We start from the raw sequence: 44044 nt of genomic DNA, 5'->3' as shown, positions 1-44044 counted from the left end.
CAACATTGCCGCGGCAATGGGTGGCGTGCCGGGCTTCATCGTCGAACGCCAGCTCGCCCACTTCAAGCTCGTCCATCCCGACTATGAAGCCGGGGTGCGCAAGGCATTGAAGGACGCCCATGGCTATAGTCTCTAATATCGGGACATAACCATCTTTCAGACAGCGACCAAAGCTCGATGAGCTTCAATCACGGAGCTTTGGTTCGTGCCAAAATACTTCTGATTTCAGCTAGTCATATTTCATGCGCGAACAGAACTTCTTTCGCGATCATTATTTATTGAGGAAATTATGTTTAAGAAATTATCTGCCGAATTTATCGGCACCTTCTGGCTCATATTCATCGGCTGCGGCGCAGCCATCATTTCGGCTGCATTCCCCAATCTCGGCATCGGCATTTTGGGTATCGCCCTGGCTTTCGGACTAAGCCTCATGTCCATGATCTTTGCCGTTGGCGGAGTATCCGGCGGCCATTTCAATCCGGCCGTGTCACTTGGCCTATGCGCCGCTGGCCGTTTTCCGGCAAAGGATCTGGTTCCTTACTGGATAGCACAGGTTGCCGGCTCCGTTGTTGCTGCCGCCCTGCTCTACCTGATCGCATCCGGCAAGACGGGCTTTGTCGCGGGCGGATTTGCAAGCAATGGCTATGGTGAGTTTTCACCGGGCGGCTATAACATGCTGGCCGCACTGATAACCGAAACCGTTCTGACCGGCTTTTTCATCTTCGTCATCCTAAGCGCAACCTCAGCTTCCACCCCGGCCGGTTTTGCGCCGATCGCCATCGGATTGTGCCTGACGGCCATCATCCTGATGTCTGGCCCGGTTGCCAATACTTCCGTGAATCCAGCCCGCTCCACCGGCGTCGCCTTGTTCGCGGATGTTCCTGCAATCCAGCAGCTCTGGCTGTTCTGGGTCGCTCCTCTGGCTGGCGGTTTGCTTGGCGGACTTATCTGGAAATGCCTGTTTACCACACAACAGGCCGAGGCTACCGAAGCCTGAACAACAGCACGATGACCGGAGCATTTCCGAGCCAAAAGTGCGAAGCGGTTTTGCGTAAGGATAATGCGCCGAAACAATGAGTTAGAGCGGTTCCGCCGATTCTGTTACAACAGGAACCGCTCTAATTGCATCGCGCCTCGTCCCGAACTTACTTCTTCACCAGCGTCGCCACGGCTTCGACATGTGGCGACCAGAGGAACTGGTCGATGGGCGTGACGCGCGTGACGCGGTAGCCGCCCTTCACCAGAATGGCCAGATCACGGGCCAGCGTCACCGGATTGCACGAAACCGCGACAAGCTTCTCCACCTTGGATTTTGCCAGTTCCAGCGCCTGCTCCTCCGCACCGGCCCGCGGCGGATCGAAAACCACGGCGTTATAGGGCAGCAGTTCCTTCGGCATCAGCGGTCGGCGGAACAGGTCGCGCCGCTCGACCGAGACAGGCTTCAGCCCCTGTACATGGCGCACGCCGCGATCAAGGGCGGCAAGAGCCAGCGCATCGTTTTCGACCGCATGAACCGCGCTTTTTTCCGCAATCCGCAGGGCAAATGTGCCAACACCGCAGAAGAGGTCCGCCACGCGCTTGGCCTTGCCCACATGATCCAGCACCAGCTGTACCATCGCTTCTTCCGCGTCGGTCGTTGCCTGTAGGAAGCAGCCGGGCGGAATCGGCACCGGCACCTTGCCGAAATGGATAAGCGGTTTCTTCGGCTCAACGATGATTTCGCCCTCATGCGACAGGCGCGCAAAGCCCTTTTTCATGACGAGCGCGGTCAGCGCGCGCCGTTGTTCGTCGGTCAGCTTGCCGCAACCGCTCGCTGCGAGGTCCAGGCCGGATTCCGTCTGCGTCACCGCCAGCTTGAACGGCCTGGAACCGGGCGCAATCAAAGTCCCGACCTCGCGCAGATCATCAAGTCGCGCAATGATCTCGGGAACCGTCACCGCACATTCGACGATATCGATGATTTCGTGGCTCAAGTGACGGTTGAAACCGAGCAGCATGCCCTTCTCCGTCTTGCGTGCCGCAAACACAGCGCGGCGGCGCGTGCGCGGCTGGCAAGCGACCAAAGGCGCAACCTCGGCGTCGACCCCCCGGCCCTTCAGCGCGGAGACAACCAGTTCGCGCTTCCACAGACGGTAGGGTTCATCCTGCCAGTGTTGCAGCGCGCAGCCACCGCAATCCTCGAAATGCTGGCAGGCGGGTGCCTGCCGCTCGGGCGAGGCTTGGAGAAGCGCCATAACCGTCGCGCGGTTCTTGTCGCGCGCGACATTGGCCACCTCGCCCGGCAATGTAAAAGGCACATAAATCTGGCCGTCCGGAAGATTGGCGACGCCATCGCCGCCCGCGCCCATCGAGCGGATTGTAATCTGGGTCGTCATCAGTCTTTCTTTCCTGCCAGGAGATATTCACGGTTGCCGTCGCCGCCTTCGATAGGCGACGGGCAAAGGCCGAGCGCGCGCCAGCCAGCCTGCGTCTCCAGCCATGATCTCAGTTCTTCTGCCATGCGTTCGCCATCTTGCGGATCGCGCAGAATGCCGCCCTTGCCGATAGCCTCGCGGCCCGCTTCAAATTGCGGTTTTACGAGAAGCGCGCAGATAGCACCTTTTTGCGCCAAGGCCAATGCCGGGGGCAAGGCGAGTTTCAGCGAAATGAAACTCACATCCGAAACCACGCAATCGACATCGCGTCCATCCAGATGGACACGTTCCAGCGCACGGGCGTTGAGCCCTTCCTTGTTGGTGACACGAGGATCGGCACGCAAGGTCGCGTGCAACTGCTCGTGGCCGACATCAATAGCCAGAACATGACTTGCACCCCGCTCCAGCAAAACTTGCGTAAACCCGCCTGTGGAGGCCCCAATGTCGAGTGCCGTGCGTCCTTTCACATCGAGGTCGAAATGGTCGAGCGCTGCGATAAGTTTAAGGGCAGCGCGGGAAACATAAGCACTTGCCGGATCGTCCACGGCAATGTTCGCGGCGCGCAGAACCGTCTGGCCCGGCTTGGTGACGGGCTTGCCGTCAACCTTGACCGTACCGCGCTGGATCGCATCGCGTGCCCGCGAACGGGTTGCAAAAAGCCCCAGTTCCACCAGCAGCTGATCGAGCCGCAGGGTCTTGTCACCCGTTTCTCCACCCATCGGTCAGGCGCGAAACGGCGCAGCAATGGCCTCGCGCCCCAAAGCTGCGAACACCGCATGCACGATGCCCGCCCGGTCAAGACCGGCCTCGGCATACATGGCATCCGGCTTGCCATGGTCCTGATAGCTGTCCGGCAGGGTCAAGGCCCGCACCTTGAGGCCGCGATCCAGAAGGCCGTCGGTCGCGAGGAATTGCAGCACATGGGAAGCAAAGCCGCCAACCGCGCCCTCTTCCACCATCACCAGCACCTCGTGTTCGCGTGCCAGACGGCGGATCAGATCGTGATCGAGCGGCTTGGCAAAGCGCGCATCGGCAACCGTGGTCGGAAGACCGGCTGCCCCCAGCTCATCGGCGGCGGCAAGGCATTCAGCCAAGCGCGTTCCGAAGGAGAGGAGCGCGACCTTCGTGCCCTCGCGCACGATGCGGCCCTTGCCGATTTCGAGCAATTGTCCGCGTTCCGGCAGATCCACACCAACCCCGTCGCCACGCGGATAACGGAAAGAGATCGGGCCTTCATCATATTCGGCGGCGGTGCGCACCATATGGCGCAATTCCGCCTCATCCGACGCAGCCATCACCACGAAACCGGGAAGAGCCGCGAGAAAGCCCGTATCGAACGAACCCGCATGGGTCGGGCCATCGGCGCCCACCAGACCGGCACGGTCGATGGGGAAGCGCACAGGCAGGTTCTGGATCGACACGTCATGCACGACCTGATCGTAGCCGCGTTGCAGGAAGGTGGAATAGATGGCGCAGAACGGCTTGAAACCTTCGCTGGCAAGACCGGCGGCAAAAGTCACCGCATGCTGCTCGGCAATGCCGACATCGAAGGTGCGCTGCGGGAAAACTTCGCCGAAGAGATCAAGCCCGGTGCCGGATGGCATGGCGGCGGTGATCGCCACAATCCTGTCGTCATGGCGGGCTTCCTCGATCAGGCTGGTGCCGAAAATCTTGGTGTAGCTCGGCGCATTTGCAGGCGGCTTCGACTGCTTGCCGGTAATGACATCGAACTTGTTGACGCCGTGATATTTGTCGGCGGCAGCTTCCGCCGGCGCATAGCCCTTGCCCTTCTGCGTCACCACATGGATGAGGACCGGGCCTTCCTGCGTATCGCGCACGTTTTTCAGGATCGGCAGCAGATGGTCGAGATTATGCCCGTCGATGGGGCCGACATAATAGAAGCCAAGCTCCTCGAACAGCGTACCACCGGTAAAGAAGGCGCGTGCATATTCTTCCGACTTGCGGGCCTTGTCCTGCAGGAACTTCGGCAGTTTCTTGGCAACCTGTTTCGCAGCCTCGCGGACACTGCGATAGGTCTTGCCGGAGACGAGGCGCGCCAGATAGGCGCTCATGGCGCCGGTCGGCGGCGCAATCGACATGTCATTATCGTTGAGGATGACGATCAGGCGCGCATCGAGCGCGCCTGCATTGTTCATCGCCTCATAGGCCATGCCGGCCGACATCGAGCCATCGCCGATGACTGCAATCACATTGCGCTTTTCGCCCGAAAGATCGGACGCGACAGCCATGCCGAGGCCAGCCGAAATCGATGTCGACGAATGCGCCGCGCCAAAGGGATCATATTCGCTTTCGCTGCGCTTGGTGAAGCCTGACAGGCCACCGGTCTGGCGCAATGTGCGAATGCGGTCGCGACGCCCGGTCAAAATCTTGTGCGGATAGGCCTGATGGCCGACATCCCAGATGATGCGGTCATGCGGCGTATCGAAGACATGGTGCAGCGCGACTGTCAGTTCCACCACGCCCAGTCCCGCGCCCAGATGCCCGCCAGTGGTCGAAACCACGTCGATCAGCTCTGCGCGCAATTCCTGCGCGAGCTGCGGCAAATCGGATTCCGGCAATGCACGCAGGCGATCCGGGGTCGGCGCCTTGTCAAGCAATGGGGTCATGGGTCGGGACATTCAAACAACCTGTTTCTGGTTAGGTCTTGTTGTCGGTATAGCAGCAATGCGACAGGATCAAGCAGGGCGGGACATCGTGTCCTATGGCCCGGTTCATAATCCTCATTCAGGCAAAGGTATGAAATCCTGCTCATCACCGGGCACGATATCAAAGCGTCCGGTGCGCCATTCCTCCTTGGCCTGCTCTATCCGCTCCCGCGAAGAGGATACGAAGTTCCACCATACATAGCGCTTCGAGCCAAGGGCCGCACCGCCAAAAAGCATGATATGCGCACCTTCCGGCCCGGCCTGCACAACTATATCATCACCCGGACGAAAGGCCAGCAAACGATCCGGCGGAAACACTTCCCCGCCAATGCCGACATTGCCCTGCAACGTATAGATGGCGCGCTCTTCGGCCACGGCCGGAATCGGGAAACGTCCGTTCGGCTCTATGCGGATATCCGCATAAAGCGTATCGGCGTGCTGGATCACCGGAGACTTCAGCCCCAGCATCGAACCCATAATCAGCCGACCGGAGAAATCGCGATCCTCCATCACCGGCAGGTCGGGCGCATTGGTATGAAAAAATTCCGGGCTGATTTCCTCCAGCGCATCGGGCAGCGCGAGCCAGGTCTGAATACCGGAAATCGATAGTGGTCCGTTGCGCTCCTCTTCCGGCGAACGTTCGGAATGCACGATGCCCCGGCCCGCAGTCATCAGGTTCACATCGCCAGGGCGAATGACCATTTCAGTGCCGAGACTGTCCCTATGGCGAATATGCCCGTCGAACAGATAGGTCACGGTGGAAAGGCCGATATGCGGATGCGGGCGCACATCCAGCGCATCGCCATCCCGCAGGACAGCCGGCCCCATGCGGTCGAAGAAGATGAACGGCCCGACCAGGCGACGCCGCACCGTCGGCAGGGCGCGCCGCACTTCCAGCCCGCCAATGTCGCTTGTGCGTGGAATGACCAGCGTTTCAATGCTGTCTACCGAAGTCTTGTCGCCAAGAACCGGATCAGGACACGGAAAGAAACTCATGAAACGCCACTCCAGCCGTTAAACTCTCACGTTCATATAAGCAATAATCGCATTTTATCGAAGGTGCCTGCAAAACAAAACCGCACCGACAAGCGGTGCGGTTCGATCACGATTCAAATCCCGTCAGCGTCCCTGCAACAGCTTCGACAAAGAGCTGGCGTCCGGCACCTGTCCGTTGGCCGTCAGCTTGTCCACCAGCCCCGGCAGAACCTGGGAAAGCTGATCCAGAAGCTCCTGCTGGTCGATACCGGCATGCTGGGCGATTTCACCCAGCGTTTTCTGGCCGATTGCATCGCCAAGCTGGCCCGGCTCGATCGGATGGTTGGAGCCCTGGCCGACCCAGGAATCCACCTTGTCGCCAAGGCCAGCCTGTTTCAGTTGATCGAGCAGACCGCCGAGCCCTCCCCCGAGCGGTCCCGGAGCCGGAGCAGCCGAGGCATTGCCGGCAGCAGCCCCGCCGAGCAGGCCACCAAGCCCGCCAAGGATACCGCCAAGCAGGCCACCGCCCGCCTGCGACTGGTCCGGCACCGGCACGGGCTGTGCCGGCGTTGCTTCCGTCTCGTCGCTATTGCCCTTCAGCATCTTGCCGATCAGCAGCGCGCCAAGCGCAATCAGAACCGGTTTCGCGAGGCTTCCGCCGGGAATGGGCGAATTGCCAGAATTGTCGTCATAACTTCCCATCACACGATACTCCCTGTTATCCGATGCCAATTCTGCATTCGGTAAGATAAAGTTAAATGGGTTTACCGATTTGACAAGCATTATACCTTGCAAATTTTGTAGCAGTGTGAAAATTTCCTAAGTGCGTGATGCAAAAGTGTATTTACGCATCGGGAGATATTAGATGTCTGTTATAAGCTGGATAATACTAGGCTTGATTGCCGGCTTCATCGGCAGCAAGATCGTCAATAAAAGCGGCCAGGGCATGTTCCTGGATATTGCTCTCGGCATTGTGGGCGCCATCATCGGCGGCGTCATCTTCACCTTCTTCGGCGCACAGGGCGTGACCGGCCTCAACATTTACAGCCTCATTGTTTCCATCATTGGCGCTGTCGTGGTCCTGTGGCTTTATCACGCCGTCACGGGCAAGCGTTCCATAGGCTGAACTATCGCAGAGATTCCATCATGGCTCCGGGCTTGCCCGGAGCCTTTTTCGTCTTATATAGCTCTTTCTGTTATTCTTTTGCCTTTGGCCGCTCGCTGCCCCATAAAGCCGCTTCGCACTTTTGGCTCGGAAATGCTCTATCTATTTGTTTTCACGCATTATCCGACGCAAAACCGCTTCGCACTTTTGCTGGAAATGCTCTAGAATAGGATCGCAATGCACTTCATCGAATCCTACCTCGCGACTTATGGAGCGCTGGCGCTTTTCTTCATTATCTATTTTGAATCCTTCGGTGCACCGGTGCCGGGCGAAAGCGCGCTCATCGCAAGCTCGCTCCTTGCGCTGCACGGCACGCTGCATATCGAAACCGTCCTGATCGCTGTTTTCACCGCCTCGGTTCTGGGCGACTGCACCGGCTATGCGATCGGGCGGTTCGGGGGGCGCAGGCTCATATTGCGCTATGGCCATCTGTTCAAACTGACGCCGGAAAGGCTGGACCAGTTCGAGAAGGTTTTTGCGGAAAAAGGGATCTATGTCGTCGCGACCGCCCGGTTCGTGGTGCTGCTGCGCCAGCTGAACGGCCTGGTGGCGGGGTCGATGAAGATGAACCCGCTGCATTTTCTGGCGGCCAATATGGTGGGCGCCGCCGGATGGACGCTCGTTTGGGGCCTTGGCCCCTATCTCCTGAGCGGCGTGCTCGCGCCATACGCCGCCCATCTCAAGGCCTTGTTCTGACAGATCACTCGGGATCGAGCGGTTCCGTGCCGACCGGCTGGCCGTCGCGGCCGATACGGATTTTCTCCACCTTGTCCTCGGCGGATTTCAGAAGCGTGTCACAATGCTTCTTCAAGGCTTCCCCACGCTCATAGATACGGATGGATTCTTCCAGCGGCACGTCGCCCCGCTCCAGATCGTCGACGATCTTTTCAAACTGCTTCAGCGCATCCTCGAAACTCATTACCGCAATGTCGGCGTTGGACGGTTCGCTCACCATGATTCATCCTTTCAACAGCCGCGTAATATGCGTAGACGCGGACTGCGACAAGCCCTCTAGATCATATCCACCTTCAAGCATACTCACCAGCCGGTGATCGCAGAACCTTTCTGCCCGCTCCATGAGCTTGCCTGTCGCCCAGTCAAAATCCGCCTCGTCAAGATTGATCTCCGCCAGCGGATCGCGAAAATGAGCATCGAAGCCCGCCGAAATAAGGATCAAATCTGGCCGGAAATTGTCCAAAGCAGGCAATACACGACTATTGAATGCCTCGCGAAATTCGCGACTGCCCATATTGGGCGAAAGCGGTGCATTGACGATATTGCCGACGCCGGTTTCATCCTTCGCTCCCGTGCCGGGATAAAGGGGAAACTGATGCGTCGAACAGAACAGGACGCTCGGATCATCCTTGAAGATATCCTGCGTTCCGTTGCCGTGATGGACATCCCAGTCGACGATGGCGATGCGCTCGGCGCCATGATGGCGCTGCGCATGGCGCGCCGCAATCGCAATATTGTTGAACAGACAAAAGCCCATCGCCGTGGAACGCTCGGCATGATGCCCCGGCGGGCGGGCCGCAACGAAGACATTGTTTGCCGCGCCGGAAAAGACGTCATCGACCGCCGCCTTTGCCGCCCCAATGGCGGTCAGTGCCGCATCCATACTTTTCGGGCTGACATAGGTGTCGCCGTCAAGCTTCACCACAGGCTGAGGCGCATCCTCATCCGAAGCCGGTTCCGGTATTCCGGCGCGTATGGCTTCCAGATGTTCTTCAGGGTGGGCAAGCAGCACGGACGCCGCATCGGCGCGCGGCGCTTCCGCCCGGTCGAGCCGATAGAAATCCGGCCCCTCCAGTTCACTCATCAACGCCCGGATACGATCCGGGCGCTCGGGATGGCCGGGCGGGGTCAGGTGTTCAAGATAGATCGGATGCCAGTAAAGCCGTGTCGTCATGGGTTCACTATAACATCCTGCCGGCGCATGACCATGAGGGCCATGCGCCTGATCTGCCTGAAATGACTTTAAATGATTTCCGTGCGGGCGATCCGGATGCCGAAACCTTCAAGACCGACATAATGGCGCTCACGCGAGGCCAGCAGCACGATCGACGTGATGCCGAGATCCTTCAATATCTGCGCGCCAAGACCGATCTGCCGCCATTCCTCCTCGCGGGCAACCGCTTCGGCATGGCTTTCATGGTCGCTCTGGATCGCATCGCGGGCGCGGGTGTCATGGTGATCGGCGCGCACGCCGACGGAGCCTTCGCGCAGATAGACCAGCACGCCGCGGCCTTCCTTGCCCATCTTTTCCATGATGGCGTCGAGATTGCTGCCTCCCTTGCCGAAGACATCGTTCAGCACGTCTTCGCGGTGCAGGCGGACCGGCACTTCCTCGCCGTCACGAATATCGCCGAACACGACCGCCACGTGCTGCATGGGTTCCCATGGCAGTTCGTAGGTATAGGCATGGGCCGCACCGGCGCAGGTCTTGATCGGCGCATCGCCGACGCGCTTGACCAGCGTTTCCTTGCGCTGGCGATAGGCGATGAGATCGGCAACCGTGACCCGGTGCAGTGTGTGTTTTTCAGCGAATGCCTTGACGTCCGGGCCGCGCATGACCGTGCCGTCATCATTGACCAACTCGCAGATAACGCCGATGGGCGGCAGGTTTGCAAGCTTGCAGAGATCGACAGCCGCTTCCGTATGGCCGGAGCGCATCAGGACGCCGCCCTCGCGGGCAACCAGCGGGAACACATGGCCGGGGCGCACAAAGTCGGAAGCACCGGCATTGGGGTTCGCCAGATTGCGCACGGTCAGCGTGCGGTCTTCCGCCGAAATGCCTGTCGTCGTGCCATGGCGATAATCGACCGTCACGGTGAATGCGGTGGTGTGGGCAGATTCGTTTTCGGCAACCATGGGCGCGAGGTTGAGGCGCTTGGCTTCCTCGCGGGTCATCGGGGTGCAGACGATGCCGGACGTGTGGCGCACGATGAAGGCCATCTTTTCGGGCGTGCAATGCACCGCGGCAACGATCAGGTCGCCTTCGTTCTCGCGCCCGTCATCGTCCATGACGACCACGATCTCGCCGCGTTCGAAAGCACGAAGCGCATCGACGACCTGTTTCTGATTATAGCTCATTTCGACCTCTATATGTCAGACAACCAACGGGCCCAATCGTCGGTCAGATTATGGCCAGTCTGGCCGCAAGTGAATCAGACGCGGCCAGTCTGGCCGCGGTGACGCAGATAGTGATCGGCAATCGCGCAGGCAACCATCGCCTCGCCGATCGGCACGGCACGAATGCCCACACAGGGATCGTGACGGCCCTTGGTCATCACATCCACTTCCTTGCCGTCCTTGTCGATGGAGCGGCGCGGGGTCAGGATCGACGAGGTCGGCTTGACCGCAAAGCGCGCCACGACCGGCGCGCCGGTCGCAATGCCGCCCAGAATGCCGCCGGCATGATTGGACAGGAACAGCGGCTTGCCGTCATTGCCCATGCGCATTTCATCGGCATTCTCCTCGCCGGTGAGACGGGCCGCCTCGAAACCGTTGCCGATTTCCACGCCCTTCACGGCGTTGATCGACATCAGCAGGCTGGCAATATCCTGATCGAGCTTGCCATAGATCGGCGCGCCGATGCCCGCAGGCACGCCTTCCGCGACGATCTCGATGACCGCGCCGACCGACGAGCCCTGCTTGCGGATGCCATCGAGATAATCCGCGAACAGTTCGACCGAACCGGCATCGGGCGAAAAGAAGGGATTGTTGTCCACTTCCGCCCAGTTCCAGCGGCGGCGGTCGATACCGTGCACGCCCATGGCAACCAGCGCACCCTTGACTTCCAGCCCCGGCACGATCTTGCGCGCAATGGCGCCTGCCGCCACACGGGCCGCCGTTTCGCGCGCCGACGACCGCCCGCCGCCGCGATAGTCGCGGATGCCGTATTTAACGTCATAGGTATAATCGGCATGGCCCGGACGATATTGGCGGGCAATCTCGCCATAATCCTTCGAGCGCTGGTCGGTGTTCTCGATCATCATCGAGATCGGCGTGCCGGTCGTCGTCATGGTGACGCCATCGTCGCCCAGAAGAACGCCGGAAAGCACGCGCACCTGATCCGGTTCGCGGCGCTGTGTCGTATATTTGGACTGGCCGGGCTTGCGCTTGTCGAGATAGGCCTGAATTTCAGCTTCCGTAAAGGTGATGCCGGGCGGGCAGCCGTCCACCACGCAACCGAGCGCCAGGCCGTGGCTTTCGCCCCAGGTGGTTACACGGAACAGATGGCCGAAACTATTGTGAGACATGCGCGACGCCTGAATAAATCGTCCTTGTCCGGGATGAGGCCAAGGAGAGAGCAGCTATTTTACGCGCCGGTTTTATTGGGCTTTTCAACGCGGGTCAAATCAAGCGCTCCGGTGACGCAAAATTTCCTTCTGAAGATCGATATCCGGCATTTTTTTTGACACATTCCCCACGCTACATTGCGGCTATGCGGCGCAAGGCGCTGAAGCCGTCAAAGCGCGTGGCGCTTTTTCGCGACATGCTGAAATCACGACAATCGTGTCGAATCGGTCAGGCGACAACCCAACCCGAGGCACAACCAAAGGAACGGAAAGTCATGCAATATCTGGTCGGATTAATTCTCATCGTGGCCTCGCTTTTCTCGACAGTGGCGATGGCGGACGATGCCGAAGGCAAGATCACCGGTATCAACAAGGACAGCGAAACCATAACGCTGGATGACGGCCAGACCTACAAGCTGCCCGGCGAGTTCGATTACAGCGCGATCAACAAGGGCATGAAGGTTCTCATCATCTACGACATGGTCGACAGCACGCGCTTCATCACCGATATTCAGGAAGCGCCATAAGCCTGGAGCTGCCTTCCCGTGAAAAGAGCGGCATAAGGGCCGCTCTTTTCATATGGGCCGGAACCAGCCGCTTGCAACGACACGCGCCCAATCGGCCCGGCCATTGCCTTCCGCCATCCGCACCATCCGCGCCATGTCATAGGGAATATTGCGCATGGTCACCTGCCAGCCGGCGCCGGTCTGTTCGATGACGGCATAGGATGCGTTGGGATTACCGGTCTGGACGATATGCGGCACGGGGTGGTCGTCGTCGTAGCCGGGGCAACCGACACTTCCCGGATTGACCAGCAGCCGCCCGTCTGCAAGGCGGACGATGCGCGGCGTGTGCGTATGGCCGCACAGAACAAGAGAGGCCGCTATATCCTCGGCTTCCGCCTCGATCTCATCGCGGGACCGCAGAACGACATCGCCGCTCGCGGTAACTTTCTCCATCCAGTAGGTGGTGTCGCTCGACGGCGTGCCATGGCAGATGAATATGCGCCCATCGGCCAGCGACTGCGAGGCGGGCATCGCGCGCAGCCATTCGATATGCCACTCATCAAGCTGTTCGCGCGCCACGCGATCCGACGGGCCCATATCGGCAAGCGGCTTTTCGACAAGCCAGCGATCGTGATTGCCGCGAATGCATATCATCTCCCGCGCCATCAGCATATCGGCGGTCTCCCGCGCCGCCATGGGGCCGCTCAGATGATCGCCGAGATTGATGATCGTGCGGATTTGCAACGCATCGATATCCGCCAGCACAGCGGCCAGTGCATCGCTGTTGCCGTGAATATCCGCAATAACCGCGAAACGTTCGAAGGGCATGTAACGCCTCCATCGCTAGTGGATTGAATTTGACGTTTGAATCCCGGCTGACACATACGCTGTTTCAAACGTCAAATTCGAAAAATCCACTAGATACATATGTTTGCTAGTGGTCTTTTTGATTCCGACATTTGCTCAGCGCTTGAACCGAGGGATGCAAATGTTGGAATCAGACCACTAGCAAGAGTATTTCCGGTTTCAATCGAAACGTTCAAACCCACTCAAGCTTGCCGTTTTCGAATTTCAGAATCCTGTCCTGCGGGATGGAAAGATTGGCGGCGGCGTGGCCATCCATATCGCCATAAAGATAAAACAGCGTGCGGATGCAGCCGCCATGCGTCACGCAGACGGTCGGCCATTCCACCGCTTCCACCCAGCGCCCGATACGCCGCGACAGGCCCATATAGCTTTCAGCGGTCGCGCCGGGCGGCACGAAATTCCACTTGTCGCGGGCGCGCGCTTCCAGAAGATCCTCGCGCTCCCTGGCAATGTCTTCCATCATGAAGCCCTGCCAGTCGCCGAAATTGACCTCCATCAACTGCGGGTCGGTGCGGTATTCATAGGGATCGAGGCCCATGCGCAGGCGGATGCGCTCCATCGTCTCGCGCGTGCGGCGCAAGGGGCTCGCCACGAAATCGAAGCCCGCGCCATCACCGATCAGCGATTTCAGCATGTCGCCGTTGCGGTCGGCCTGGCTGCGCCCATGATCGTTGATGTCGATATCAAGCTGACCCTGAATACGCTGCGAGACATTCCAGTCTGTCTCGCCGTGACGCGAAAAGTAGATGATCTCCCGAGCCACAGCCCTACCCCTATCTGCCGCCAATGAACAATCCGGATCGCTTTCCCGCAACGGGAAAGACAAAGAAAAATCCCGAAAAGCCGGTCAACTTTTCGGGATTTTGTATTCGCTGTCTCAGTCTTTCACAACCGAGATGTCCGGCGCGTCAACCGCCTTCATGCCGATGACATGATAGCCGCTATCGGCATGATGGACCTCGCCGGTGACAGAACGCGACAGGTCGGACAGGAAATAGAGGCCGACATCGCCCACTTCCTCGATGGTGACGGTGCGGCGCAGCGGCGCATTGTACTCGTTCCACTTGAGAATATAGCGGAAATCGCCAATGCCGGAAGCGGCCAGCGTCTTGATCGGGCCTGCCGAAATCGCATTGACGCGGATATTCTGCGGCCCAAGATCGACCGCCAGATATTTCACGCTTGCCTCAAGCGCTGCCTTGGCGACGCCCATGACATTGTAGTTCGGCATGACCTTTTCAGCGCCGTAATAAGTCAGCGTCAGGATCGACCCGCCATCCGCCATCAGCTTTTCAGCCCGACGCGCAACCGCCGTCAGCGAATAGACCGAGATCAGCATCGTATTGGTGAAATTGGCTTCCGACGTATCGAGATAGCGGCCGGTCAATTCGTCCTTGTCGGAAAAACCGATGGCATGCACCAGGAAGTCGATCTTGCCCCACTTCTTCTCAAGCGTTTCAAAAACCGCATCGATGCTGGCGGCATCGGCCACGTCGCAATGCCCGGCGACGAAGGCGCCAAGCTCTTCAGCCAGCGGCTCGACCCGCTTCTTCAATGCATCGCCCTGATAGGTGAATGCGAGCTCTGCGCCTGCATCACTTGCAGCCTTGGCAATACCCCATGCGATGGAGCGGTTGTTGGCGACGCCCAGAATCAATCCACGCTTGCCCTGCAACAAACCTGACTGTGCGGTCATTAGGGGTCCTCATTGAAAACAATTAACTTGTTGCCCTATCGCACAGGCAAAGCTCTCCTTCAAGCAATTGCAGCGAAAAAGCGGGGCATTGTTACTTTACTGCCGCAAAGAGACAACACCCGGCTTCAAACGATTGAAGTGGAACCTGGAGCGCATCCCGAAAAGCGTTGATCGCCTATGCAGGGAAATCAGTCCACCGGACTGATTTTTGATCCTCATTCGATCAGACAAGATGCGCGCCAACACCAAGGATGAGGGCCTGTCTGGTCCAATCAGATCGAAACGCGCCCTAACACTACAGTTGCATTCTTCGTGATGCCGGGCTGCAAAGAGCAATTTGTCTGCGTTCCGGTGCTCACGTACCTTTCAGTACGCTGCGCTCCGGTACTCGAAAATCACTCTTTTCGCCACGGCCTGACGAATTTGCAACTGTAGTGCTAAGCGACTTTACGCTTTTGCAGAAACTCTTCCAGTTCCTTGTCGCCGCCTTCCGGCAGCATGATGCGAACATGCACGTAAAGGTCGCCCCTGCCCCCGGCTTTCAAGGGAAGGCCCTTTTCCTTCAGCCGCAGCACGCGGTCGGAGCTTGACCATGCGGGTATTTTCACCGCAATGCGTCCATCGAGCGTTTCGACCTCCTGCTTGCCGCCAAGCACCGCGTCTGCGAGTTCTACCGGAAGATCGACATGCACGTCGCGCCCCTCCAGACGAAAGCGCGGATGCGCCCTGAACTGGATCGTGACCAGCGCATCGCCTGCCGTTCCGCCCATCAACGGCTCGCCCTGGCCTTTCAGGCGGATGGTCTGCCCGTCTTCGACGAATTTCGGCAATTTGATCTTCAGGTGCTTGCCGTTCGGGAAAACCGCTTCCACCTTCTCCGCACCGGCGGCCTGCTCCAGCGTAATGGTGATGGATGCGGAAAGATCGGCGCCCTTGGCCGGGCCGCGCTGGCGCGCGCCGCCGAATGCGCCGCCAAAAAGATCGTTCAGAATATCTTCCGCGCCGCCAAAGCCTCCGCCATGCTGAAAACCACCGGGACCGCTGCGGAATTCGAAATGGCTGTTGCCGTCGCCGCCGTGGCGGAAACCGGCAAACGGGTCGCCATGGGCGCCGCCAAAACCCTGTCCGCCGGCGAAGCCCTGGAAGGCGGGCTTGCCTTCGGCATCGATCTCGCCCCGGTCGAATTGACCGCGCTTGTCCTTGTCGCCCAGGATTTCATAGGCCTGGTTCAGTTCTGCAAAGCGCTCCTGCGCCTTCGGATCATCCTTGTTCTGATCCGGATGGTGCTTTTTGGCCAGTTTGCGAAAAGCCGACTTTATTTCCTCGGGCTTCGCCGTTTTGGCGACGCCCAGCACGCTATAGGGATCGCGCATATAGTTCCTCTTTCAGGAAAAAGACTGTGAGATGAGTAAGACTCGTTGCCCATAATATGCGCATGTGGCCGGAAAAGTTCCAGTCAAGCCGAGCTTTTCTTTTCAGTGGTTGAATCAAAAGCGCCATCCAACAGGGCATGGCGTCTACGGGTCCACGCTCAAATGGGGGCGAAGGACGTCACCGTCCATTGGCCGCCGCGCTGCATGCAGGTTTCGCCGCGATAAATGGAAACGCCGTCAAAAGCCTCACGCGAGGTTTCGAACTCGCGGCAAAGCTGGTTGTTCTTGTTGTTCTCGGCAATCGTCGTGATGGTGCCCTGGCTGCCCGTATCCGGATTTGCCCATGGCACGGGCTTCTTGCCCCATTGGGTGAAATTGAGCGCGGAAACCACGTTCTTTATAGCGGACTGGTCGGAAAGCTTGCCGGTATCGGTTTCGACCGGCTGCGACTGCTGCACGGAACCGGTGATCGTGGAAGAATCGGGAACGGCCTTTTCAATGCTCACACCACCCATGGCGCAACCGGCGAGAGAGAGGATACACAGGACAAATGCCGCCTTGCGCAGGGCATTCACGCCACGGCCCGGACCCCGGAGATTGTTTTTGTGGCGAACCGTATCGACAGCCAACGCTATTCCCTTATTCCACACGCTAAAGATGCAGGGATTATGAGTGAACTTGAGTTAACAAGCGGTGTGCCGGGAAGGTAAACAAATCGGAATCAGAGCACAACGCCCAACTCTATACTTTATGCAGCCGTCAAACGATGTTCCCGCTTTTTTGCCCCTGTCCGGGGCAAGGCGCATCGACGGGCGTGTTCCTCGTTCCTGTGCGGGTTGCGTAGCCGTTTCGGCCTGCCTGCTTGACCTTGTAGAGCGTGAGATCGGCCCGGGCGAAGACATCGAGATCGCTCGCCCCGTTGCCCTGTTCCTCGCTGGCTATGCCGATGCTCACCGTCATGGCGTGTTTCTGGCCATTGAAGAAAAGCGGCGCGCGATTGATCGCGCTCACGATCTCGCGTGCGATTTCCGCCGCCTCCCGCTCACGCATCTTGGGCAGCAGGATTGAAAACTCATCGCCGCCCAAGCGCGCCAGCACGCCGCGACGATCAAGCACGTCGACCGCGACATCGGCAAAATGCACAAGGGCCTGATCGCCCAGCGCATGACCATAAGTGTCGTTCCAGCGTTTGAAATTGTCGATGTCGATCAGCATGACGGTATAGGGTATTCCATCCTCGCTGAATGCAAGTTCTGCCCTCGCCAGCCTTTTCATGAAATGGCGGCGGTTCGGAAGCCCGGTCAATTCGTCGGTTTCGGCAACCCTGGCCATATCGCCATGCAGGCGGTTCATCGCCATGACGATGAAGCCGAAATTCCAGATGACACCGCTATAGATCACGCAGACGAGCGCATAGCTTTCGATGGTAAAGTAGAGCGCCTGGTCGAACTCGCCGACCCAGGCCGCGATATTCAAAGTCGTCTCGATGGCATGTCCCATGATGCCGAGCAGAAACGCCGTGACGGCAATCTGGCCGCCAAGGCCGATGTTGTTCTGGCGGGCGAGATAGAAGACCGTCATCGCCATGGGCACCGATTGCCCAACGGCATAGGCGATATTGCGCCCCTGCCAGCTTGCATGAAAGGCGGCCATGCAGGCGAAACTGGCCAGCGACACACCCAGGGCCAGCCGCCAGCCGCCCTTTTCGCCGAAGAAATAACGCGTGCCGACAAAGGCAATGCAGAAACCGTGGATGATGATCGTATTGCCGATCACCGCCGGCCAGAACGCGCCCTCATTGCCTTGCAGCGAAAGAACCAGCCCGCCGGCCAGCATGAGCGTCGTCGACAGGAGCCAGATCCGCGCCGGCCGGAATTTGCGGTAAGACAGGGCTATGGCGGTCCAGATGATGCAAACCGTCAGCGAGTTTAAGAAAATTACGATATACAGCGTCAGAAAATCGAGTTTTGGCATAGCCCCTACCTTGCTCGGCGCCCTACAAGAAGTTGCCAGCCAAGTAAAGCCGGATCGCCCTGCGACGACGCATCCCGGCAAGACCATGGACAAAATGCCGGTTATCGAAGAAGCTCGCTTTCGATCCGCCCCATCCGGGGTTTCCTTGGCGGGAGATTCCCTTTCAGGATGACCCGCAAATTCCCGACAGGCTTTGAAATTACCCAAAATGACAAATTCAAGCGACGATTTCACCCAAAGCTCCGAACCGTTCAAGCTCTTCGCCGAATGGCTGGCCGATGCCGCCGGGAGCGAGCCGAACGACCCCAATGCGGTGGCGCTCGCGACCGTCGACCCTGACGGGCTGCCCAATGTGCGCATGGTGCTTCTGAAGGATTTCGACGAGAGGGGCTTTGTCTTCTACACCAACTATGAAAGCCGGAAGGGGCAGGAAATCCTTTCCGCCGAAAAGGCCGCCATGTGCTTCCACTGGAAATCGCTGCGCCGTCAGGTGCGCGTGCGCGGGCCGGTGGAAAAGGTAAGCGATGCCGAGGCCGACGCCTATTATGCCTCGCGCCCGCGCGGCAGCCGCATCGGCGCATGGGCCTCCAAACAGTCCCGCCCGCTGGAAAGCCGCTTCGCGCTGGAAAAGGCGGTCGCCGAATATACCGCCAAATATGCCATTGGCGACATTCCGCGCCCGTCCTACTGGTCGGGGTTCCGAATCCGCCCGGTGTCGATCGAGTTCTGGCACGACCGGCCCTTCCGCCTGCATGACCGCGTGCTTTTCACGCGGCCGACGCCGGAAGGCGACTGGAACAAGGACAGGCTCTATCCCTGATCCGACAAGGAACGATCCGACAAGGAACGGCCACCGGAAGCGGTGGCCTTTCTTCATACAAGCGGCTTGACCGCAACCCAGAGGCTTCCCAACACCAGCCCGAGGAAGATCAGCCAGCCGACAATATTGTTCGACTTGAAGAGCCGCAGGCATTGGTCGGGATTGTCGATATCGAGCACGAGTATCTGGCGATAGAGATGCGCGCCCGCGGCCAGCAATCCCGCCAGCGCCGGCATCGGCACCTCGGCCACGGCGAAGGCCGCGGCAAAGAAACCGATAGCGCCGCCATAAAGCACCATCAGCGCCGTCCTGGTATGCTTGCCGAACAGGCGCGCCGTGGAGCGCACGCCGACCAGCGCGTCGTCTTCCTTGTCCTGATGGGCATAGATCGTGTCATAGCCGATCACCCACAGGATCGAACCGATATAGAGCAGCACCGGCGGAAGGCTGAGCGAGCCTTCCGTTGCAGCCCATCCCATCAAGGCGCCCCATGAGAAGGCAAGGCCCAGCACGAATTGCGGCCAGTCGGTGATGCGCTTCATGAAGGGATAGGCGGCGACGATCAGGAGCGAGAAAATGCCGAGCCCGATGGAAAACCAGTTGAATTGCAGCACGACGGCAAGGCCAACCAGCGCCTGCAAGACCAGAAAGAGCTTGGCCTGACCGCGCGTCACTTGGCCCGATGGCAGCGGGCGCGACCGCGTGCGGTCCACCTTGTCGTCGATATCCTGATCGACCAGATCATTATAGGTGCAGCCCGCGCCGCGCATGGCAATGGCGCCGACGAGAAACAGGAAAAGATGCCAGAAGGACGGCAGCACGGACCACGCGCCATCGCCAGCCTTTGCGCCCGCCCCCGCCACAAGGGCGGTGGACCACCAGCAGGGCCAAAGCAGAAGCTGCCAGCCGATGGGACGATCCCAGCGGGCAAGCTGCGCATAAGGCCAGAGCGATTGCGGCAGAACGCGATAGACCCAATGGCCGGAGGGCGCATCCTTCACCCGCCCGCGCGCATCGCGCGACTGGATATCGGAATTTGCCTGTGGTTGCTGCATCGTCAAATCCGTTCAAAAAATCGGTCAATTCCAGCATTATCGGCCAAAATCTGGCCCTTTGGCCTTGCCCCCGGAAGACGGGAGCAATAGACAGCCGGAATAAGTCATTACTGACTTACTGATCTTAAGCGCAGGGAGCAAGGCATGAAAGTTCTGTTGATCGGTTCCGGTGGTCGCGAGCACGCTCTGGCATGGAAACTCGCCGCCTCTCCCCTGCTTGAAAAACTGTATTGCGCGCCGGGCAATCCCGGCATCGCCGCCGTGGCGGAACTGGCCGATATCGGCGTGGACGACCATGCCGCGCTGATCGCCTTTGCCAAGGAGAACAAGATCGACCTCGTGGTGGTGGGGCCGGAAGCGCCGCTTGTCGCCGGGCTTGCCGACGAAATGCGCGCCGAGGGCATCCGCGTCTTCGGCCCGTCCAGGGCCGCCGCCCAGCTTGAAGGCTCGAAGGGCTTCACCAAGGATCTCTGCGCCCGCTTCAATATCCCGACCGGCGCTTATGGCCGTTTCAACAATGCGCCGAAGGCCAAGGCCTATATCCGCCAGCAGGGCGCACCCATCGTCGTCAAGGCCGACGGGCTTGCCGCGGGCAAGGGCGTGGTCGTCGCCATGACGCTTCAGGAGGCGCTCGACGCGGTGGATTCCTGTTTCGAGGGTGCATTCGGCGCGGCTGGCGCGGAAGTGGTGGTCGAGGAATTCCTTGACGGCGAGGAAGCAAGCTTCTTCTGCATCTGCGATGGCAGGACGGCGCTGCCGCTCGGCTCCGCGCAGGATCACAAGCGCGTCGGCGATGGCGATACCGGCCCGAATACCGGCGGCATGGGCGCTTATGCGCCTGCCCCGGTGATGACGCCGGAAATGGTGGAACGCACCATGCGCGAGCTGATCGAACCCACCATGCGCGGCATGGCGGAAATCGGCGCGCCCTTTTCCGGCATCCTCTTTGCCGGGCTGATGATGACCAAGGACGGCCCCAAGCTCATCGAATACAATACCCGCTTCGGCGATCCGGAATGCCAGGTGCTGATGATGCGGCTCGACAGCGACCTGCTCGCGCTCATCAATGCCGCCGTGGACGGCAGGCTCGACGATATTTCGCTCGATTGGAAAGAAGAGCCCGCGCTGACCGTGGTAATGGCCGCCGAAGGCTATCCGGCCAATGTGAAGAAGGGCAGCGTCATCCGCGATCTCGACAAGCTGGAAGGCATCGAGGGGGTAAAACTGTTCCATGCGGGCACGGCGTTGAAGGACGGCGAAATCGTCGCCAGCGGCGGGCGCGTCCTCAACATCACCGCCATTGCCGCAACGGTCGCCGAAGCGCAGGCACGTGCCTATGAGGCCGTGCGGCGCATCGACTGGCCGGAAGGTTTTTACCGCTCCGATATCGGCTGGCGCGCCGTCGAGCGCGAAAAGCAGTCCTGATCGCGCCGGTTGGCCTGGCTGCACCGCACCCGTCCTTTCCGCTCCGCGCGTCCGCCGTCGGGAAAACGGCGTTTGCCGGCGGATGGCCGCGCGCTATCCGATCACGATGACGTGTATCGAAAACATTGACGTTTACGTAATAAGCCGATAGCTCTTGTATGGAACAGCCAAAGTGGCTCCTGCCGGATTGCATGAAGCGCCGATGCAGGGCGGGCTTCCGAGGAGAAGTCCGCGACATATATTCGGAGGAAAGATGTATCGCGCGCCGGTTTTAGAAATTTCCCACACGCTGATGAAGGTTGCGGGCCTTGAAAAGGCACTTGAGGAAAACCGTTTCCCGGAATTTTCCGCCGATCTGGCCGAAGCCATTCTGGAAGAGGCGGGCAAATTCGCCGCCGACCGTATCGAGCCGCTGCGCATCGCCGGCGACAAGAACGGCGCGACCGTGAAGGATGGCGTCGTCACCACGGCGCCGGGCTGGAAAGAGCTTTACCGCGACTGGATCGCGGGCGGCTGGAATTCGCTGACCGGCACGCCGGAATATGGCGGCCAGGGCCTGCCGACCATGATGTCGGTGGCGGTGAGCGAAATGTGGAATTCCGGCACGCTGGCCTTCGCGATTGCGCCGACGCTGACCATGGGCGCGGTCGAGGCGCTGGAAAAGCACGCATCCCGAGAATTGAAGGACATTTATCTCGCAAAGCTCATCTCCGGCGAATGGATGGGCACGATGAACCTGACCGAACCGCAGGCGGGCTCCGATCTCGGCGCGCTGCGCACCCGCGCGGAACGCCGCGACGACGGCACCTACCGCATTTTCGGCCAGAAGATCTTCATCACCTATGGCGAACACGATCTCACCGACAATATCGTGCATCTGGTGCTGGCGCGCCTGCCCGATGCACCTGCGGGAACCAAGGGCATTTCGCTGTTTCTCGTGCCGAAATTCCTCGTCAATGAGGACGGCTCGCTCGGTCGCCGCAACGATCTGTTCTGCTCCGGCCTTGAGCACAAGATGGGCATCCACGCCTCCCCCACCTGCACCATGATCTATGGCGATGGTTTCGTGAAAGGCGAGGAACAGGGCGCGGTCGGCTATCTGATCGGTGAGGAAAATCGTGGGCTGGCCTGCATGTTCACCATGATGAACAATGCCCGCCTTCTCGTCGGCATCCAGGGTGTCGGCGTTGCCGAAGCCGCCTATCAGCAGGCTCTTGCCTATGCCAGGGAGCGCCGCCAGGGCCGCGCGCTCGGTGCTGATCCGAAAGCTGGCCCGAAAGCTGGTATGAGTCCGATCATCGAACACCCGGATGTGCAGCGCATGTTGCTGACCATGAAGGCGCTGACGCAGGTTGCCCGGTCGATCACCTATTCTTGCGCCCATGCCATCGACATGAGCCATGCCACGGACGGCGCGGACGCTCAGTTCTGGTCGGATCGCGCCGGATTGCTGACGCCGCTTGCCAAGAGTTTTGCCACCGATGCGGGTGTGGACGTATCCTCGCTCGGCATCCAGATTCACGGCGGCATGGGCTTTATCGAGGAAACCGGTGCCGCGCAATTGCTGCGCGATGCCCGCATCACCCCGATTTATGAAGGCACCAATGGCATTCAGGCCATCGACCTCGTAATGCGCAAGCTGCCGCTCCAGCATGGCGAGCACATCAAGGGCTTCCTTGCGGAATTGCAGGACGATGCCGACAAGGCCACCGCTTCCAACCGTGCGGAACTGGGCGAAACCGGCGCGCGTCTTTCCAAAGCAATCGCCGAAGCGCGCGAAGCGACCGACTGGTTGCAAAAGGCGGCGGCGGAAGGCCGCGCCGAAGAAGCACTTTCAGGCGCCACGCCCTATCAGCGGCTTCTGTCGCTCACCGTTGGCGGCGCATATCTTGCCCGTGGCGCGCTGACCGGCGACGATGCAGCACGCGCGGCGCTCTGCCGTTTCTTCGCGGAAAACATGCTGGCCGAAGTTTCGTCGCTGAAGGATACGGTCATCACTGGCGCTGCCAGCCTTGCCGCCGCAAAATCGGCGCTGGAGGCCTGACCATGAGCGAACATATCCTGATCGAGCGCAAAGGCGCGGTGCAGATCATCCGCCTCAACCGGCCTGAAAAGAAAAACGCCATCACCCGCGCCATGTATGCGGCCATGGCAAAGGCGCTCAAGGATGGCGACGCGGACGACGCCATTCGCGCGCACGTCTTCCTCGGCGTTCCGGGCGCCTTTTCCTCCGGCAACGACATGCAGGATTTCATGGCGGCTGCGACGGGCGACAGCAGCTTCGGCGGTGAAATTCTGGATTTCCTCATTCCGCTCGCTGAAACCAAAAAGCCGATCGTTTCGGGCGTCGACGGGCTTGCCATCGGCGTGGGCACGACGATCCATTTTCACTGCGACCTGACCTTTGCCACGCCGCGCACGCTGTTTCGCACGCCGTTTGTCGATCTCGGCCTCGTGCCGGAGGCAGGCTCCAGCCTGCTTGCGCCCTTGCTGATGGGCCGTCAAAAGGCCTTCGCGCTCCTGGCGCTGGGCCATGGTTTCACGGCGGAAGCCGCGCAAGAGGCAGGCATCGTCTACCAGATCGTGGACGAGGATGCGCTGGAAGCGGAAGTGTTGAAGGCAGCCGAAGAAATCGCCGCCAAGCCGCCGCAGGCCATGCAGATCGCCCGCGCGCTGATGCGCCTGCCCGCCGAAAATATCGCTGATCGCATCACCCGCGAGGCCAAGCAATTCGCCGAGCGGCTGACATCGAATGAAGCCCGCGAAGCCGTGATGGCCTTCCTGATGCGCAAAAAATAAACCCGAATGCCGTGGGGGCGCATCCCGAAAACCGTTTCCGCTTTTCGGGATGCGCTCTCATTCAATTGCGGGCAATGATTTCCTTGCCCGAGATCACCAGACGGACGCCGAGCGCGCCGGTCTTGCGGCGGGCAAGGAAACGCGGGCGACGACGGCGCGGCTCCTGCCCCTGACGGCGGGCCTGCGGCTGGCCGGTGCGCACCGGACCTGTGCTTTCGTAAAGCGGGCGGGCGACGCCATCTTCTTCCACCAGCATCATCGGCAGGTTGAACGCGGCGGACCATGCGCGCCAGTCGGCGGCAACATCGGTCAGGTCATGCGCCACAAGCAGCGGGACGGAAAGCTGCGGATCTTCATGCATCAGTTCCAGCGTCACCGTGATTTCGCCGAACTCGTCCTCGACAGCGCGGGCGACCACGCCGACAAAGGCGCTGGCCGGAAGGGCGATGGACATGGGCAAGCCGCTCGATGGCAGAACCTGCCGGATCACCGCGCCGCGCTCATTGATGGTGAAGGTGACATCGCTGCTTCCATCGCGGGCCGCATAGGTTACGACCTGCGGAAAGTGAAACGGATCGAGCCGCAGTTCACGGCCTGCCCAGTCGGGCTTCAGTCCCTTGCTCATCATTTTCGACGCCTCTGTCTCTCTGTCTCTTTTGTCTTAGGAGCCGGTTATCCCGGCTTCCCTTGTTGAGCTTTTGCTCTTTGTTGAGATGGAGAATAGGCGCCGATCCTTACCGGCGCGCTTAACGAGTTGGGTTAACTTTTTCCTGCCTTTTCCTTTGGTTAGCAGATTGCAACCGGGTGTAAGAATTCGGAAATTCTTCTGAAGAAGCGGTTACTAGAGCATTTCCAGCAAAAGTGTGAAACGGTTTTGCGCCCGGAAATGCGTAGAAACAAAGAATGAGAGCGGTTCCGACGATTCCGCTTTAACCGGAACCGCTCTAAAATTTGCTGCGCCCCTCTCCCAAGCGCACCTGCCAGTATTTGACGAATTTCCCTTATCGAGCTATTTTGTATTACAAACGGATGGGAAAACCATGAAAAATCAACATCTATCAGACCCGATAACCATGCGTATCCCGCATGACATATTGGCGGAGATCGAGGAAATCGCCAGCATCTCGCAGCGCAGCAGAAGCTGGGTCATCGTGCGGGCATTGAAGGCCTATCTCGCAGCCGAAGGCAAGGAGATCAGGGATATCGCCAAGGCCCGCCGCGCCATCGAAAATGGCGAAGGTTTTGATCTTGATACGGTCATCGAGGAAGCGGAGGCGATCAGTAAGGGTGCGGCTGCGTGAAAGTTATCGTCTCTCCGGCAGCGCGGGACTATATCAAATCCGAAATCGCCTATCTGAAGCTGCGCAGTCCACGGGCGGCCCAGCAATTGAGCGAAGACCTGAAACGGCTGAAACGCGATCTTGGCCAATTTTCGCAGATGGGACATTTCACCGAGGAGTTACCCATCCCCGGCATTCGTCGTTTTGTGATGGGGGCCTATCTCATTGATTACGAAATCCGCACCGACGCCATCCTTATCTTTGCCATCCGCCATGGACGCGAACGCCCACCGGCCCTTCCGCTGGATGACGATTTCGATTTCGAACAGTCATAGAGCGGTTCCTGTTTTGACGGAATCGTCGGAACCGCTCTCATTCTTTGTTTTTACGCATTTCCGGACGCAAAACCGCTTCGCACTTTTGCTCGAAATGCTCTAAGAAACGGCCCTCCGATCATGAGGGCCGCTTTTCTTTTCCTACAACACCTTGCCGGGGTTCATGATGCCCGCCGGGTCGAAGGCCGATTTGATGCGGCGCATCAGGTCGAGCGCGATATCCTGCTTGAAAAAGGCAAGCTCCTCGCGCTTCAGCTGACCAATGCCGTGTTCGGCCGAGATCGAGCCGCCATAGCTTGCAACAATCGTGTGGACACGGTGGTTGAGGTCATGCCAGCGGGCGAGAAAGGCTTCCTTGTCGGCGCCGACAGGCTGCGAAACATTGTAATGCAGGTTGCCATCGCCGATATGGCCGAAGCAGACCACGCGCGCGCCGGGGATCATGTCGAGCGTCGCCGCATTGGCCTCGTGGATGAAGGCGGGGATGGAAGCGACAGGCACCGAGATGTCATGCTTGATCGAGCCGCCTTCCGGCTTCTGCGCCCAGGACATTTCCTCGCGCATCTTCCAGAAGGACTGCGCCTGCGCGACGCTTTCGGCAATGGCGGCATCCTGGATGATGTCGTTTTCGAAGGCTTCCGTCAGGATGGTTTCAAGCGTCGTGCGCGCATCCTCTTCCGAGCGGGACGAGGAAATATCGATCAGCACATACCAGTCATGCGGGCCTTCCAGCGGATCGCGCACGCCATCGACATGACGCACGGTAAATTCCACGCCGACGCGCGGCATCAGTTCGAAGCCGGTGAGCGACGGGCCTGCATGTTCGGTCGCAAGCTGGAACAGGCGCAGCACATCTTCCGGGTTGCGCAGGCCCGCATAAGCCACGCCCTTGCCCTTCGGCTGCGGGAAGATTTTCAGCACCGCCGCCGTGATAACGCCAAGCGTGCCTTCGGAACCGACGAAAAGGTCTTTCAGGTCGTAGCCTGTATTGTCCTTCTTCACATAACGAAGATCGTTCAGGATTTCGCCGGTCGGCAGCACCACCTCAAGGCCAAGGCAAAGCTCACGCATATTGCCATAGGCAAGAACCGCCGTGCCGCCCGCATTGGAGCCCAGATTGCCGCCGATCTGGCACGAGCCTTCCGCCCCCAGCGACAGCGGAAACAGGCGACCCGCCTTTTCGGCTGCATCCTGCAGGTTTTTCAGGATCACGCCCGCTTCCAGCGTCACCAGATTGCCGACCGTGTCGAGATTGCGGATGCGGTTCATGCGGCCAAGCGACAGAATGATTGCCGAGCCGCTTTCATCGGGCTGCTGCCCGCCCACAAGGCCCGTATTGCCGCCCTGCGGCACAACGGGCGTCCCGGTTTCGGTGGCAAGCTTCATGATCGCCGCAACCTCCTCCGTCGAACCGGGGCGCAGCACGAGCGGCGTGCGACCGTGATAGAGATCGCGCTGCTCGACGAGATAGGCGGCGATATCTTCCGGCGCGGTGAGCGCGTTCTTTTCACCCACAATGGCTGCGAAACGTTCGATCAGGGCAGTATCCGGCATTTTCTGTCTCTTACATAGGAGGATGTTAACGCGGGGCCGCCGCGCGTTTCAAACGGTCATTGATGGCCTCGCCGAGACCGTCAAGGGGGATGGGTTCAACGGCGATGGCGGCAGCACCTGTCGCGTCCAGCCTGCGCATGAAATCGAACAGATTGGCCGCCGCCTCGCGCAGATCGCCTGTCTCGCTGAGGTTCAGAACCGCTGCCGCGCGGTCGCTCTCAGCAACGCGGTGCGGGCCGAAGGCCAGAAGCGCCTCGCCCGGCTTCACATCGCTGACCGCAAGCCGCATCGATGCGTCCGGCGCATAATGCGATTCCATCATGCCCGGCGCCTGAATGGCAGCGGCATGTTCAGCCCGCAGGAGCCTTTGTCCAAGAAACACCTCTATCTCTTCCGCCGCAAGCCCGCCGGGGCGCAGCAGGCGCACATGATCACCCTCCACCTTGACGATGGTGGATTCGACACCGACACCGCAAGGCCCCGCATCGAGAATGAGGTCAACCCGCCCGCCCAAATCGCCCGCCACTGCCGCCGCACTCGTCGGGCTGATGCGGCCCGAAGTGTTGGCGCTCGGCGCCGCGACGGGGCTGTCCAGCGCGGTGATGACATCGCGCACACGGCCATGCGGCATACGCACGGCAAGGGTCGAAAGCCCGGCGGTCACAAGGGGATGGATGGGGCGCTCCGTATCCTGCCGGTCTTTCAGCGGCAGCACGATGGTGAGCGGCCCCGGCCAGAAGGCTTCCGCAAGACGACGTGAGACGGTATCGAAAACCACATGGCGTTCGGCCATGGCGATGCCGTTCACATGGGCGATCAGCGGATTGAATTGCGGACGCCCCTTGGCGGCGAAAATTCCGGCGACGCCTTCGCCATTGGCGGCGTCGGCCGCAAGCCCGTAGACCGTTTCCGTGGGGATCGCGACAAGCCCGCCGCGCCGCAGCACATCCACCGCGCGCTGGACTGCCTCATCATCGAATTTGACTGTATCGGACACTGGTTTTCGCCTCGCGGGCGTCCCAAATTATGCCCGTTCTGCCTACACAAGCTCAGGCCCCTGTGCAAGCAAGCTCATCGCTGATGGAGACATAATTGCGACAAGCCGATGATGATTGCGCATGGAAAATTGCGTTTTGTTAGGTTTTTCAAGGCAAGATGGATTTATTCATGCGTGAGGGGAATTATGTTATCGCGATTTATCGCCATTTCGCTGACGGCCATCGGACTGCCCGCAATTGCGCCCGCAAACGGGGGTGAACGCGCACCATCGTCCTATCAGGTCGGTTCCATTGCTTATATCGGCTATGACAGGATCGGCGCAAACGGCCTGCCGGTCTGCGGCCCCTGCGCGGAAAAACAGGCCGCTGCGATGGACGCGCAGAAGGATATCGAAGCCCGGCGCAAACGCGCCCGCGCCTATATGGCGCGCATGCAGGGCCAGCCCGTCCCCGACGATATGCTTGAGCCTGCCGCCACGCCGGTCGAGGATTTTGACCCCAACAGACCGGTGCGGGTCGTCGGCGATCCCTGGGCCGGGGCATCGGACGAAATCGACCTCAGCTCGCTCGAACTCAGACCCGGTTTGAAATAAAATACCGTCAGCCCTTCGTCCCTCATCCTGAGGAGGGCCGCAGGGCCATCTCGAAAGATCGGGGCCCCAAAAATCGAAGGGTGCTGTAGGCGCAGTGCGTTTTCCATCAGCCCTTCGAGACGCCTCCTTCGCAAAGCTCAGGAGGCTCCTCAGGATGAGGGAAAAAGGAGCCGCTTGGGACTGATTATCAGCCCGCGATTTTCGAGAAATCCGCCACCTTGCCGGTTGCCGCACGAATCTGGTCGAGCAATGCCAGACGATTGGCGCGGACATTTTCGTCCTCGTCGTTCACCAGCACCTTGTCGAAGAATGTATCGACGGGACCGCGCAGCTTGGCAAGCGCCCGCATCGCACCGTTGAAGTCTTCGCGGGCGATGGCTTCCTCGGCTTCGCGCGAGGCCAAGGTGACGGCTTCGAACAGCGCCTTTTCTTCCGCTTCACGCAGCAAGGCCGCATCGACGCGGTCGGCAATCTTCGTGCCCTTCTTCTCCTCGGCTGCGAGAATATTGGCGGCGCGCTTGGTGCCGGCCAGAAGGTTCTTGCCGTCTTCCTCGTTGATGAAGACGATCAGCGCTTCCAGACGACGGGCAACCAGCAGCAGATTGTCGGCTTCCGGCGTCAGCACGGCGTCGATGGCGTCGTAGCGCGCGCCCTCTTCCTTCAGATGGACCTTGAAACGGTCGTGGAAAAAGGAGAGGAGATCGGCCAGCACAGGCCCGGAAGAAGCTTCGGCTTCGGCGCGAATTTCCTTCTCGTAATTGGCGAGTGCATTGTCCACGTCCTGCTCGCCATCCACATCGCCGGAATTCTCCGTGGCAAGCTTTGCCTCGAACGCGCGCAGCTTGCGCTGCACCTGACCTTCCTGCAGCGCGGCAAAGGCCGAGCGGAAAAGCGGCAGCAGCGGGAATTTCCATTCCTGCGACAAAAGCAGACGAATGACGCCCAAAGCCGCACGACGCAGCGCATAGGGGTCCTTCGAGCCGGTCGGCTTTTCGTCGATCGCCCAGAAGCCGACCAGCGTGTCGAGCTTGTCGGCCAGAGCCACAGCAACCGAAACCGGGTCCTTCGGCACCACGTCGGACGGGCCTTGCGGCTTGTAATGTTCTTCCAGTGCCGCAGCGACGGCTTCATCCTCGCCCTGAAGCAACGCATATTTGCGGCCCATGGCGCCCTGAAGCTCGGGGAACTCTCCAACCACTTCGGTTTGCAGATCGGCCTTGGCAAGCACGGCCGCGCGGGCGGCAAGCTTCGGATCGGCGCCCACCAGCGGCGCAATCTGCGATGCCAGTTCACGGATGCGCTCGACACGTGCGCCTTGCGTGCCAAGCTTGGCATGGAAGGTCACATTCAATGCATCGAGACGCGCCATGCGCTGATCGAGCGGCTTCTTCAGATCAAGGCCGAATTTTTGCGATGAGGCCGCCAGCTTGTCGAGATCGGGCAGATCATGCTGGTCGGTATGCCAGAAATAGAGCGCATCCGATAGGCGGGCACGCACCACCTTGCCATTGCCATAGGCGATTTCCGTGCCGCCATCGCGGGCGGCGACGTTCGACACAAGAATGAACTTGTTGGAAAGCGCTTCCGCCTCGCCCTGCTTGCGGGTGACAAAACACTTCTGGTTGGCACGGATGGTGAGGCGGATGACTTCCGGCGGAATGGCCAGAAATTCTTCCTCGAACTCGCCCATCAGCACGACCGGCCATTCGACCAGGCCGGACACTTCTTCCAGAAGCCCATCGTCTTCCACCAGTTCAAGACCGGAGGCGAAGGCGAGATTGCGCGCATCCTGGGAAATGATTTCCTTGCGGCGCTCGGCGTCGAGCACCACGAAAGCCTTTTCGAGCTTTTCGACATAATCCTCGAAACGGCGCACCTTGATCGCCTGACCGTCGCTCAGGAAACGGTGGCCATAGGTGACATTGCCCGACTTGATGCCGTCGACATCGAAATCGATGACCTGCGTTTCCTCGGTTTCGGGACCGAAGGTGCAGAGGATCGATTGCAGCGGGCGCACCCAGCGAAGCGAACCGGGCTTGGCAGATGCCGCACCCCAGCGCATGGATTTCGGCCATGGGAAGTTGCGGATCGTCTGCGGCACCAGGTCGGCGACGATCTCTTCCGCCGCACGGCCCGGCTTCGTCAGATGGGCGACGTAGAAATCCCCCTTCTTCGGATCGGAGTGGACATGGGCTTGAGAAACATCGCTGAGGCCAGCCTTGCGGAGAAACCCTTGAATGGCCTGTTCCGGCGCGGAAACAGATGGCCCCTTGATATCCTCGTGCACGTCCTTGGAACGTACCGTCAGGCCGCGAATATCGAGCGCCAGACGGCGCGGCGTCCAGTAGGCGGTCGCGGCCTCATAGGTCAGGCCGGCTTCCACCAGCCCATCGGTAATCATCTTCTTCAGATCACCGGCAGCCTTGCGCTGCATGCGGGCGGGGATCTCTTCCGAAAAGAGTTCGAGCAACAAATCAGGCATTACACAGCCTCGTTCTTATAATTAAAGCCGCCTGCATCGGTGAGCAGAAATGCCTCGCCGCACTGGCGCGCGAGGTTGCGCACGCGCAGAATGTAGCTCTGGCGCTCGGTAACGGAAATCACGCCGCGCGCATCCATCAGGTTGAACACGTGAGATGCCTTGATGCACTGGTCATAGGCCGGGAAAACGCATTTATGAACGTTCCCTCTCGTGCCTTCGGCACTTCCCGCCTCTTGTGGAGCGCCCGCTTTCAGGATTGCTTCGCATTCGCGCTCGGCATCGATGAAGTGCTGATGCAGCATTTCGGTATCGGCGATCTCGAAATTATAGCGGGAATATTCCTGCTCGGCTTGCAGAAACACATCGCCATAGGTGACTTTCTCATCGCCTTCGAGGCCGTTGAAGTTGAGGTCATAGACATTGTCCACACCCTGCACATACATGGCGAGGCGCTCCAGACCATAGGTCAGCTCACCGGCCACCGGCGAGCATTCGATGCCGCAAACCTGCTGGAAATAAGTGAACTGCGACACTTCCATGCCGTCGCACCAGCATTCCCAGCCAAGGCCCCACGAACCCGTCGTCGGGTTTTCCCAGTCATCCTCGACAAAGCGCACGTCGTGGAGGTTCATGTCGATGCCGATGGCCTTCAGCGAACCGAGATAGAGTTCCTGCAAATTGGGCGGGCTTGGCTTCAGAAGAACCTGATACTGGTAATAGTGCTGGAGACGGTTCGGATTTTCACCGTAGCGGCCATCCTTCGGGCGACGTGAGGGCTGAACATAGGCCACGTTCCACGGGCGCGGCCCGAGCGCGCGCAAGGTCGTTGCCGGGTGCAGCGTACCGGCCCCCACTTCCATGTCGTAGGGTTGCAGAATGGCGCAACCATGTTCCGCCCAATAGTTATGGAGCGTCAGAATCAAACCCTGAAAGGAACGGGTGGGATGCATATGTGCTGGCAATGGACTGGACACGGGGTCGGGCCTTGTAATGGAAATGATGGCCCGGTCTAATTTGTCAGCACGGCAGGGTCAAGCACAGGCTTCCGGTTTCGGTGTCACATCACGCCGAAACCGGCAACCTGCATTATCATCCTTAGGCTCAGGATCTAGTCTGCGACCGGCTTTTCAGGAGCCTTGTCAGAAGGTGCAGCAGGCGCATTCGATGGCGCGGGGGCTTCCGGCTTCTGCTCGGCAGGCTTTACGGCATTGACGGAAGACTGTCCCGGAATATCCGGCAGGCCCTTCTTCAGCTTTTCCTCAATCTTGACCAGATCTTCCGGCTCGGGCTTGCCGGCAATGGCATGGTGCCATTGGAATGTCGCCTCAAGCTGGCGGCCCACACGCCAATAGGCGTCGCCCATATGGTCGTTGATCGTCGGGTCTTCCGGACGCAGCTTGACCGCCTTTTCCAGTTCGACCACCGCCTCGTCATAGCGGCCCAGCATGTAATAGGCCCAGCCAAGCGAATCGACGATATAGCCGTCCTGCGGGCGCAGCTCGACCGCCTTCTTGATCATGCCCAGCGCTTCATCAAGGTTTTCACCCCGGTCGACCCAGGAATAGCCCAGATAATTCAGCACCTGCGGCTGGTCCGGATAAAGCTCCAGCGCCTTGCGGAAATTGGGCTCGGCCTTGTCCCATTCCTTCAGCCGTTCATAGGCAATGCCGCGCTGGTAGAAAACCGGCCAGTCCTTGCGTTCCGGCGTCTTGATCTCACCCACGGCAGCATCGTAAATCTTTGCCGCATCGGCGAAATTCTTGTCCTGCGCATAGACGCCGCCCAGCGCCAGATAGGTGCGCATGTCGGTCTTGTCGCGGCCAAGCAGGATTTTCAACTGCTTGACGGCTTCCGCCGACTGGTCGTTTTCCGCCAGATTGAGCGCGCGCTGCATTTCCGCATCGCGACGATAGGGCGAGTTTTCCGGCACGCGGCCATAATAGTCGATGGCCTTTTCCGGCTGGCGCAATTTGGCGGAAATATCGCCCAGCTGATAAAGCGTTGCGTCATTGTCCGGGCGCAGCGGCAGCGACATTTGCAGATACAATTTTGCAAAGGCTTCCGCGCCGCTGCGGTTGATCGCGGTGCCGAGCGTATAGAGCGCTTCGGCGGCACCTTCCTGCGCGGTTTTGATCAGGCGGCCATATTTCTCGCCAGCCTCGATCTTTTCACGCATTTCGGTGATCGTCATGCGGCCATTGAGAAGCTCCTCGGCATCCTTGAGCGTCTTGATCGCGCCTTCCTTGTCGCCATGGCGAAGCTTGAAGGAGGCATAGGCCATGACCACGCGCTCATAGGTGTCGGGCGCGGCACTTCCGCCGGGGCGGTCGTCGATGGCCTGCTGGTAGAAATCGCGCGCTTCCTGCTTCTGGCCGGCAAGATCGGCGATCAGTGCCGAATTATAGGTCAGAAACAGGTCATACCATTCCGGGCCTTCCATTTTTTTGATGTCGGCCAGCGCCTGCTTCGGGTTGCCCTGCCCGACCTTCACCCACGCATTCATGAAACCGGTCGCAAGGCGATCCATGTCGGATTGCAGCGACAGCATCAGAAGCGGTCCGACCTTGCGGTATTGCTTGCGGTTGATGGCGTCGATGGCCAGCGCCACCCGCGAAAAGCGCTCGATATCCGGAACGTTCTTCAGTTCTTCCGCCAGAGGCAGCGCCTCCTTGAAGCGGCCCTCCGTCAGCAGAACCAGCAGCAGATCCTGCTTGATCTGCGCGTTGCCGGGATCAAACGCCATGGCCTGGCGGTAGAAATCGATGGCGGTGGCGAGATTATTGTCGGATTCGGCGGTGCGTCCGGCAAGATAGGCCCCGGCAAAAGAACCGGCGCGGACGGGAGGCGGTGCGGGATCGACTGTCGCCCTGGCCAAAGCGCCGCTTGTCGGGAATGCGATTCCCGCCAGAAGCGAGAGCAGCAAACCATAAAGCGGGCGGTATTTCGATCCTTGCCGCATAAAGCCCTATCCTCTTCTCAAATCCCTGTGACAGATTCCGGCAAGCAAACCCTCAAAAGCCGGGACACATTGTCTCCTTGCCGGAAAAGGCGCCCCAAGCATGGCCTTTTTGGGATGGCGGGGCAAGAAAAGCATCCGTGATGGGGTGCTTTTCCTACGTCTTATTCGCCCGCAAGAAATACTGGCCGGGTTTGCGGCTATTGCCGGGTCAGTTCACACGGCTGATGCAGAAATCGATGACGTCGATCAGCGCATCCTTCTGCGGCGTTGCTTTCAGAGGCGCCAGGGCATCGCGGGCAATTTCGCCGAAATGCCGCGCGCGCTGCACGGTGTCGGCAATCGCGCCGTGCTTCGTCATCAGGCCGATGGCTTTTTCAAGCGAGGCGTCGTCGCTCGCACCGTCCTCGATGGCGTGTTTCCAGAAAGCGCGCTCATCGTCGGTGCCCCGGCGATAGCTCAGAATCACCGGAAGCGTGATCTTGCCTTCGCGGAAATCGTCGCCGGTATTCTTGCCGAGATCGACTGCCGAGCCGCCATAATCCAGCGCGTCATCGACAAGCTGGAAGGCAAGGCCGAGATTGAGACCATAATCGCGCAGCGCCGCACGCTCCGCCGGCCGCGCGCCCGCGATGATCGGGCCGACTTCACCGGCTGCCGAGAACAGCGCCGCGGTCTTGGCCTTGATGACCGCCAGATATTCGTCTTCGGTGGTTTCCATGTTCTTGGCGGCGGCAAGCTGCATGACCTCGCCTTCCGCGATGACGGAGGCGGAGGTAGCCAGAACGTCGAGCGCATCGAGCGAGCCGACATCGACCATCATCTTGAACGCCTGCCCCAGCAGGAAATCGCCGACAAGCACGCTGGCCTGATTGCCCCAGATCATGCGCGCCGTGCTTTTTCCGCGCCGCAGATCGCTTTCATCGACCACATCGTCATGCAGGAGCGTGGCCGTGTGCATGAATTCGACAGCGGTGGCGAGCCGCACATGGCCGTCGCCTTCATAATCGAACATGCGGGCAGCGGCGAGCGTCATCATGGGGCGCAGACGCTTGCCGCCGGAGGAAATCAGATGATTGGCGACTTCCGGTATCATTTCGACGTCGGACCCGGCCCGAGAGAGGATCAGCTCGTTCACCCGCGCCATGTCGGCCTTTGTCAGATCGACAAGCGGCTGAACCGATCCTTCCTGCTTCTTTTTACCGTCCAGATTCAAAACCACACCCAATGCCATTTCTCCTAGCTGCCCGGCCACATTATTGAAGCGGACCGGATTGCTCAAGACGCAACTGCCCCCAAAGCGCCCTCAAAGCGTTACACTTCCAACGCCTGTTCATCATTGAAGGAAGCTGTTGTCAATGCGTTGCGTTCGCTACAAACTGTCCAGATGATCGAACTTATCCGTACGAATGATTCCGTTCTGCTGTCCTTTGCAGAGGCCTTGATGAAAGAGGCAGGGATCGCCTATTTCATCGCCGACACCAATATGAGCATCATCGAGGGCTCGCTCGGCGTGCTGCCGCGCCGTCTGCTGGTCAGCGAGGACCAGCTGGAAGAAGCACGGCAAATTCTGGTCGATGCCGAGATTGAACACGAATTGCGCGATCGATGAATTCGCAAACAAGTTCGCAGACCGAAGATGAAACCGGAGAAACACTCGATGTGTTTCATCGCGGCGCTTTTCATCTCGTCCAGCCCGCATTGAAAGGCCATCGTTCGGGCGTGGATGCGATGATTCTGGCGAGCGCCGTTCCAAACGGCTTTGCCGGGCGTGTGGCAGATCTGGGCAGCGGCGCGGGTGCTGCGGGCCTTGCCGTCGCCGCCCGCTGCCCAGGCGCCAATATCGTCCTTGTCGAACGCTCCGCTTTCATGGCCGGCTTTGCCCGCAGAAGCGTTGCGCATCCGCTGAATGCCGCGCTGGCGGGCCGCGTCAGCGTGATCGAGGCCGATGTGTCCCTGAAGGGCAAGGCACGCATCGCCGCCGGCCTTGCCGACAACAGTTTCGATTTCGCCATCATGAACCCGCCCTTCAACGAAGCGCGCGATCGCAGCACGCCCGATCCGTTGAAGGCGGAAGCGCATGTCATGCCCGAAGGCATGTTCGAGCAATGGGTGCGCACTGCGGCAGCCATTGTGAAGCCCGGCGGCGGCATAGCCATCATCGCCCGGCCCGGTTCCATGTCGCCGATCCTCGAATCCCTGTCTGGACGGTTTGGCGGCGTGAAGATCGTTCCCATCCAGCCGCGCGCCGATTCGGCAGCGATCCGCATCGTCGTCACCGGCATACGCGGGAGCCGCGCCGGTCTTTCGCTGATGCCCGCGCTCATCCTTCACGGCAGCGAGGGACACGGTTTCACCTCCCGCGCCGACAGCATCAATAACGGTCTCGACGCCCTTCTCTGAAACGAAAACCGGCATCCACTTTCGGGAGACATGCTTTAAACTTCTATTTCCACGCATGTCCTTATCCCGAAACCGGCATCCACTTTCGGGAGACATGCTTTAAACTTCTATTTCCACGCATGTCTTTATCCCGAAACCGGTACCCACTTTCGGGAGACATGCTTTATATCGATTTGCCTCACCGCCGGTGATTTTGATTGAAACCCGATATTCGAGCCAATATTCCTGGATCTGCGATTTTCGCGCCGCGGCTCCCCGCCGCCCCTTTGCCGAAAACGCGCACACAATAAAACGACCAGAACAGGCAACGGGAACCGATGAACCACAGCCCAAACAAAAGCCGCCCCGTATCGATCATGCGGCGCTTCCTCGATAGCGAATCCGCAGGCGGCATAAGCCTCATGGCAGCGGCGGCACTTGCGCTCATCGTGGCCAATTCGCCGTTCTCGCAGACCTATTTCGAGGCGCTTCACCTTTATATCGGGCCGCTCAGCCTTGCGCACTGGATCAACGACGCCCTGATGGCGGTGTTCTTTCTGCTCGTGGGTCTGGAAATCAAACGCGAAATCCTCGACGGGCAGCTGGCAAGCTGGCCAAACCGCATGCTGCCCGGCATCGCGGCTGCGGGCGGCGTCATCTTGCCTGCCATCATCTTCACCGCCTTCAACTGGCACGACCCGGCCAAGGTGCGCGGCTGGGCCGTGCCATCGGCAACCGACATCGCCTTTGCGCTCGGCGTGCTGTCGCTTCTGGGGTCGCGGGTTCCCTCCAGCCTCAAGGTGTTCCTGGCAACGCTCGCCATTCTGGACGATCTCGCCGCCGTCGTCATCATCGCCATCTTCTATACAGCCGAAATCTCCATGCCCTATCTCGGCGGCGCTTTTGCGACCGCCCTCGTCCTGTTCGCGATGAACCGGATGGGCGTGATGAAGCTCCTGCCCTATCTTGTCGGCGGGGCATTGCTGTGGTTCTTCGTGCTGAATTCCGGCGTTCATGCAACGGTTGCCGGCGTGGTGACGGCGCTGATGATTCCGCTGAAACCCGCCCCCGGCAGACCGGACGACATGACCTCGCCGCTGCATATGCTGGAACATGCGCTGGCCAAGCCTGTCGCCTTCATCATCGTGCCGGTCTTCGGCTTCGCCAATGCGGGCATATCGTTTGCGGGCCTTGACGTTTCGGTGATGCGGGACACGCTCACGCTCGGCATCATGCTCGGCCTCTTCATCGGCAAGCAGCTTGGCGTCTTCGGCGCGGCCTGGCTCGCGATCAAGACCGGCCTTGCGCAAAAGCCGCTGGGCGCGACATGGATTGAGCTTTATGGCGTGGCGGTCCTGTGCGGGATCGGCTTTACGATGAGCATCTTCATCGGCCTCCTTTCCTTCCCGTCGGAACTCATGCAGGCGGAAACCAAGATCGGCGTGCTGGCCGGATCGGGCCTGTCGGCCATTTGCGGCTATATTCTGCTGCGGCTGGTGACAAAGCCGAAAACCACCTGACGAAAACGACACCGCCGCCCGGCAACCAAAATTTCCGGGCGGTTTTCTTTGTGTTTTCCATATCGCTTCCTACATTTGGCTGGAATTATTTCAGTCAGCAGGAGTTCACCTTGCCCGGTTTATTGACGCGCCTCATCCCACGCCGCTTCCGCCCGGTATCCATCGAGATCCCCGTTGTGCGGCTGCATGGCGCCATCATGTCCGGCGGGTCTGCGTTCCGCCCGATGCTTTCGCTGGCGTCGACGGCAGCTATCCTTGAAAAAGCGTTCACCGACAAGGAAGCGCCCGCCGTCGCCATTTCGCTCAATTCGCCCGGCGGTTCGCCGGTGCAGTCGCGGCTGATCCACCGGCGTATCCGCGATCTCGCCGCCGAGCATCAGAAAAAGGTGTTCATCTTCGTCGAAGATGTCGCCGCATCGGGCGGCTATATGATTGCGCTGGCCGGTGACGAGATCATCGCCGATCCGTCATCCATCGTCGGCTCCATCGGCGTCGTCTCGGCCTCGTTCGGTTTCCCCGAGCTTTTGAAGAAGATCGGCGTGGAGCGCCGGGTCTATACGGCCGGCTCCAACAAGGTGACGCTCGATCCCTTCCAGCCGGAGAAGAAAGCCGATGTCGAGCGGCTGAAATCATTGCAGCTCGAAATCCACCAGACCTTCATCGACATGGTGAAGGAACGGCGCGGAACCAAGCTCGCAGACGACAAGGACCTGTTCACCGGCCTGTTCTGGACCGGCATCAAGGCGCAACAGCTTGGCCTGATCGACGGGCTTGGCGACATGCGCAGCTTCCTGCGCAAAACCTATGGCGACAAGGTCGAGCTCAAGCTGGTGGAACAGAAGCGCGGCCTTCTGGGGCGCAAGGTGCCCGGAGTCGATATGGCGCTCGGTCAGATTGAACCGGCTTCCATTGCCGCGCATCTCGGCGACGGCCTGCTGTCGGTCGCCGAAGAAAAGGCACTTTGGGCCCGCTATGGCCTTTAAAAACGGGGGCACGGGCGAAAATCGGCATGGATTTTCGCACCAATGCTTTGAATTCCTTCGTTTCACCATGATAAGGTGTCATAAAGTGGGGCGGGCCGCTTGCCGCCCCTTCACGAACACCCGGCATTTCGGCCATTGCGATCCGGCAATCCGAGATGCAACCTTTGAGGACTTGAGGCCATGCCCCAGCTCATTTTTCTGCTGCTGATCATCGCCGCCGCCTGGTACGGCTACCGCTCGTTCAAGCGTGAGGCCGCGCGTGTGTCCCAGCGTGTGCGTCAGGCGGAAAAGGAAGCGCAGAACCGGGCGCATGGCACGCTCGTGCAGGACCCGAAAACCGGCGAATATTACGTCAAGAAGGACTGACCTTTCCCGCGGGAAAGCTTGCCGACGAAGCGGCTCGGTCGCTTGCCGCAGCCCAACCGCCTGTTATCTCCATTCTCAGCCCCGACCGAAATGACGATTTCCCCGAAAACCGAAACATCCGCACAGGCCGGGGATATACAGGCGGTGACGCGTGTGGCTCTGGCCAAGATCAATCTGGCGCTGCATGTGACAGGGCGTCGGGACGACGGCTATCATCTGCTCGACATGCTGGTGGTCTTCGCGCACTATGGCGACATTATTCGCGTCAGCCCTGCCGATGAGGACAGTTTCACGGTCAGCGGTCCTTTTGCAAAGGGCATACCGCTCGATGGCGGCAATCTGGTGCTCAAGGCCCGCAACGCCTTGCGCGAACATGCGCAAAGGGCTTTGCCGCCGGTCGCCATCCATCTGGAAAAGAACCTGCCGATTGCCTCGGGCATCGGCGGCGGATCGAGCGATGCGGCCGCAACGCTGCTCGCGCTCGATGCAATGTGGGGGCTCGATCTCGGTTTCGAGCGGCTCACCGCGATGGGGCTCCGCCTCGGCGCCGACCTGCCCATGTGCCTCCACGGCGCATTGAAGGGCACGCCCCTGGCCGCGCGCGGCATCGGGGAAGACCTGACCCCCGTTGCCGGATTGCCGGCCTTGCCCATGCTGCTCGTCAATGACGGAACCGCTGTCGCGACACCGGATGTCTTTCGCGCGCTCGACAAACGCGACCATCCGGCGCTCGACCTTGCTTCGCCTGCGGATGTCGGCGCCCTTTGCGCTTATCTGCAAACCACCCGCAACGATCTTCTGCCCCCCGCGCTGAAACTCGCCCCCCGGATCGGCGCCACGCTCGATCTGCTTCGTGCAAGCGGAGCGCTCCATGCGCAGATGTCGGGCTCCGGTGCCACCTGCTATGCGATCTTTGAAGACATGGCAGCCGCTGAACAGGCAGCCGCGCGTCTTTCCGCCGAAAGACCTGACTGGTTCGTCATCGCGACCCAAAGCGTCGCTTCCCGCGATGGTTTCTGAACAGCGTGCCGGCTGAAAGCCCACCAAAACCGCCCCATTGTTCACTCTCATTGGACAATATATTGGGACAGACTGTTCGTGTTTTTTGAACAAAAGAGGCTCTACAACAGTTTCGTGAAGTCTGATATACAAATCAACATATTGATTATATTGCTTTATTTATAACAAGGCGGCTGATATCGAAAAAATTGGCTGCACAAATCTGTGATTAAGAAAACATTTTCGTGACTGGAACTTTTGTCCATTGTCACCCATTTCAGGTGCATCGGAACGACGAACAAAACGCCGCTCCACTTTCCAAGGAGATAGGAAAATGAAAAAGATTGTTCTTGCTGCCGCTGCTCTCGCTCTTAGTGCCGGTGCTGCCCTTGCAGATAACCCGCGTGTTGGCGAACCTGCCGATCTTTATGCAAACGACCGCACGCCGGTCGCAGCCCAGAAGGTCGACTACACCGCCCCCGCTTCGATCGGCCAGTCCTCTTCAATGGACGGTTCGGCGCATCGCTTCGGTGACGCATCGCCTTCGAGCTACCAGAACTAAGCCCAGAACTAAGCCTTGAACGGCAAAAAGGGCGTCGTCAAAAGCCTCCCAGCCGATGACGCCCGATGAGTTCGCAAGCTGGATATTCCTCCCAATCATTCAGCTTCCCCCAGTTATCTCCCCGATGGATGGCATGGTTGCCGCCCGGGAGCCCCGGAAAGGCTTCTATGCCATCCAAAGGGGCGATTTGTTTCAATGCATGTGTGCGCTGTCAGATGTTTCCGCCTGACCACACAATGCTCGCACAAGGATTATGAAAATGAAGAAGTTTGCTCTTGCTGCCGTTGCCGTTGCCCTTAGCGCCGGTGCTGCTTTGGCTGAAAACCCGCATGTCGGCGAGCCTGCCGATCTTTATGCAAACGACCGCACGCCGGTTGCAACGCAAGGCCAGAAGCTTGACTACACGGCGCCTGCATCGATCAAGGCAACGACTTATCAGGACGGTTCGGCTCATCGTTTCGGCGATGCCTCGCCTTCCTCTTATCAGAACTGATTTGGCCCAGATTGTCTGACGAAAAGGCGAAGCTTCCGGCTTCGCCTTTTTGTTTTGCTCAATCCTCGCCGGGCGGCAGGATGGGATGTTTGAGACGGACCGGCCGCAAGCGCTGCGAAAGCTGGTCAAACGCCACGCCGTCCAGCAATAGCGGCCTGACCCTATCCAGGCGAACCAGAAGCCCGGCATCGAGCGTTGCCCTGCGGCTGAAAATCTTACGGACAGAGCCGAAGCCGCTGTCTTCCGGCAGCGAAAAACGCGCGGCACCGCCATCGCTTTCCATGTGGCGACGGGCGGCTTCCTCCCATCCCTCCGGCGCAATGGCGCCCGGTTTCAGGATGAGAACCCATGGCGTGCGGATTTCATCCAGCGCCGCCTCAATATCCGTTTCGGCATGGAATGCACAGCCCGCGCCCAGTGCGACGAGAGCGGTCTCATCCGACGATCCCCGGTCGATAACCGTCACCCGGCGCAGCAAACCGTCCACCACCGCAGGCACCAGTGCCGCAAGTGTTCGGGCCAGCGCCCTTTCCGAATTCAGGGTTTCGATGATGACGGACAACATCCGCGTTTCATATATCAAGAACCCGTGAACGCAAAGCCGGCGTATATATGTTCTTGCTTTGTTCTGATTCTTGCGATAGGAATAGAGTCACCAGAACAGAACCGCAGGACAGCCCGGCACGCACGCAGAACAGTTTTCGCTCCGACAGGGGCCGCTGCTCGCTTTTGCCGCGCTTGTACAAGGCCAGATGTTTCCATTCAGGGAGACGACGATGGAAGTGATCCAGCAGGCAGATATCATCCAGCAGGCCGACAGGGCTGCCTTCGGCGCCGGGCGCGCGGATCACGCCAACGCAATGATCGGCGAGGCTGGCCTGCGCATCGATCATGCCCGCAGGCGCGGGCGCGGCGCAGGCATCAACCCGACCGGCCGCTTCGAGCCGACGACACGGCATGATTTCGATGACGGCTGGACCACGCTTGAGGAACTGCCGCCGTTCAAGACCGATGTGCAGGTCGAGAAGCCGCGGACGATCATCACCCGCAACGATTCGCCCGACATCAATTTCGACCGCTCGATCAATCCCTATCGCGGGTGCGAGCATGGCTGCATCTATTGCTTTGCGCGCCCGACCCACAGCTATATGGGGCTTTCCGCCGGTCTTGATTTCGAATCGCGCCTGTTTGCAAAGCCGGATGCCGCGCGCCTTCTGGAGCGTGAGCTGGCCAAGCCCAACTATCAGCCGAAAACCATCGCCATCGGCACCAATACCGACCCCTATCAGCCGGTCGAGAAGAAATGGCGCATCATGCGCGAAATTCTCGAAGTGCTGGAGGCTGCCAACCACCCGGTCGGCATCGTGACCAAGTCCACCCTGGTCGTGCGTGACATCGATATTCTGGGCCGCATGGCCGAGAAGGGACTGGCCAAGGTCGCCCTGTCGGTCACGACGCTCGATGCCCATCTGTCGCGCACGATGGAACCGCGCGCCTCGACGCCGACGCTGCGGCTGCAAGCCATCCGCAAGCTGGCCGATGCGGGTATCCCCGCTTCCGTCATGATGGGACCGGTCATCCCCGGCATCAATGATCACGAGATCGAGCGGATACTGGACGCCGCCTATGCGCAGGGCGCGCGCGAGGCGGGCTATGTTCTGCTGCGCCTGCCGCTCGAAGTGGCGCCGCTGTTCAAGGACTGGCTGCTGCGCAATTATCCGGATCGCTATCGCCACGTCATGTCGCTGGTGCGCTCCATGCGTGACGGCAAGGATTACGATGCCGAATGGGGCAAGCGCATGCGCGGCACAGGCCCCTATGCATGGCAGATCGGGCGGCGTTTCGAAATCACCGCGCGCAAGCTGGGCTTCAATGCACGCCGCCTTCAGTTGCGCACCGATCTGTTCGAACCGGTCGAAAAAGGAGGCAAGCAGCTTTCATTGTTTTAAAGCCGTTCCGGTTAAAACGGAATCGCTGGAATGGAAACCTGTCCCCACCGCCCGGCCATGATGGCGCGCATCGCATCCGACGGGGCTGTTGCGATTGTTGATTGAATTGCCGTCTGACTTGTCCTCAGGCGGATGGGCTCCCTGCTTTCACGCCACCATCCTCGAGCAGGGGCCTTGCGGAGAATCGGAAGCAATGCGAGCATTGCCGCCACATGAAACGCTCGGCATCTGATTCTCCGCTTCTCTTTGATATACCGCTTGCACCAGACTTTTCCGAAGAGAAAAGACTGCTTTCACGCGGGCTGAAACATGTCGTCGGCATCGACGAAGCCGGACGCGGGCCGCTGGCCGGTCCCGTGGTCGCCGCCGCGGTCGTGCTCGATATCGATGACCTTCCCGATGGCCTGGACGATTCCAAGCGGCTGACGGCGGCAAAACGCGAGGCGCTTTACGAGCTTATCCTGGCAAAGGCCGTCACCGTTTCGGTTGCAAGCCTCAGCGCGCGCAGCATCGATGGGAGCGATATCAGAAAGGCCGCGCTGGAAGCCATGCGTCG

Annotated in this window: 46 protein-coding genes (1 of these 46 only partly in view); 22 read left to right on the top strand and 24 right to left on the bottom strand. The window is 59.8% G+C overall.

Annotated features, from left to right (window positions below; translation table 11 throughout):
• Together AVM02_RS08530 and aqpZ are read left to right on the top strand one after the other, a co-directional pair.
• Positions 1-136, top strand: a 136-nt coding sequence (locus AVM02_RS08530; protein WP_411506542.1) for a catalase-related domain-containing protein, incomplete at its 5' end; no start/stop codon positions are given.
• A gap of 153 nt (positions 137-289) precedes the next feature.
• Entirely contained in the window at positions 290-997 is a 708-nt protein-coding gene (gene aqpZ, locus AVM02_RS08525) for an aquaporin Z (RefSeq protein ID WP_411506536.1), read from the top strand.
• A gap of 148 nt (positions 998-1145) precedes the next feature.
• On the opposite strand, the gene AVM02_RS08520 is transcribed toward aqpZ, so the two are convergent.
• The 5 genes from AVM02_RS08520 to AVM02_RS08500 all read right to left on the bottom strand — a co-directional run bounded on the left by AVM02_RS08520 (position 1146) and on the right by AVM02_RS08500 (position 6757).
• Positions 1146-2375 carry a class I SAM-dependent RNA methyltransferase gene (locus AVM02_RS08520; RefSeq protein ID WP_411506535.1) on the bottom strand — a complete coding sequence of 410 codons (1230 nt, stop codon included), beginning with the start codon at positions 2373-2375 and terminating at the stop codon, positions 1146-1148.
• On the bottom strand, positions 2375-3133 hold the full coding sequence (locus tag AVM02_RS08515) for a TlyA family RNA methyltransferase (protein WP_411506534.1): 759 nt from the start codon (positions 3131-3133) through the stop codon (positions 2375-2377). Before AVM02_RS08515 ends, AVM02_RS08520 begins: the two co-directional genes overlap by 1 nt.
• A gap of 3 nt (positions 3134-3136) precedes the next feature.
• Complete coding sequence (gene dxs / locus AVM02_RS08510) at positions 3137-5053, bottom strand: 1-deoxy-D-xylulose-5-phosphate synthase (protein ID WP_411506533.1); 1917 nt, start codon at positions 5051-5053, stop codon at positions 3137-3139.
• A 102-nt stretch (positions 5054-5155) separates the two neighbouring features.
• On the bottom strand, positions 5156-6076 hold the full coding sequence (locus AVM02_RS08505; RefSeq protein ID WP_411506532.1) for a pirin family protein: 921 nt from the start codon (positions 6074-6076) through the stop codon (positions 5156-5158).
• A 123-nt stretch (positions 6077-6199) separates the two neighbouring features.
• The gene (locus tag AVM02_RS08500; RefSeq protein ID WP_411506541.1) at positions 6200-6757 is read right to left on the bottom strand and encodes a YidB family protein; all 558 of its coding nucleotides are present in this window, start codon (positions 6755-6757) and stop codon (positions 6200-6202) included.
• A gap of 163 nt (positions 6758-6920) precedes the next feature.
• Between AVM02_RS08500 and AVM02_RS08495 the strand changes: the two genes are divergently transcribed.
• Together AVM02_RS08495 and AVM02_RS08490 are read left to right on the top strand one after the other, a co-directional pair.
• Positions 6921-7181 carry a GlsB/YeaQ/YmgE family stress response membrane protein gene (locus tag AVM02_RS08495; RefSeq protein ID WP_411506531.1) on the top strand — a complete coding sequence of 87 codons (261 nt, stop codon included), beginning with the start codon at positions 6921-6923 and terminating at the stop codon, positions 7179-7181.
• Positions 7182-7397: 216 nt separating this feature from the next.
• Positions 7398-7916: a DedA family protein gene (locus AVM02_RS08490; RefSeq protein ID WP_411506530.1), complete on the top strand. Its 519-nt coding sequence runs from the start codon at positions 7398-7400 to the stop codon at positions 7914-7916.
• 4 nt (positions 7917-7920) lie between these two features.
• Here AVM02_RS08490 and AVM02_RS08485 read toward each other — a convergent pair whose 3' ends face one another.
• From AVM02_RS08485 to aroC, 4 genes are all read right to left on the bottom strand, one after another.
• Complete coding sequence (locus tag AVM02_RS08485; RefSeq protein ID WP_411506529.1) at positions 7921-8175, bottom strand: exodeoxyribonuclease VII small subunit; 255 nt, start codon at positions 8173-8175, stop codon at positions 7921-7923.
• 3 nt (positions 8176-8178) lie between these two features.
• Entirely contained in the window at positions 8179-9129 is a 951-nt protein-coding gene (locus AVM02_RS08480) for a histone deacetylase family protein (protein WP_411506528.1), read from the bottom strand.
• 68 nt (positions 9130-9197) lie between these two features.
• Positions 9198-10313 (bottom strand): 3,4-dihydroxy-2-butanone-4-phosphate synthase, encoded by a 1116-nt coding sequence (ribB, locus tag AVM02_RS08475; protein WP_411506527.1) that lies wholly within the window; start codon positions 10311-10313, stop codon positions 9198-9200.
• 74 nt (positions 10314-10387) lie between these two features.
• Entirely contained in the window at positions 10388-11482 is a 1095-nt protein-coding gene (gene aroC / locus AVM02_RS08470; RefSeq protein WP_411506526.1) for a chorismate synthase, read from the bottom strand.
• A gap of 314 nt (positions 11483-11796) precedes the next feature.
• Between aroC and AVM02_RS08465 the strand changes: the two genes are divergently transcribed.
• The gene (locus tag AVM02_RS08465; RefSeq protein ID WP_411506525.1) at positions 11797-12048 is read left to right on the top strand and encodes a DUF1344 domain-containing protein; all 252 of its coding nucleotides are present in this window, start codon (positions 11797-11799) and stop codon (positions 12046-12048) included.
• A 48-nt stretch (positions 12049-12096) separates the two neighbouring features.
• Here the strand turns inward: AVM02_RS08465 and AVM02_RS08460 are convergent, their stop codons facing one another.
• From AVM02_RS08460 to AVM02_RS08435, 6 genes are all read right to left on the bottom strand, one after another.
• Positions 12097-12855, bottom strand: coding sequence for a metallophosphoesterase family protein (locus AVM02_RS08460; RefSeq protein WP_411506524.1), 759 nt, complete (start codon positions 12853-12855; stop codon positions 12097-12099).
• Positions 12856-13066: 211 nt separating this feature from the next.
• A complete protein-coding gene (locus AVM02_RS08455) occupies positions 13067-13657 on the bottom strand; it encodes a histidine phosphatase family protein (RefSeq protein ID WP_411506523.1) in 591 nt (196 codons plus the stop codon).
• A gap of 114 nt (positions 13658-13771) precedes the next feature.
• Positions 13772-14590 (bottom strand): enoyl-ACP reductase FabI, encoded by an 819-nt coding sequence (fabI, locus tag AVM02_RS08450; protein WP_411506522.1) that lies wholly within the window; start codon positions 14588-14590, stop codon positions 13772-13774.
• 437 nt (positions 14591-15027) lie between these two features.
• Positions 15028-15963 (bottom strand): DnaJ C-terminal domain-containing protein, encoded by a 936-nt coding sequence (locus tag AVM02_RS08445; protein ID WP_411506521.1) that lies wholly within the window; start codon positions 15961-15963, stop codon positions 15028-15030.
• Positions 15964-16121: 158 nt separating this feature from the next.
• A complete protein-coding gene (locus tag AVM02_RS08440; RefSeq protein ID WP_411506540.1) occupies positions 16122-16538 on the bottom strand; it encodes an RT0821/Lpp0805 family surface protein in 417 nt (138 codons plus the stop codon).
• Positions 16539-16722: 184 nt separating this feature from the next.
• The gene (locus AVM02_RS08435; protein WP_411506520.1) at positions 16723-17937 is read right to left on the bottom strand and encodes a GGDEF domain-containing protein; all 1215 of its coding nucleotides are present in this window, start codon (positions 17935-17937) and stop codon (positions 16723-16725) included.
• A 208-nt stretch (positions 17938-18145) separates the two neighbouring features.
• On the opposite strand from AVM02_RS08435, the gene pdxH reads away from it, so the two are divergent.
• Positions 18146-18757 carry a pyridoxamine 5'-phosphate oxidase gene (gene pdxH / locus AVM02_RS08430; RefSeq protein ID WP_411506519.1) on the top strand — a complete coding sequence of 204 codons (612 nt, stop codon included), beginning with the start codon at positions 18146-18148 and terminating at the stop codon, positions 18755-18757.
• Positions 18758-18810: 53 nt separating this feature from the next.
• Here the strand turns inward: pdxH and ubiA are convergent, their stop codons facing one another.
• Positions 18811-19812, bottom strand: coding sequence for a 4-hydroxybenzoate octaprenyltransferase (ubiA, locus tag AVM02_RS08425; RefSeq protein WP_411506518.1), 1002 nt, complete (start codon positions 19810-19812; stop codon positions 18811-18813).
• Between the two features lie 144 nt (positions 19813-19956).
• On the opposite strand from ubiA, the gene purD reads away from it, so the two are divergent.
• From purD to AVM02_RS08410, 3 genes are all read left to right on the top strand, one after another.
• Complete coding sequence (gene purD, locus AVM02_RS08420; RefSeq protein ID WP_411506517.1) at positions 19957-21237, top strand: phosphoribosylamine--glycine ligase; 1281 nt, start codon at positions 19957-19959, stop codon at positions 21235-21237.
• Positions 21238-21490: 253 nt separating this feature from the next.
• On the top strand, positions 21491-23281 hold the full coding sequence (locus AVM02_RS08415) for an acyl-CoA dehydrogenase (RefSeq protein WP_411506516.1): 1791 nt from the start codon (positions 21491-21493) through the stop codon (positions 23279-23281).
• A gap of 2 nt (positions 23282-23283) precedes the next feature.
• Positions 23284-24036, top strand: a complete 753-nt coding sequence (locus AVM02_RS08410) for a crotonase/enoyl-CoA hydratase family protein (protein WP_411506515.1) — start codon at positions 23284-23286, stop codon at positions 24034-24036.
• A 61-nt stretch (positions 24037-24097) separates the two neighbouring features.
• Here AVM02_RS08410 and AVM02_RS08405 read toward each other — a convergent pair whose 3' ends face one another.
• Complete coding sequence (locus tag AVM02_RS08405; RefSeq protein ID WP_411506514.1) at positions 24098-24664, bottom strand: DUF6101 family protein; 567 nt, start codon at positions 24662-24664, stop codon at positions 24098-24100.
• A 412-nt stretch (positions 24665-25076) separates the two neighbouring features.
• Here AVM02_RS08405 and AVM02_RS08400 point away from each other — a divergent pair, with 412 nt between their 5' ends.
• Both AVM02_RS08400 and AVM02_RS08395 read left to right on the top strand, forming a co-directional pair.
• Entirely contained in the window at positions 25077-25337 is a 261-nt protein-coding gene (locus tag AVM02_RS08400; protein ID WP_411506513.1) for a CopG family ribbon-helix-helix protein, read from the top strand.
• Entirely contained in the window at positions 25334-25651 is a 318-nt protein-coding gene (locus AVM02_RS08395) for a type II toxin-antitoxin system RelE/ParE family toxin (RefSeq protein WP_411506512.1), read from the top strand. The genes AVM02_RS08400 and AVM02_RS08395 overlap by 4 nt, the downstream gene beginning before the upstream one ends.
• A 141-nt stretch (positions 25652-25792) precedes the next feature.
• On the opposite strand, the gene AVM02_RS08390 is transcribed toward AVM02_RS08395, so the two are convergent.
• A complete protein-coding gene (locus AVM02_RS08390) occupies positions 25793-27205 on the bottom strand; it encodes an FAD-binding oxidoreductase (RefSeq protein WP_411506511.1) in 1413 nt (470 codons plus the stop codon).
• A gap of 25 nt (positions 27206-27230) precedes the next feature.
• Complete coding sequence (locus AVM02_RS08385) at positions 27231-28202, bottom strand: L-threonylcarbamoyladenylate synthase (protein ID WP_411506510.1); 972 nt, start codon at positions 28200-28202, stop codon at positions 27231-27233.
• 186 nt (positions 28203-28388) lie between these two features.
• On the opposite strand from AVM02_RS08385, the gene AVM02_RS08380 reads away from it, so the two are divergent.
• Positions 28389-28796, top strand: coding sequence for a hypothetical protein (locus tag AVM02_RS08380; RefSeq protein WP_411506509.1), 408 nt, complete (start codon positions 28389-28391; stop codon positions 28794-28796).
• 187 nt (positions 28797-28983) lie between these two features.
• Here AVM02_RS08380 and glyS read toward each other — a convergent pair whose 3' ends face one another.
• The 4 genes from glyS to AVM02_RS08360 all read right to left on the bottom strand — a co-directional run bounded on the left by glyS (position 28984) and on the right by AVM02_RS08360 (position 35462).
• Positions 28984-31278 carry a glycine--tRNA ligase subunit beta gene (gene glyS, locus AVM02_RS08375; protein ID WP_411506508.1) on the bottom strand — a complete coding sequence of 765 codons (2295 nt, stop codon included), beginning with the start codon at positions 31276-31278 and terminating at the stop codon, positions 28984-28986.
• Positions 31278-32228, bottom strand: coding sequence for a glycine--tRNA ligase subunit alpha (locus AVM02_RS08370; RefSeq protein ID WP_411506507.1), 951 nt, complete (start codon positions 32226-32228; stop codon positions 31278-31280). The genes glyS and AVM02_RS08370 overlap by 1 nt, the downstream gene beginning before the upstream one ends.
• A 158-nt stretch (positions 32229-32386) precedes the next feature.
• Positions 32387-34237 carry a tetratricopeptide repeat protein gene (locus AVM02_RS08365; protein WP_411506506.1) on the bottom strand — a complete coding sequence of 617 codons (1851 nt, stop codon included), beginning with the start codon at positions 34235-34237 and terminating at the stop codon, positions 32387-32389.
• Positions 34238-34445: 208 nt separating this feature from the next.
• Complete coding sequence (locus tag AVM02_RS08360; RefSeq protein WP_411506539.1) at positions 34446-35462, bottom strand: polyprenyl synthetase family protein; 1017 nt, start codon at positions 35460-35462, stop codon at positions 34446-34448.
• 159 nt (positions 35463-35621) lie between these two features.
• On the opposite strand from AVM02_RS08360, the gene AVM02_RS08355 reads away from it, so the two are divergent.
• The 8 genes from AVM02_RS08355 (at position 35622) to AVM02_RS08320 (ending at position 41539) form a co-directional block, all read left to right on the top strand.
• Positions 35622-35846, top strand: a complete 225-nt coding sequence (locus tag AVM02_RS08355) for a DUF2007 domain-containing protein (protein WP_411506505.1) — start codon at positions 35622-35624, stop codon at positions 35844-35846.
• Entirely contained in the window at positions 35843-36637 is a 795-nt protein-coding gene (locus tag AVM02_RS08350) for a tRNA1(Val) (adenine(37)-N6)-methyltransferase (RefSeq protein WP_411506504.1), read from the top strand. The genes AVM02_RS08355 and AVM02_RS08350 overlap by 4 nt, the downstream gene beginning before the upstream one ends.
• A gap of 317 nt (positions 36638-36954) precedes the next feature.
• Positions 36955-38136, top strand: a complete 1182-nt coding sequence (gene nhaA, locus AVM02_RS08345) for a Na+/H+ antiporter NhaA (RefSeq protein ID WP_411506503.1) — start codon at positions 36955-36957, stop codon at positions 38134-38136.
• 110 nt (positions 38137-38246) lie between these two features.
• Positions 38247-39119 carry a S49 family peptidase gene (locus AVM02_RS08340; protein WP_411506502.1) on the top strand — a complete coding sequence of 291 codons (873 nt, stop codon included), beginning with the start codon at positions 38247-38249 and terminating at the stop codon, positions 39117-39119.
• 180 nt (positions 39120-39299) lie between these two features.
• Positions 39300-39485, top strand: a complete 186-nt coding sequence (locus AVM02_RS08335; protein ID WP_122003158.1) for a hypothetical protein — start codon at positions 39300-39302, stop codon at positions 39483-39485.
• Between the two features lie 90 nt (positions 39486-39575).
• Positions 39576-40505, top strand: a complete 930-nt coding sequence (locus tag AVM02_RS08330; RefSeq protein WP_411506501.1) for a 4-(cytidine 5'-diphospho)-2-C-methyl-D-erythritol kinase — start codon at positions 39576-39578, stop codon at positions 40503-40505.
• Between the two features lie 313 nt (positions 40506-40818).
• Positions 40819-41046 carry a hypothetical protein gene (locus AVM02_RS08325; RefSeq protein ID WP_411506500.1) on the top strand — a complete coding sequence of 76 codons (228 nt, stop codon included), beginning with the start codon at positions 40819-40821 and terminating at the stop codon, positions 41044-41046.
• Between the two features lie 259 nt (positions 41047-41305).
• Positions 41306-41539 (top strand): hypothetical protein, encoded by a 234-nt coding sequence (locus tag AVM02_RS08320; RefSeq protein ID WP_411506499.1) that lies wholly within the window; start codon positions 41306-41308, stop codon positions 41537-41539.
• 58 nt (positions 41540-41597) lie between these two features.
• Here the strand turns inward: AVM02_RS08320 and AVM02_RS08315 are convergent, their stop codons facing one another.
• Positions 41598-42104, bottom strand: coding sequence for a glycosyl transferase (locus AVM02_RS08315; RefSeq protein ID WP_411506498.1), 507 nt, complete (start codon positions 42102-42104; stop codon positions 41598-41600).
• A 211-nt stretch (positions 42105-42315) separates the two neighbouring features.
• On the opposite strand from AVM02_RS08315, the gene AVM02_RS08310 reads away from it, so the two are divergent.
• A complete protein-coding gene (locus AVM02_RS08310; RefSeq protein WP_411506497.1) occupies positions 42316-43488 on the top strand; it encodes a PA0069 family radical SAM protein in 1173 nt (390 codons plus the stop codon).
• A gap of 212 nt (positions 43489-43700) precedes the next feature.
• On the top strand, positions 43701-44044 hold the 5' portion of the coding sequence (locus tag AVM02_RS08305; RefSeq protein ID WP_411506496.1) for a ribonuclease HII. 319 nt of this gene lie beyond the right edge of the window; 344 of the gene's 663 nt are visible here — the first part of the coding sequence; it begins with the start codon at positions 43701-43703; its stop codon lies beyond the right edge, outside the window.

It is taken from the genome of Brucella anthropi, from assembly GCF_046630315.1.
Lineage (GTDB): Bacteria > Pseudomonadota > Alphaproteobacteria > Rhizobiales > Rhizobiaceae > Brucella > Brucella anthropi_A.
This window is presented reverse-complemented; position numbering and strand designations above follow the sequence as displayed.

What these genes read in the sequence shown, in the direction of transcription:
- aqpZ (WP_411506536.1), top strand. Translation starts at nt 290, where the DNA reads ATGTTTAAGAAATTATCTGCCGAATTTATCGGCACCTTCTGGCTCATA.
- AVM02_RS08520 (WP_411506535.1), bottom strand. Translation starts at nt 2,375, where the DNA reads ATGACGACCCAGATTACAATCCGCTCGATGGGCGCGGGCGGCGATGGC.
- AVM02_RS08515 (WP_411506534.1), bottom strand. Translation starts at nt 3,133, where the DNA reads ATGGGTGGAGAAACGGGTGACAAGACCCTGCGGCTCGATCAGCTGCTG.
- dxs (WP_411506533.1), bottom strand. Translation starts at nt 5,053, where the DNA reads ATGTCCCGACCCATGACCCCATTGCTTGACAAGGCGCCGACCCCGGAT.
- AVM02_RS08505 (WP_411506532.1), bottom strand. Translation starts at nt 6,076, where the DNA reads ATGAGTTTCTTTCCGTGTCCTGATCCGGTTCTTGGCGACAAGACTTCG.
- AVM02_RS08500 (WP_411506541.1), bottom strand. Translation starts at nt 6,757, where the DNA reads ATGGGAAGTTATGACGACAATTCTGGCAATTCGCCCATTCCCGGCGGA.
- AVM02_RS08495 (WP_411506531.1), top strand. Translation starts at nt 6,921, where the DNA reads ATGTCTGTTATAAGCTGGATAATACTAGGCTTGATTGCCGGCTTCATC.
- AVM02_RS08490 (WP_411506530.1), top strand. Translation starts at nt 7,398, where the DNA reads ATGCACTTCATCGAATCCTACCTCGCGACTTATGGAGCGCTGGCGCTT.
- AVM02_RS08485 (WP_411506529.1), bottom strand. Translation starts at nt 8,175, where the DNA reads ATGGTGAGCGAACCGTCCAACGCCGACATTGCGGTAATGAGTTTCGAG.
- AVM02_RS08480 (WP_411506528.1), bottom strand. Translation starts at nt 9,129, where the DNA reads ATGACGACACGGCTTTACTGGCATCCGATCTATCTTGAACACCTGACC.
- ribB (WP_411506527.1), bottom strand. Translation starts at nt 10,313, where the DNA reads ATGAGCTATAATCAGAAACAGGTCGTCGATGCGCTTCGTGCTTTCGAA.
- aroC (WP_411506526.1), bottom strand. Translation starts at nt 11,482, where the DNA reads ATGTCTCACAATAGTTTCGGCCATCTGTTCCGTGTAACCACCTGGGGC.
- AVM02_RS08465 (WP_411506525.1), top strand. Translation starts at nt 11,797, where the DNA reads ATGCAATATCTGGTCGGATTAATTCTCATCGTGGCCTCGCTTTTCTCG.
- AVM02_RS08460 (WP_411506524.1), bottom strand. Translation starts at nt 12,855, where the DNA reads ATGCCCTTCGAACGTTTCGCGGTTATTGCGGATATTCACGGCAACAGC.
- fabI (WP_411506522.1), bottom strand. Translation starts at nt 14,590, where the DNA reads ATGACCGCACAGTCAGGTTTGTTGCAGGGCAAGCGTGGATTGATTCTG.
- AVM02_RS08445 (WP_411506521.1), bottom strand. Translation starts at nt 15,963, where the DNA reads ATGCGCGATCCCTATAGCGTGCTGGGCGTCGCCAAAACGGCGAAGCCC.
- AVM02_RS08435 (WP_411506520.1), bottom strand. Translation starts at nt 17,937, where the DNA reads ATGCCAAAACTCGATTTTCTGACGCTGTATATCGTAATTTTCTTAAAC.
- pdxH (WP_411506519.1), top strand. Translation starts at nt 18,146, where the DNA reads ATGACAAATTCAAGCGACGATTTCACCCAAAGCTCCGAACCGTTCAAG.
- ubiA (WP_411506518.1), bottom strand. Translation starts at nt 19,812, where the DNA reads ATGCAGCAACCACAGGCAAATTCCGATATCCAGTCGCGCGATGCGCGC.
- purD (WP_411506517.1), top strand. Translation starts at nt 19,957, where the DNA reads ATGAAAGTTCTGTTGATCGGTTCCGGTGGTCGCGAGCACGCTCTGGCA.
- AVM02_RS08415 (WP_411506516.1), top strand. Translation starts at nt 21,491, where the DNA reads ATGTATCGCGCGCCGGTTTTAGAAATTTCCCACACGCTGATGAAGGTT.
- AVM02_RS08410 (WP_411506515.1), top strand. Translation starts at nt 23,284, where the DNA reads ATGAGCGAACATATCCTGATCGAGCGCAAAGGCGCGGTGCAGATCATC.
- AVM02_RS08405 (WP_411506514.1), bottom strand. Translation starts at nt 24,664, where the DNA reads ATGATGAGCAAGGGACTGAAGCCCGACTGGGCAGGCCGTGAACTGCGG.
- AVM02_RS08400 (WP_411506513.1), top strand. Translation starts at nt 25,077, where the DNA reads ATGAAAAATCAACATCTATCAGACCCGATAACCATGCGTATCCCGCAT.
- AVM02_RS08390 (WP_411506511.1), bottom strand. Translation starts at nt 27,205, where the DNA reads ATGCCGGATACTGCCCTGATCGAACGTTTCGCAGCCATTGTGGGTGAA.
- AVM02_RS08380 (WP_411506509.1), top strand. Translation starts at nt 28,389, where the DNA reads ATGTTATCGCGATTTATCGCCATTTCGCTGACGGCCATCGGACTGCCC.
- glyS (WP_411506508.1), bottom strand. Translation starts at nt 31,278, where the DNA reads ATGCCTGATTTGTTGCTCGAACTCTTTTCGGAAGAGATCCCCGCCCGC.
- AVM02_RS08370 (WP_411506507.1), bottom strand. Translation starts at nt 32,228, where the DNA reads ATGCATCCCACCCGTTCCTTTCAGGGTTTGATTCTGACGCTCCATAAC.
- AVM02_RS08365 (WP_411506506.1), bottom strand. Translation starts at nt 34,237, where the DNA reads ATGCGGCAAGGATCGAAATACCGCCCGCTTTATGGTTTGCTGCTCTCG.
- AVM02_RS08355 (WP_411506505.1), top strand. Translation starts at nt 35,622, where the DNA reads ATGATCGAACTTATCCGTACGAATGATTCCGTTCTGCTGTCCTTTGCA.
- AVM02_RS08350 (WP_411506504.1), top strand. Translation starts at nt 35,843, where the DNA reads ATGAATTCGCAAACAAGTTCGCAGACCGAAGATGAAACCGGAGAAACA.
- nhaA (WP_411506503.1), top strand. Translation starts at nt 36,955, where the DNA reads ATGAACCACAGCCCAAACAAAAGCCGCCCCGTATCGATCATGCGGCGC.
- AVM02_RS08335 (WP_122003158.1), top strand. Translation starts at nt 39,300, where the DNA reads ATGCCCCAGCTCATTTTTCTGCTGCTGATCATCGCCGCCGCCTGGTAC.
- AVM02_RS08330 (WP_411506501.1), top strand. Translation starts at nt 39,576, where the DNA reads ATGACGATTTCCCCGAAAACCGAAACATCCGCACAGGCCGGGGATATA.
- AVM02_RS08325 (WP_411506500.1), top strand. Translation starts at nt 40,819, where the DNA reads ATGAAAAAGATTGTTCTTGCTGCCGCTGCTCTCGCTCTTAGTGCCGGT.
- AVM02_RS08320 (WP_411506499.1), top strand. Translation starts at nt 41,306, where the DNA reads ATGAAGAAGTTTGCTCTTGCTGCCGTTGCCGTTGCCCTTAGCGCCGGT.
- AVM02_RS08315 (WP_411506498.1), bottom strand. Translation starts at nt 42,104, where the DNA reads ATGTTGTCCGTCATCATCGAAACCCTGAATTCGGAAAGGGCGCTGGCC.
- AVM02_RS08310 (WP_411506497.1), top strand. Translation starts at nt 42,316, where the DNA reads ATGGAAGTGATCCAGCAGGCAGATATCATCCAGCAGGCCGACAGGGCT.